Below are 57,671 nucleotides of genomic sequence, written 5' to 3'. Positions count from 1 at the left end.
TCGCTGGCCCCTCAGAGTGATGCCGATCTCATCGTCATCGATGATGACTTTGAGCTTCAGCACGTCTGGGTGAGGGGCCAGCAGATGGTCGCGTCAGGTAAGGCCATCGTCAAGGGCACGTTCGAAGCATAACCCCTATGCTGCGGATATCACGTCCTTCCCCCAATCCCCATAACCTGACAAAAAGGCTTCCGCACGCTGTCCCCAAGGCGTGCGGAAGCCCTTTGTATTTTGGTATGCTTTTTGTATGCGAGGCGTCAGGCAGCCAGCGGCCAGACAATGGCGGCTGCGCCCTGCGGTGCGACGACCGCGGCATTGTATGCCAGGCTCAGGCGCGTTGCCTCGGCTACCGCTTCCGGACTCGAAGCTGGATTGCGGCGGATCTCATAGACCTCATGCGAGGCCTGCTTGACGGCGAAGGACTGCGGCGTATGGAACTGCAGCTCAACGCGCACGCCCGTCGAGCTCATGAGATGGACATTGATGCCCTGATAGAACTTCCCGCCCCAGGCATTGCGGAATTTCTCGACCGTGTAGCCCTTCGACTGGAGGCTCGCAAGCGCTGACGGAACCATCTCGCTGTAATCATCAGCCGAGCAGGTCAGCGTGTAGCGCAGCACATCGCTGATGCCATTTGCAGCAACAGCAAGACTCGTCTGATCCTCCTCGGCGTCGCTTTCAATCTTGCGCGCAAGGCTGTCGATGGACTTCAGGCGGTAGTCGAGGCCCTGCAGCTGGGCGTTCCTGCGTTCGAGCTCCTTCATGTCGGCGGTCACGGCGGGTTCTGCCGCGCTTGCCTTCATGAGCAGAGCCGTCGCGAGGATGCGGCTCTTCTGTTTCTTGGTCAGGGCAGCGCCAAAGTCCGTGCGCGTACCATCCGTATTCGTATCCTCGACGATGGCCGGCACCGACTCATGGAGATCCGGCACAGGCGATGCATAGCCTTCCAGCACGTGCACGGGCGACAGCACCGCCATCATCATGATGAACATGGCCGTCAGGCTGCGCACCCAGGTTCCCGCGCCCGTAATCCTGCGCGAGAAACGCGCGGGCTGGAACTTGCGGAATGACCGCGTCAGATGATTTTTCCGGCCTGCTGCCGGGGTTCTTGTATAGCCTTCCGTCAACTCTTGTCCTGCATTCATTTGCATTCCCTCCAGACGACGTGATGATCGTATCGTTCTCTTACAGTATTCATTGTAACAGGCGAAACTTGAAAACAACTGATTGCGTCTGAAAACTATATGAAAATAGAAAGAATCGGCCCAGGAAGAGCCGATTCTTTCTTGTTTTGATTCGTATGCATTACAGCGAATACCGCCGCTGTACCTTGCGCAGCCGCATCATGAGCAGCAGCGCGCCAATGCCCACGCCTGTGATCAGGCCGAGCCAGTAGCCGGCAGGACCGAGCGAGGTGAAATGTGCGATGGTCCAGCCAAACGGCAGGCCGATGACCCAGTACGAGATGACGGCCAGTACGAAGGTTGCGTGTACATCCTTGTAGCCGCGCAGCGCGCCCTGCAGCGGAGCATCGAGGCTGTCCGCGAGCTGCAGGAATACGGCAAACACGAGGAAATTCGCCAGCACAGGCCGCACATCCATGCTCGTCGTATAAAAGTCCGCAATCTCGTAACGGAACTGTGTCAAAAGCAGCGCGATGCTGCCCTCAAACAGGAACGTCAGCCAGCGCCCGAGTTTGATGTACTGTGCGGCATCGCGATTCCGGCCCGCACCAATCTCATAGCCGACGAGGATGGTCAGCGTCATGCTGGCAGACAAGGGGATCATGTAGACCACCGTCGTGAAATTCATTGCCGCCTGATGTGCCGCCACAACCGTCGTGCCGTAGGCCGTCATGAAGAGGCCGACGGCACCAAAGATGCTCTGCTCACAGAACATCGTGCTGCCAATGGGCACGCCGATGCCGAGCTGCTTGCGCCACTCCGCAAGGCTCGGGCGCGGCAGCTGGCGAAAAATCCGATAATCCCGGAACGGGTGGATAAATGTGACGACCAGCGCGTTGAGCACGAGATTCAGCGAAAAGGCAATGGCCGAGCCGATGCCCGCGCCGATGCCGCCGAAGGCCGGCAGGCCGAACAACCCGTACATGAAGACATAATTGCAGAGGATGTTGACGGGTACCGTGCACATCGTGATGCACATCGTCAGGCGCGTATAACCGTGTGCATCGATGAAATTGCGCAGGACGCCGGCCAGGAAGATCGGCAGTATGCCGAAGGAAACCGCCATCAGATAATGGCGCGTGATGTACTCGACCTTGGGCTCCAGCGCCAGATACGGCAGGACATGCGGCACCGCCAGATAGCCGAGCAGCAGGAAGATGCCCCCGAGCATGAGCGCCCAGTAGAATCCCTGCTTGACGACAAAGCCGATGGTTTCCCTCTTTCCCGCGCCGTAGAGCTGGGACACCGTGGGCGTCAGCCCGGAAATGATGCCGAGGAACATGCCGAAGAACGGCAGGAACAGGTTGACGCCTACGGCGACGCCAGCGAGGTCTTGCTCGCTGATATGACCTGCCATGATGGTATTGAAGAATCCCGTTGCCGTCAGCGACAGCTGCGTGACAAAGATGGGCAGCAGGACCAGGAAAAACTGCCTGGCCTTCTGCCGGTACGTATGTGTTTGTCTCATAAGCAGTCCTTACTGCTCGTCCTTGCGCAGGCAGCAGTTCTTGTACTTCTTGCCGCTGCCGCAGGGGCAGGGATCGTTGCGGCCGACCTTGAGCTTGCGCACCTCGTCGAAGGGAATGACGCGCCCGCCGCCCGACTGCTCCATCAGCTCGGCCGGCGTATGTCCCTTGAGCGGCCAGAGATGCGTCGTGTTGTTGAAGGCGATGAGGAGCGGCAGGACGGCCTCCGCCTTGCGTTCCTCCTTCATGAAGCCGAGCTCCTCGAGATAATCGACAGCTTCGTCGAGCTCGCTGCCATTCTGCAGCAGGATGAGAATCTCACCCGTGATATCCGCGGCCTTGAGCACATCACAGCCATGCTCGCGCATGAAGAACTGCGCCAGTTCCTTGTAGGCAGGCGTATCCGCAATGTAATTGTCGGTGCCGGCATCGTAAACATCACCATAGCTCAGGGGTGCGAAATCGAGATTGCTGCGGCGCAGCTGCTCGTTTTCCAGCTTCTCCTCGTCGATCAGCGTGTAGTACTTGACGCCCTGCGGCAGAGCCACGATCGTATCCTTCCAGCAGGAAACATTGAGCACCACGCCGACAAAATCCATGAAGCTGACCTGTTCGCGCTGTTCCGGCTCGAGATACGCCAGCACCTTTTCGTAAAGCTGCTCGAAATTCAGATAGCCATAGTAATACAGGAGGCCGGCAGCCAGGCGCGAAAGCTCCGTGTTGAGCTCAACCAGGCTGCGATATGTACCGGAATCCAGGCTCTTGAAGAGCTCGCGCACCTCATCAGGCATGCAGAATGCCATCTTCTCCTCCTGAACGCCGCAGGTCACAAGGCCGAGGCCGCGCAGATAGTCAAGGCGCGTATCGTCATCGCGCAGCTCCGTCGAGAGGCCGTCCTTCTGCATCAGGTGAGCAAAGCAGCCGTATTCCTCATCGACGATCGTCGGCAGCCAGCGCTTGGCAAAGTCGAGGATGGCCGGCACCAGGCGCTCGGCAAGCTCAGCCTTCTTCAGCGAGCTTGCGCCCGTCACATGCAGGTTGTAGCGGATGTCGTCGAGCTCCGACTTCGTCATGGCCAAAAGCAAGGCCCGCAGCGAATGATCCGCCGGCAGCTTATGGCGATAGAGCTGTTTCCTGCGCTCTGCCATATTCTCATCCATGAGCTGCTGCAGGCTCTCACTGAGTTCCTGTGCCATATCGTTCGTTTTCTGTTCCATGAAAAAATAATTCCTCCCTGAAATCAATCCTGTCCCCATTGATACTCATATACTCACATACAGGAGGCAGGCGCACCAAACGCCTGCCTGTTGGAACTGTATCCTTTTGATTCCCCGATGATCCGGCGGACTCAGCCGAAATAATCGGCAATGCCGTCGGCAATGCCCTGCGCGGCTTTCTTGATGCCGTCCTCGCTGTCGAGCAGCTTTTCCTCCTGCGGATTCGAGATGAAGGCAACCTCCACGAGCGTCGCCGGCATATCCGTGTGTTTCACGACGTAGAAATTGCAGCTCTGCGTGCCACGGCTCGAGGTGCCGATCTGGTCAATGACGCCCTGGCGTACCTTATCGGCCAGGTCGCGCGAGCGCTTGGACCCCAGCGAATAGTAATAGCCGGTCGTCCCCTTGGCCGCGCCGCTCGAGAACGAATCCATATGAATGGAAATGAAGATATCGGATTTATTGTTGTTCGCCACATCACAGCGGGCCTGCAGTTCCTCGATATCCGAAGCATTGGCGCCCTTCGGCGAGACTTCCGTATCCGTCGTGCGGGTCATGTAGACCATCGCGCCTTCCGCCACGAGCAGGCGGCGCAGCTCATTGGCAATGCGCAGCGTCACGCTCTTCTCCATGACGCCCGTCGGCCCGATGGCACCGGAGTCGTTGCCGCCGTGTCCGGCATCGATGGTGATCTTGCGGCCCTTGAGCCCCGTGAGTGCGGCGATATCGGCATCCGTATCATCCGTGATGGCGGCAGGCTGATTTGAAGCAGGCTGCGAAGCCTGTGTGTCGCCGGCAGCTTCCTGAGCCGGCGCATCGATATCCTCACCGCCGGAAGGGGCTGCCTCCGCCGGCTTGTTCTCAGCAGCAGGTGTGGTGTTCGCCTGCTCTGCGCCGCCCTGCGAAGCAGACGGCTGCTGGCCGGTCCCCGTTTCAGCCGTGGATGGTTTAGGCTGCGTCTTGGTGTCGCTGTCTGCCGGTGTTTCCGGCGACTCTGTCACCGAAGGTTTCGTCGTACCGGCCGAACCATTCTTCACATCGGGCAAGGCGATTGTCGACTTGGACGTATCCGCATTGATATTGCCGAAATCCATGACGAGGCGCCCCGGTACCGTTCCCCCTTTAAGGGAAAACACCTTGTAATTGTTCGCGCCGACCTTGTTCTCAACGACCACGCGCACCGTATCCTTGTTGAACTGGCCAATGCGGATGGCATTGACGAAACGGCTGTCGACCGAGATTGTCTTCTTGACCTTCCCGGAGAGCCAGGCACCCTTGAGGTCCACCACGACGCGGTTCGGATTCGACAGCGTCATCGTGCGGTAGGAAACAGGCGCATTGGCATCCACCACGATGCGGATCTTCTCAGAGCCGCTGTTGACACGCACGCCCGTGATCTCGGTCATGCCGCTGACCCGTTCACTAAAATCCGAACTCGCCGCGTACACACAAGCCGGCAAAAGCAATATCGATACAATCGCAACGAACAAGAACAGTACGCGCTTCATGATATCCCTCCATCTGAGAACACGAAAAAAGCCGCAAACACGACATTCTACGTTTTATTATCGCCTGTTCTCCTGAAAAAATCAAGAAGATTGACGGAAAAGCTGCCGCACCCATGCAAAAGAAAAGCACCTGCCGTCTGAAGCATGGCTTCATGCGGCAGGCGCTGCAGGATTCAAAGCATATTCTTGAGGAAGGCTTTTGTGCGCTCTTCCTGCGGATGATTGAAGAAGGTCTCCGGGTCGCCCTGTTCGACGATATTGCCATCTGCCATGAAGATGACCTGGCTCGCGGCCTCGCGTGCAAAGGCCATCTCATGCGTGACAACGACCATCGTCATGCGCTCGGCGGCAAGCTCTCGCATCGTCTTTAAGACCTCGCCCGTGAGCTCAGGGTCGAGCGCCGACGTCGGCTCGTCGAACAGCATGATATCGGGCTGCATGCACAGCGCCCGGGCGATAGCCACGCGCTGCTGCTGGCCGCCTGAAAGCTGCGAGGGGTAGTAATCCGCCCGGTCGCTCAGACCGACTTTCGCGAGGAGTTCCCGCGCATACGGCAGGATCTCCGCCTTCTTCATGCCCTTGACCTGCATCGGCGCCTCGATGAGATTCTCGATCACCGTCATATGCGGGAAGAGATTGAACTGCTGGAAGACCATGCCCGTGTGCGAGAGCAGCTCACGGCTCTTCTTGAGATCGGCGTACTCCGCCACGCCGTGCTCGTTCGTATCAGCCAGGAACTCCCCTTCGATCTCAATGGAGCCTGAATCAATCGTCTCGAGCTTGTTGATGCAGCGCAGAAGCGTGCTCTTGCCTGAGCCCGATGGCCCGATGATCGCGAGCACCTCGCCGCGCCGGACCTCGATGTCGATGCCCTTGAGCACGGCCAGCTCGCCGAAGGATTTGTGGATATCATGCATGCGCAGCATGACCTGTGCATCATTTGTCGTATTTGCCATAATGGGCCTCCAGTTTCTTGAACAGCCAGGTGAGCACAAACGTCATCGCCAGATAGAAGATGCCGGCAATGAGGAACGGCGTCATGTCGAATTCACGCTGCACGATGGTGCGGGCCACGCGCAAAAGGTCGTTCATGGCCAGGATGTAGATGAGCGACGTATCCTTGACGAGGTTGATCGTCTCGTTGGAAACCGGCGGCAGCACGATGCGGATGACCTGCGGCAGGATGATGCGGCGCATCGTCTGCGGGTAGCTCATGCCGAGCGTCTTGGCCGCTTCATACTGTCCCTTCGGCACCGACTGGATGCCGGCGCGGAAGATCTCGGCGAAGTATGCCGCATAGTTCAGCGTGAAGGCCAGGAGCGCCGCCGCGATATCCGGCAGGCGGATGCCGATCATCGGCAGGGCAAAGTAAACAAAGAGCAGCTGCAGCATCAGCGGCGTACCGCGCATGATCCAGATGTAGATTTCCATCAGGAAGCTCACGGGACGCCACTTTGAGAGGCGTCCGAGCGCCGCCATGAGGCCCAGCGGCAAAGCCAGGATCAGCGTGATGAAGAAAATCTCCAGCGTGATCTCAGAGCCCTCCAGCATCTGGAGCACGGTATTCCATATACTATCCATCGTATCGTATTCCCTTCCTTATCATCCATCATCCATATGCAGGCGGTCTGCCTTACCGGCTGATCCCGTCAATGGATTTATTCCTTTAATTAAGCAAAGTAATGATATACCATTTCATTGTATCAAAAAAGGGCTTGAAGAATCAAGCCCTTTTCTGCATTACGGAAGCATCCGTGTGTTATTTTGTAATGTCCTTGCCGAACCACTTCTCCGAGATCTTGGCCGTCGTGCCATCGGCCTTCATCTCGTTCAGTACCTTCTGCACCTCATCGCGCAGTTTCTGGTTGTCCTTGGCAAAGGCGATGCCGAACTGACTGACAGGACCGACAGCCACATCGACGGCTTCAATCGTGTCGGGGTGCTTGCTCATGTAATAGCGGCCGACAATCTCATCGCCGATGACAGCATCAATGCGGCCATTCTCAAGATCCATGAACGCCGTGACGAAATCCGAATATTTCTTGACACCCTTGACGTCCTTCTTGAAGAAATCGCTGCCATCGATGTACTCTTCAGCCGTGCTGGCGCTCTGCGTGCCCACCATCTTGCCGGCAAGGCTCTTTTCATCCGTGATGCCCGTCGTGCCCTTCTTCACGAAGATAATCTGGCGGTTGTCCATGTACGGATCCGAGAACAGCATGTTCTCCTTGCGCTTCTCCGTGATATCAAGACCGTTCCAGAGGACGTTGACGCGGCCGCTTTTGAGCTCCGCTTCCTTGCTCGACCAGTCGATGGCCTTGAACTCGACCTCGCGGCCCAGGCGCTTCGAGGCTTCCTTTGCAAGATCGACGTCGAAGCCCGTGATCTCATTGTTCTCATCCTTAAAGCCCATCGGCGGGAAATTGTCGTCGAGGCCGACGACAATCTTGTCGCCGCCCGATGACGAGGAACTGCCGGCAGACTGATTGTTATTGCCGCAGCCTGCTGCAAACGCGGCCGTCATGACGGCAGCCAGTCCCAGGGCCAGGATTTTCTTCCACTTCATCATATTGCATCTCTCCCATTTATTTCTTTATCTCTCTAAAGGACTAATATGATGATATTATACGTTAGGTGTGTAACATTGTCAAGTGCTTTTACTCATTCGTAGCGCAATGCTTCAATCGGGTCGAGCCGGGCAGCCTTGCGCGCCGGGTAAATGCCAAAGAAGAGGCCGATGCCCACGGCAAACGAGAACGACAGGACGATTGGCAGCAGCGTGATCGTCGTCTGGACCGCCCCGGTGCTCGCGATAATGTACGAAGCGGCACAACCCACGACAATGCCGATGAGGCCGCCGACGATGCCGAGCACCATCGATTCGATCATGAACTGCATCATGATGTTCTGGAAGGTCGCGCCGAGCGCCTTGCGAATGCCGATCTCGCGCGTGCGCTCCGTAACCGACACCATCATGATGTTCATGATGCCGATGCCGCCGACGAGCAGCGAGATGCTAGCGATTGCGCCCAGGAGCACCGTCATCATCGCCGTCGACTGATTGACCGAGGCGATGATGCTGGCCGTATTCTGCACGTGGAAATCGTCCTCCTTGCCGGCCGTGATGCGGTGGCGCTGGCGCAAGAGCGTCGTGATCTCATCCTGCACCTGCTCGATTTTCTGCGTGTCCGTCGCCTGCAGGCTGATGGACTGGACGTAGGTGATGCCCATCATGCGTTCCTGCGCCGTGGTCAGCGGGATGTAAATGACATCATCCTGATCCTGGCCGAAGCCGGAGCTTCCCTTGGATTCCAGGATGCCGATGACCTTGAACGGTTGATTCTTGATGCGGATGTTCTTGCCGACGGGATTCTCAGAGCCGAACAGATTCTCGGCGACCGTGGCACCGATGACAGCCACGCGGTTGCGCTTCGTCATGTCGTCCTTGCTGATGAACGAACCGTTGCTGACGGAAAGCGAGCGGATCTGCATGAGATCCGGCGTCACGCCCGTGACTGACGTATTCCAGTTCTGGTTGCCGTTGACCACCTGATAGGAAGAACTGACCGTGGGCGATACATACTGGATATCCTTGATTTTCGCCTCAATGGCCTTGGCATCATCATACTTGAGCGTCTGCATCGAGCCGGCTGCACCGCGCGGACCGCCGCGGTTCGACGAGCCCGGCATGATTGTGATGGTGTTGGCGCCGAGGCTCTCAAAATTCGAGGTGATGCCCGTGCGCACGCCCATGCCGACGGAGACAAGCGCGATGACGGCGGCGACACCGATGATGACGCCGAGCATCGTCAAGAGCGAGCGCATCTTGTTGGCCAAAAGCGCATGAATGGCCATGACAAAACATTCCTTAAACAACATCCATGACCACACCCTTTCCTTCATCGCGCGTAATCTGGCCGTCGCGCACGAGCAGCTGGCGGCTCGCACAGGCCGCAATCTCCGGCTCATGCGTGACGAGGATGATCGTGCGTCCCTTCTCATGCATATCCTCGAAGATCTCCATGATCTCCTTCGTGGATTTCGTGTCGAGGTTGCCGGTCGGCTCATCCGCCATGATGATGTGCGGGTCGTTGACGAGCGCCCGCGCGATGGCGACGCGCTGCCGCTGGCCGCCTGAGAGCTCATTGGGCAGGTGATCGGCGCGGTCCTTGAGACCAACGGCCGCGAGGAAGTGCATGGCGCGCTCCATGCGCTCCTTGTGCCCGACGCCCGCATAGATGAGCGGCAGGGCGACGTTCTCGAGCGCCGAGATGCGCGAGAGCAGATTGAAGTTCTGGAAGACGAAGCCGATTTTCTTGTTGCGGGTCTTCGCCAGCGCATCGTCATCAAGGCCTGCGACTTCCTCGCCGTCGAGCTTGTAGGAGCCCTCGGTCGGCCGGTCGAGGCATCCGAGGATGTTCATGAGCGTCGACTTGCCCGAGCCGGACGGCCCCATCAGCGCGGCGAATTCGCCCTGATAGATGTTCGTCGTGATGCCGTTGAGTGCCGCTAGTTCTTCGCCGCCGATGTGATAGATTTTCTTGATGCCGTGGAGCTGTATCGTCGCATACCGCTCCTCAGTCTTCTTTTCTTCTGCCATTTTTATCCCCCGCCTCAGAACATGGGGCCGCCGCGCCGGCTGCTGCCCGAGGAAGACGAGGTCTTCTGAGCCGTGTACGTGCTGACGATGTCTTCCCCTTCCTCAAGCCCCGAGAGGATTTCCACGTACTCATCGCTGTAGATGCCCGTTGTGACATAGCGGTTCTCCTGCGAGCCGTCGGCATTGCGCACGATGACGTATGAGCCGTTGGCGTCCGTCTTGAGCGTCGAGATGGGAACGGCCAGCACGTTGTCGCGGTTTGCCGTGTTGATCTCGACGCGCGCCGTCATGGCCGGCAGCAGCTGGCTGTCGGGATCATCGACATCGAGCGTGACGTAGTAGTAGATGACGCTGGCCGAAGAAGATGACGAGCTGCTCGAGGAGCTCGAGCTGGAGCTCGTATCCCAGGAATTGCTCGTATCCGTCTGCGAGATCTTCGTGACGCGGGCCGTGAACGTCTTGTCGGTGTACGTATCGACCGTGAAGGTCGCGTCCTGGCCGACTTTGATGTTGCCGATATCCGTCTCATCGACCTTGGCCTTGATCTGCTTGCTCGAGAGGTCGGCGATGCGCATGATGACCGTCGGGTTATCCGACGTCGCCACGGCCATCGTGCCGACCGTCTTGGGCTCGCCGACGACCGTGCCGTCCATCGGCGCGAGAATGCTCGTCTCCGATGCATCCGATTCCGCCTGCGCAAGTTCGGAGACCGCTGTATCGTAATTCATCTGCGCATCCTCGAGCTGTTTCTGCGTATCGGCGCCGATGCTGTAGAGGTAATTGATGCGCTCGTATTCCGCCTGCGTGTTCGTGACCTTGTACTGCGCCTGGTCGCGCTTGGCTTCGTAATCCTTGGCATCGAGCGTCGCAACCGTCTGGCCGGCCTTGACCTTGTCGTTCTCCTTGACAAGCACACTCTTGAGGCGCGCCGTGATTTTGGAGCTGACTTCGACCGAATCGACCGGCTGGATCGTGCCCGTAGCCGAAACCGTCGACTTCATATCTATGCGGACGACCTTCGTCGTCTCGACCGCTGCGGCCTGCTTGGCCGCCTGCTGATTCTCATAATACCGGTAGCCGCCGAATGCGCAGCCGGCAATCAATACGACCGCAATCGCTGCCTTGACTTTTCCATTGATCTTCATTGCGAAACGTTCCCTTCTGCCAACTCACTCGCCACTTCCTCTGCACTGGCCGTGGAAGCAGCTGCCTTCACCTCGTTCTCTACCTTTTTTGCGAGCCCCTTCGTATCCGTATCGGTCCTGGCGCCTTTCGGCTCCACGGGTTCCTGCAGGACAGCCTGCGCGGCCGCTGCGGCAGGAGTGTCAACGGGTGCATATTTATCCATCCGCGCTGCTGCGGCCTGCTCGCTGTCGTTGAGGCCGATGCCCATGGCATTCTCCACCGTCGCCTTGAAGCGCGCATAATCGTACTCCGCACTGATGTAATTGAGGCGTGCCGTCGACAAGGCTTCCTGCGCATCGATGATATCGAGCATGAGGCCTTCACCTGCGCGATACTTCTCCCGTGCGATGAAGTAATCTTCCTCGGCCTGCTTGACGGCATCGCCGGTGGAATTGAAGCGTTTCTCTGCTTCACGCATGTTGTAATACGCCTGACGGACCGAGAGATCGATATCCTCCTTGTCCTTGTCGAGCGTCAGTTTTGCAATATCGCGCTGGTTCTCAGCTGCCGTCACCTGCGCGCGCGTCACGCCGCTGTCGAAAATGTTCCAGCTCAGCGTCAGGCCGCCCGAAACGCCGCGGCTGGAATCGCTGGACGGCTGGAAGCTGTTGTCGCCGCTGAGTCCGAGGTTGGCCTTGAGCGTTGGCAGATAGCCCGCTTTGGCAGCCTTGACGGCCTGATCCTGCTGATCGTATTTATACTGGTCGACGAGCAGATCCTTACGGTTGCGGTATGCGTAATCGATGCAGGAATCCATATCGATGTCGAAACGGTCGTACGAGAAATCCGACGTGAGCGTCAGCGGCTCACTGCGGTCCATATTGATGTAATTGCGCAGCGAGGCCAGATCGACCTCATAGGCATTCTGCGCCTTGATGAGATCCTGCTGGGCATTGCTGAGCTCGACCGATGAACGGATGACATCGATGCGGGCCTTCGAACCGGCCGCGTAAAGCTGACTGACATTCGTGTAGTGATCCTGATACTTGTCGACGGTTTCCTGGCGCACATCCACGGTCCGGCGGGCTTCCAGCGCATCGTAATACGCCTTGATGACGTCGAGCTTGAGATTCTCGCGCTCGCGCTCCGTCGTGAGCTTCGACGCCTGCAGTCCGAGGTCGCTCTTCTTGATGTTGGCCTCATTGACTCCGCCCGTGTAGAGCGGCAGGGAACCGCTCACGCTCAGACTGTTCGAGGAGCTCTGTTCCTGCCCATTCTTCTTGCTGCCAGAGAGCGAATCCGAAGCAGAAACCGAAATCCCGTTCTGACCCTTTGCCTCGTCGAGTGCCGCCTGCGAGGCAATCTCATCCTTCTGCGTGATCCGCAGCCCTGTGTTCTGTGACAATGCCATATCAATGGCATCCTGCAACGACAGATCGGCACACCAGCCATGCGGCGCGCCCAGGAACATCGCGCCCAAAAGCAGCGCGGCTGTCTTGCCATGACATCTTTCCTTCATGAAACCTTGTCCTCCTCGAACCAATCAAACTATGAAATTCTCTCTTTTTTTCGATATGATAATGAAATTATGTCAACTTCTTCCATCATACCACATTTCCTGGTATTGCCATAGATTCATCATACGGGTATGATAGGATAATAGCGTTATCATTATCCTATGATTGTATTAGACATACATTAAAGGAATATCTAAACATATCGCACATGATTTTCATATTCATTCCTAATACATTTGTTCCCACGCTATCCAGACAGGAGGTATTGTGATGAGCGATCCATACTTCGAGAAAGCCCGGGAACTCCTGCGCCATTATTACGGCTATCCATCGTTCCGCCCAGCGCAGGAGCCCGTCATACGCAGCCTGCTCCACGGCCGCGACACCGTGGCCGTCATGCCGACGGGCGCGGGGAAATCCATCTGTTTCCAGATTCCCGCACTGATTTTTCCCGGCCTGACACTCGTGATTTCCCCATTGATTTCCCTGATGAAGGATCAGGTCGACGACCTTGTCGAGCAGGGCATTCCCGCCACCTTCCTCAACAGTTCCCTTTCCCCTTCTGAGGCCGACGAGCGCCTGCACGGCATGGAGCAGGGCCGTTACAAGCTCGTCTACATCGCACCGGAACGGCTGGATACGAGTTACTTCCAGCATATCGTCGAGCGGCAGCCCATCTCGATGGTCGCCGTCGATGAAGCACACTGTCTCTCCCAGTGGGGCCACGATTTCCGGCCGAGCTACCGCCAGATTGCACCATTCATCGCGGCCCTGCCGCGCCGTCCGCTCGTCGCCGCCTTCACGGCAACGGCCACGCCGGAGGTCCGCGACGACATCATCGCCCTGCTGGGCCTCGTGCATCCCGATGTCCACGTCACGGGCTTTGACCGCCCCAATCTCTACTTCGAAGTGCGCCGCGGAGAGGACAAGAAGCGCTTCGTCGAGCGCTACCTCCGGAAGCACCCGCATGAAGCCGGCATCATCTACGCGGCCACACGCAAGGAAGTGGATGCGCTCTACAGCCTGCTCGCGAGGAAGCACCTGGCGGTCGGACGCTATCATGCAGGCCTCAGCGATGCAGAACGCGAGAAAGCGCAGGACGACTTCCTCTACGACAACGTACAGGTCATCGTCGCGACGAATGCCTTCGGCATGGGCATCGACAAGAGCAACGTGCGCTTCGTCATCCACTACAACATGCCGCGCAGCATCGAGGCCTATTATCAGGAAGCCGGACGCGCGGGCCGCGACGGCGAGCCCGGCACCTGCATCCTGCTCTTCTCCCCGCAGGATACGATGACGCAGAAGTATCTCATCGACGTTTCGACGGAAGATGACGAGCGCAAACGCTACAATCTCGGCCGCCTGCAGAAGATGGTCGATTACTGCCATACGCCCGAATGCCTGCGCCATTTCATCATCCACTACTTCGGCGAAACAGGCGGTGAGGCGGCGTGCGGCAACTGCGGCAACTGCAGGGCCGGCCTGGAGAAATGCGATGTGACCATCGATGCTCAGAAGGTCTTCTCCTGCGTCTACCGCATGCACGAACGTTTCGGCCTGACACTCGTCGCACAGGTGCTCAAGGGCTCCGCCAACAGCCGCGTGCGCGAGCTGCACCTCGACGAACTGTCCACTTACGGCCTCATGAAAGAGCGCAGCATCTCCGACATCAAGCTGCTCATCCAGCGCTTCATCGCAACCGATTACCTCGGCCTCACGGAAAGCCGCTATCCCGTCGTCGTGCTGAAGCCGCCAGCCTACGATGTGCTGCGCGGCAGGGCACAAGTCTTTCAGTCCGTACCGCACGAAGAAGAAACCACCGTATCCGAAGATGCGGGCCTCTTTGAGGAATTGCGCGCGCTGCGCAAATCCATCGCCATGCGCGACCGCATCCCGCCCTACCTCGTCTTCTCCGATGCCACGCTGCGCGGCATGTGCGAGCGGCTGCCCCAGACGGCGGAGGAGATGCGCGAAGTCAGAGGCATCGGCGAGCACAAGCTCAAAAAATACGGCGAGGATTTCCTCACCTGCCTGCTGGCGTACACGGAAAAGCAGCATGCCTGACGGCCTACCCATAAAAAAACAGAAAACGGCGCTGCCGCACGGATTCTCCGCACGGCAGCGCCGTTCTCTTATCGATACGCTTGTGCTGCGCCAGATCGCATCACTGCATCTTCTCACGCAGGACTTCTTCGGCCTTTTCAAGCTGTACATCCGTCGTATCGCCCTGCTGGAAGTCAATCGCGACATCCGGCTCGATGCCGATACCGTCGATGCAGCGGCCATTCGGCGTGTAATACTTGGCAATCGTGAGCTTCAAGGCGTCGTTGTGGAACATCGGCATGACGACCTGTACCGAGCCCTTGCCGTAAGACTTCGTGCCCACGATGGTCGCCGCCCCCGTATCCTGCAGGGCCCCCGCCAGGATCTCGGACGCGCTGGCACTGTTGCCATCAATGAGGACCACAATCGGATACTTCTCTTCCTCAAGCTTCGACTCATGGACTTCCTTCGAGCCGTCGCGCTCGACAACGGATACGATGGGCCCCTTCGGCACCACCATATTCGCGATGTTGACGCAGCTTGTCACGAGGCCGCCGGGATTCTCGCGCAGATCGATGATGAGCCCCTTCATGCCCTGCGCCTCGAGCTCATCGTAAGCCGCCTTGAATTCCTTGTCCGTGTTCTCGCTGAACGAGGCAATGCGGATATAGCCCATGCCGTCCGCGAGCATCTTGCCTTTGGCCGTCTCAATCTTGATGGTCGCGCGCTCGATATCGTAATCGCTCTCGCTGCCATCGCGGCTGATGGTCAACGTGACATGCGTGCCCACCTCACCGCGAATGTGCATGGCGACCTCTTCAGGCTGCAGTTCCGACACCGGCGTGCCGTCGACGGCCATGATCTCATCGCCGGCGGCAAGCCCCGCCTTCTCGCCCGGCGTATCGGGCAGAACCGAGATGATCGTGACCTTGTTGTCCTTGAAGCCCATGGTCACGCCGATACCGCCGAACTCGCCCTCGGTGTGTTCCTTGAGCTGCTGGTACATATCGGCCTTCATGTAGATGGAGTGCGGATCCCCGAGCGACTGCACCATGCCGGAAATCGCACCGTCCATCAGCTGGGAATCATCCACCTCATTGACATAGCGCGCCTCAATGAAATGCTTGACACCGAAAAAACGCGCGAGGTCGCCAGCCTGCCGGACATTTATACCCAGGGCAAAGCAGAGGCCGCCGATGGTCAGGCAGGCGGAGATGATGGCCGTCACGACGATGCCGATGATGATTTTTTTCTTGCTCATGTAATACATTTGATCCATTCCTTATCTTTCTCACAAATAGGAATACGGGCTGACGGGCTCGCCGTTCCGGCGCACCTCGAAATGACAGTGCGGTCCGGTGGAATTGCCTGTCGAGCCGCAGTAGGCAATGGTCTGTCCCTGGCTCACGGACTGCCCTTCGGAAACAGCCAGCGACTGATTGTGACCGTAGAGCGTCGTGATGCCGCCGCCATGATTGATGATGACGGCGTTGCCATAGCCGGAAATCCAGCCCGCATACTCGACCGTGCCGCTCTGCGCCGCATGGACGCTCTGGCCGTAATCACCGCCGATATCGACGCCGCTGTGAAAGCGCTGCGAGCCGGTGATCGGGTGAACCCGCCAGCCGAATTCCGACGTGACGGGTCCGGAAATGGGCCAGATCATCGCGCCGGACCCCGACGCCTGCACGCCGCCATCGCCGCGCTCACGGATCATCGCACCGACCTGGCGCGAGGCCGCCATGAGTTCCTCATACTGCTGATCGATGAGGGCCTTATCCGTCTTGAGGCGTTCGATGAGCGCCTGCTGACGGCCGACCTTTTCCTCCATGTCCAGCCGTGCCTTATGCGCCCGGCTTTCCTGTTCCGCCTGCGTCTCCCGGTCCTTTTCAAGCTCGGCCTGCGCCAGCTCCAGCTGATCCTTGACGGCGGCGACCTCGGTCACGAGGTTGTAATCGCGCCGGATGATACGCTTCAGAAGGTCCATGCGCGTCATCAGGTCGTTGAAATCCTTGGCCCCGAAGAGCACGTCGAGATACGAGATCTGACCGTGGATGTAGATATCGCGCACGCGTTTGCCGAGTGCCTGCCGCTTGTCGTCGTAATCCTTCTGCAGTCCCTGCAGCGTATCTTCATTCTCCTTCATGCGCGCTTCCGTCGCGTCGAGCTCAGCCTTGCGCGCCTGATGCTCCTTGATGGCCGCATCGGCCGCTTCATCGATAGCCCGCTTTTCCTCCGAAACGTTGTCGATCTTCTGCTGCAATTCATTGCTCTGGCGCAGCTTGCCGGCAGCCTGATCCTCGTAGCTCTCGCCGTTATTGGTCAGCGCCGCCGCAGACAAGGCCGCCGGCTGCAGGAGGAGGCAGACTGCAAGGCAGACGCCTGTCCCTCGCTGCCGCCAGGCTTTCCATACATGCTGATGCACGTGACACACTCCCATCTTTCCTGTCCCTTTCCCACCTGTCATTCAGACCTTCAGGAAGCGCTTGAGCGAAATGGTCGACCCCAGGGCTCCGATGAAGATGCCGGCTGCGAGGATGCCAAGCGTCACGTAATTCATGAACGGATACTGCGGCATCAGCGGGAAAAAGGCCAGCGTATCGTAAATTTTGGCCGTCATAGCCGCATAGAAACTCCGAAGCACCAGAGCTGCGAGCAGGCCGCCGGCAAAGCCCATGACGACGCCCTCGAGCAGGAACGGCCAGCGGATGAACCAGTCCGTCGCGCCCACGTACTTCATGATGGCGATTTCCTTGCGCCGCGCGAAGACGGTGAGCCGGATGGTATTCGAGATGATGAAAAGTGTCGCACCGCACAGGAGCACCATGAGCACGAGGCCGAAAATCCGGATGAGTCGCGTGATGTCAAAGAGGTGCGTGGCGACATCCTGCCCGTAACGGGCCTCCTCCACGCCCTCAAGCTGCCCGATGGTCCCGGCGGCCGTCTCGACGAAGGCCGGATCAGCAACCGTCACTTCAAAAGAATCGGGCAGCGGATTCTCGTCGCCGAGCGCATCGAGCAGGTAGCCCTGTTCGCCCAGCCGCTCCCGCAGGCGCTTCTCCGCCTCTGTCTTGTCAACATACGTGACCGTATCGATGCCCGCAAGACCTTCGATGTCCTGCTGCAGCGTTCCCTTGCCAGCTTCCGTCAGGCCGTCTTCCAAATAGACGCTGATCTGCACCTGGGATTCCAGCGTCGAGGCCAGGCGGTTCATATTGAGCACGAGCAGCAAAAAGACGCCGAGCACGAACAGGGAAACCGTGACCGTGCCGATGGACGCAAAAGTCATCCAGTTATTGCGCTTGAGCGAGCGGAATACCTCCTGGATGAAATACTCGCTGGTCCTAAGCTTCATAGCCATATCCTCCTCGTTCTTCGTCGCGCACGATGTGTCCGTCTTCGATGGCGATGACGCGGCGCTGCATAGTATCCACGATGGTCTTGTCGTGCGTGGCCATGACGATGGTCGTGCCGGCCAGATTGATGCGGTTGAAGATATCCATGATATCCCAGCTCGTCTCGGGGTCGAGATTGCCCGTCGGCTCATCCGCGATGACGATGGCCGGGTCGTTGACGATGGCCCGGGCAATTGCCACGCGCTGCTGCTCGCCGCCTGAGAGCTGGGAGGGAAAACAGCGGTACTTGTCGCGCAGCCCCACAACATCGAGCACGGCGTTGACGCTGCGCTGCATCAGCCGGCGAGGGGCCTCGATGACCTGCATGGCAAAAGCCACATTCTCAAAGACCGTCTTGTCGGGCAGCAGACGATAATCCTGAAAGATGACGCCCAGCCCGCGCCGCAGGTACGGGACCTCGGAACGCTTCATGTGGACGACATCGCGTCCGTTGACGATGAGCCTGCCTTTCGTCGGCAGCTCCTCACGAAACAGCATCTTGATGAATGTCGACTTGCCCGCACCGCTGGCACCGACAATAAAGACGAATTCTCCGGCCTCGATATCGACGCTGACATGGTCGAGTGCGGCCGTGCCATTGCCGTAAATCTTCGATACATTGCGCATGTGGATCATGAATGAAATTCCTCCAGCTGTCCAAATACTAAGATGCACAAAAGAGGACCCCGGCGGAGTCCTCTTGCGATTGTTCTCAATCCTCTATGAGGTTCAATGCCAGCTCCGCATTGCGCGCCGCGAGGCTGCGCAGCACCGACAGCAACTCAGCATTCTTCCTGCGGAAGGCAGCCTTGTCATGCCATTTGCGGCGCACCTCCCGCATGAGCTCGTCAGCGGTGATCGTATCCAGGCTGCCGGCCGGCTGCTCCCCGATGGAATCCAGGAAACGGTCGATCTTCGGATCATACGAGATGCCAATCATCGGCACGCCCATGACACCGGCAAAAATCAGAGCGTGCAGGCGGATGGCAATCATCAGGTCCATATTGCCGACAAGCGACAGAAACTCACTCGTCGTATACTCATCGTTGAGCACCGTGCACGGCTCCTTCGTCAGGGCCGCAATCGACTTGGCAGCCCGCACGTCCTCCGGAAACTGCATGGGCAGGAAGACCACACGGGCCGAGAGTTCACGCACGATGCGGTCGGATACCTCCGCCATGACCTCCTTGAAATGCGTTTCATGCTGCCAGTCGCGGACGGAAATACCGACCACCGGCTTTGCCCCATCGGCGTGATAGGCATGAAAGATGGCCCGTCCTGCCGCCTTGTCGACAGGATGGATGGCCAATACGGGGTCCGCCGTGCACTCGATCACGGGCTTCGTGATGCCGAGGCGCGAAAGTTCCGCAAGCGACCCCTTGTCGCGCACGGTGATGAGATCGACGCGGTTGCCAATCACGCGCATGGCGGATTCTGCGAGTCTGCCGATGATGGGGCCGATACCCTGTGCATAGAGCATGACCTTCTTGCCCATGAGCAGGGCCAGGAAGATGATGGCCAGGTAATAATAGAGGCTCCGGCGGCTCGTGACATTCTGCAGGAGGCTGCCACCGCCGCTTATGAGCATGTCCGCGTGATAGAGTTCCCGGATAATCGCAGGGATACGGAGCCAGGAAACGGAGTCGACGCCATGGCGGCGGCTTGTATCAGCAGGATTTGCCGAGATCACCGTGATATGAAGTTTTGGGTCGAGATCCCCCAGAACCTCGAGCATGGCGGCCAGCATGGCCTCATCCCCGGCATTCTTGGAGCCGTAATATCCCGATACGACAATCCGTTTCTCCATCAGTCTGCATTTCTCTCCTTTTCATGGGCTTTATGGGCTCTGGCCATGATGGTCTGCCAGAGCTCGACCAGGATCATGGCTGCGGCGCCGATACCGGCACCGAGTACAATGCCGCCGATGCCGCGCATGAACGACATATAAACCGGCGTGCGCATGTGCGCAAACGTCTCAACCATCGACCCCTGACCAATCGTCGCAACGAGAACTAGGGCAAAGAAGACCATGGTCGGCCATTTGCGCAGCACAGCCATCGCCGCCAGCATGAAGGCCGGATGGCCGATCAAAAGCTCCTTCGTGCGCGGGCGGGCGTAGAAGGCCTGCTCGAGGAAGGCGCGGAAGCGGAGTTCCGTCTGCGAAACCGGCATGCCGGATGTATGGCCGCTGCGGGCAACGAAAACGATACCGGCCACGAGAATGATGAAGAGGCCGATGAGGGTCTTGACGCGGACGGGCATGTCCAGGATTCGTTTGAGCTGTTCCATCACACCCTGCGTGTCATCCATGCGGCCGTCGAAGATATCGAAACGCTGCAGGAAGGCAATGGCCACGAGGATGATGGGCAGCACAAACGTCAGCTTGATGCCGCGGAAGATGTTGAATTCAAGGAAGTACTGCGTATCCGCCAGCGAAGCGGAGAGATACGCTGCACCGATATACGAAAGTGCTCCTGTCACGAAGAGGGCGATGGCTGCCGTCACGATCAGGCGCACGATGTGGATGCGGGTCTTCTCCCGGAAGGCGCGCACGCGGTCCAGCTGGAAGATGACGGCAAGCGCCGGGAACACGTTGGCACTGGCCAGGGCCGCAACCACGCGGATCTTCGAGCCGTTGCCCATGAGTACCGGCACGGCCGCCAGAAGGCCGAAGATCACGAACAGGATATACTGGTAGCGAGGACGCGCATTGAGGCGCGGGATGACGAGCGACAGATAGAGCACACCGGCTGCCGCGACGCCGAGCACGACGAGCGCGCGCAGGATGACAGACGGATTGTAGAGGGTAAACGTGCCGGCCGGTCCGATGGTGTAGCCATGCGCCACGAGCTTGTCATGCGTGGCTTTGAAGTACTCCATATTCGTCTTCAGGAGGCTCATGTTCGGCGACGGTTTATCGTAGATGCGCAGAAGATCGATGCGGATGTTGCGTTCCTCATCCGTATTCGACCAGCGTTCAACAGCCGTATCGATCTTGAGCTTCGGCTGTTCATCCTTCGGGATGGCGTACAAGCGTGCCACATGATCGTAGCCGAGTCCCTTGGCGATCTCTTCCATGCCATCCTGCTTGTAGAACTGCAGCTGAGTCGTCGCCTCGATGAGGCCGAGGTTGATGCCGCGGTCCTTCATTTCATCGATGGTCGTCTGCAGGGCTTTGGGCGCACCGAGGGACTGATTGCCGGAAAATACGATCTCAGAGATCTTGAAGCCCTCGAGACGCTGGAACACCGCCTTGACATCATCCGGCGTGCATTCCTCATAATTGCTCGGACGCGCGAGGACATAGAACCCGGCATCATTTACCGTCTTCATCTCATCCGTCGGCATGCCGAGATTCATCTTGAGGAAGGATTCGTAATGTGCCTTGACAGCAAGGACTTCCTCAGAACCAACCGTCAGGGCTGTCACGCGGTCCGGGCCGAGGCGGCGCAGCAGGTCTTCCTTGACCTCGCGGTACGTCTGCGGATCATTGCCCACGACGTAGACCTCACTGCCCTGGATTTTTCCCGATGCCACGAGCTGGCGCCAGACAGGATCGGAAAGCGTACCGGCATGGTAGCTTGCCAGGATCTGGCTGCCCGGCAGTGCCGTCGCCTTGCCGTTTTCATTGAGCTTCTTGAATGTCGTCTCATAGACGGCCAGCGAGGTGATGCCCGCCTCCCTGGCCTGCTGAAGCACGACATCTTCCGGCAGGCCTTCGCGCTGTGCGAGTTCCTTGAGGCCTTCATAATCGATGGCCATGTCGACCTGCCGGTTGGCCTGCTCCACACCATGGCGCTGGAACCCGATCACAAGGGCTGCCAGCAGGCCGACCACGATGACGGCGATGAGCCACCGATTGTATTTGAAATCCTTCATTTGCCAAAAACCACCTTATCTCATCACATTCCCTGCGCACATCAATTCCGCGCAGTTTCCTCCGCCACAATCAGGATGGTGCCGGCGTTCTGTTCCACACGCTGCACCTGCATGCCCAGTGGCAATTGTTCTGGTTTGACGAGCTGGATCTTATTCACCAGATCGCCGAGTTTCGCAGAACCAAAGGGCGAATCCGTCACCTCGAGCTGATCCGTCACAAAATAAAGCGAGCCATCTTCCGCTGTCATATGACCCACGAGCGAAAGGCTTGTCCTGCGGCCAAAGACCTTCGCATCGGCAGTCGCCACAATGTTGTCATCGGTGATGGCCACCTGCAGGTTATCGGCCTGCTTGAGCTTTGCGGCCAGCGCCTCGCGCAGTCCCTCCGCATCAAACGTGCCGATAAGAGAAAGATCGCGGCCTTCCTCGAGCTTCAGATTGCCATGGAAGAGTTCGCCGCAGTCAATCTGCGCATCGCTGCCGGTGAGCTTGAGCTCCCGGGCGCGCAGCTGCCCGATCCTGCCGTTGCGCACCACAACGCTGAGATGGTCCGCATGGCCGGCTGCCAACAGGAGCCGCGGCGTTGAAGACAAGGCCACCTCAACATCATTTGTCGCAAATTTACGGGACAGGCGCGATGCCGTCGTCTCCTCCGCCAGGGAGGGAAGCAGCAGCTCGCCGAGCACGATTAATATTATGAAGAACAAGCCCGCAATAGTCAAGGTTTTTCGCAATTTCATCCCTCACAGTCGCCTGTCAATGGAACGAGGAGCCAGAAGCTTGGCCCCTGACTCCCCAGATGGATTCTTTTAGATTTCGTGATTTGCCTTCGCCGCGAGGAACGCGCGGATGAACATGTCGATATCGCCATCCATGACGGCCTGGACATTGCCCGTCTCGACGTTCGTGCGATGATCCTTGACCATCGTGTACGGCTGGAAGACGTAGGAGCGGATCTGGCTGCCCCACTCGATCTTCTGCTGATCGCCCTCGAGCTTGGCAAGCTCCGCTTCCTTCTTCTCCATTTCGAGCTCAAAGAGCTTGGCGCGCAGCATCTTGAGGCACTGCTCGCGATTCTGCAGCTGCGAGCGCTCATTCTGGCACTGCACGACGATGCCCGTCGGCTCATGCGTCATGCGGACGGCCGAAGACGTCTTGTTGATATGCTGTCCGCCGGCGCCCGATGCGCGGTACGTATCGACGCGCACATCCGACATGTTGATGTTGACCTCGACATTATCGTCGATTTCCGGCATGATGTCGCAGGCCGCAAACGACGTGTGACGGCGTGCCTGCGCATCAAACGGCGAAATGCGGACGAGGCGGTGGATGCCCTTTTCCGACTTGAGGAAGCCGTAGGCATTGTGGCCCTTGATAAAGAGCGTCGCGCTCTTGACGCCGGCTTCATCGCCCGGCAGGAGATCTGCCGTCTCGACGGAGAAGCCATGACGCTCCGCCCAGCGGCCGTACATGCGCAGCAGCATCTGCGTCCAGTCCTGGGCTTCCGTTCCGCCCGCACCGGCATGCAGCGTCAGGATGGCATTGTTGGCGTCGTAGGGACCCGAGAGCAGCACCTCGAGCTGCAGGGCCTCAAGGCCCTCCGCTACAGCATCGAGCTCAGCCTTGACATCGGCTTCCATGCTCTCATCCTGTTCCTCCATGCCCATCTCCCAGAGGGTCTGGGCATCCTCGAACTTCGAGACGAGATGCTTGTACTTATCCACGCTGATCTTGACGTCATTGAGTTCTTGATTGATTTTCTGAGCCTTTTCCGCATCGTCCCAGAACGTCGGCTCACCCATCTTGTATTCGAGCTCGGCAATCTTCTCTTCTTTGGCGGGGACTTCGAGGGACACGCCCATCTGGTCCAGCTTTTCCTTGAGCTCGCCGAGACGCGGTTTCAAATCTTCTAACATGATATCCTTTCTTTCCATTCCCAAGGCCCTGCGGCCCTTATCGACTGACAGCCGGCTGCTTTACAGGATGCTCAGGCATTCTTGCCGCAGCAGTTCTTGTATTTCTTGCCGCTGCCGCACGGGCAGGGATCGTTGCGCCCGACCTTCTTGCCGTCGTTCGTAACCGGCTTCTTGTGTGCTTCGGCCGCACTGACCTCATCGCCATGCGAAGCCTGGGCATTCTGCAGATGATCTTCAAGCTGCGACTTCTGCTTCTTGATGGTTTCCTCCATCTTGGCCTTGTCCTGTTCCGAAGCGGGCTTCTGCTCCTCGGCAGCCGCCTGCTGCTCCGGCGTCACGATGCTGACGTGATACATGAGCGAGGCAATCTGATCCTGGATGGCAGCTTCCATCTCCTCGAACATGTCGAGTGCTTCAATCTTGTACTCGACGAGCGGGTTGCGCTGGCCATAGGCGCGCAGGTTGATGCCGTCGCGCAGCATATCCATGTGATCGAGGTGTTCCATCCACTTCGTATCGACGACACGCAGCATGACAACCTTCTCGAGCTCGCGCATATTCTCCTCGCCGAAGAGCAGCTCGCGGTTGTGATAACCTTCCTCCGCGAGTTTCTCGAGGCATTCCTGCAGCTCGTCGCGGCTCATCTCCGCGAGTTCCTCCTTCTTGAGGCGGCCCTGCGGTGCGTAAATCTTCTCCGCGTCCTCGATGAGGCCGTCGAGCTGCCATTCCTCCGGATAGAGCTGAGCATTGGCATACTGATCCATCTCCGCGCGGATGATGTGCTTGACCATGCCCATAATGTTCTCGCGCAGGTTCTCGCCGAGCAGGATCTTGCGGCGCTCACCGTACATGACCTCGCGCTGCTGATTCATGACATCATCGTACTCGAGGACGTGCTTGCGGATATCGAAGTTGCGCGCTTCGACCTTCTTCTGCGCGTGTTCGATGGAGTTGGTGATGAGCTTGTGCTCAATCGGTTCATCCTCATCCATGCCTAGCTTGTCCATGATGCCCGAGATGCGGTCCGAGGCGAAGAGGCGCAGCAGATCATCCTCGAGCGACAGATAAAAGCGCGAAGCACCCGGATCGCCCTGACGGCCGGCACGGCCGCGCAGCTGATTATCGATGCGGCGGGATTCGTGGCGCTCCGTACCGATGATAAAGAGGCCGCCGAGCTCCGGCACACCCTCGCCGAGCTTAATATCCGTACCGCGGCCGGCCATGTTCGTCGCGATCGTCACCGCGCCCTTCTGACCGGCACCGGCGATGATTTCCGCTTCCTTCTCATGGAACTTGGCGTTGAGGACATTGTGGGGAATGCCGTGCTTATGAAGGATGGCGCTGAGTTCTTCCGACTGCGTGATGGACGTCGTGCCGATGAGGACTGGCTGCCCCTTGCGGTGAAGGTCCTCGACAGCCCGTCCGACCGCCTTGTACTTCGCGCGCTTCGTCTTATAGATGAGATCCGGGTAATCGATGCGGATGACCGGCTTGTTCGTCGGCACCACGATGACCGGCAGATTGTAGATCTTGAGGAACTCGTCCTCTTCCGTCTTGGCCGTACCCGTCATTCCCGCAAGCTTCTCGTACATGCGGAAGTAGTTCTGGAACGTGATGGTGGCGAGCGTCTGGCTTTCGCGCTGAATCTTGACGCCCTCCTTGGCCTCAATGGCCTGGTGCAGGCCGTCGGAATAGCGGCGGCCTTCCATGAGGCGGCCCGTGAATTCATCGACGATGATAATCTCGCCGTTGCGCACGACGTAATCGCGGTCGCGCTTCATGAGTGCCTTGGCGCGCAGGGCAGCCGTGAAGCAATGTGAGAGCTCGATGTTCTCCGGTGCATAGAGGTTGTTGATGCCGAGAATCTTTTCGACCTTCGGGATCGTGTTGTCGGCAGGCGCAACCGTCTTCTGCTTCTCATCGACCGTGTAGTCGATGCCTTCCTTGAGGCCGGCCACGGCCTTGGCCATGACGGCATACATATCCGTCGACTTGGCACCGGGGCCCGAGATGATGAGCGGTGTACGCGCCTCATCGATAAGAATGGAATCCACCTCATCGACGATGGCATAATGCAGATCACGCTGTACCATCTGCTCAGGATAGATGACCATGTTGTCGCGCAGGTAGTCGAAACCGAACTCGTTGTTCGTGCCGAAGGTGATGTCACGGCTGTAGGCGAATTTGCGCTCCGGGAAATCCATATCGTGTACGACGAGGCCAACCGTCAGGCCGAGGTACCGGTAAAGACGGCCCATCTCCTCGCTGTCGCGGCGTGCCAGGTAATCGTTGACCGTGATGACATGAACACCTTTCCCCGTCAGCGCATTGAGGTAAACCGGCAGTGTCGCGACGAGCGTCTTGCCTTCACCGGTGCGCATCTCGGCGATCTTGCCCTCATGCAGGCACATGCCGCCGATGAGCTGTACATCGAAATGGCGCATGCCGAGCACGCGGCGCGATCCCTCGCGCACCACGGCAAACGCTTCCGGCAGGATATCTTCGAGCGTTTCGCCGTTCGCGATGCGCTCACGGAATATATTCGTATAGCCCGTCAGCTTATCGTCCGTCAGCCCCTGCATCTGAGGCTCCAGCGCATTGATCTTCTCGACCACCTTGCGGTAACGGGCAATCTCTTTATCGTTATTGTCACCTAAGAATCGTTTGATGAATCCCAGCAACCAAATCACTCCTTCATGTCCGGTGTGGACAGTACGTCCTGTCCTACAGTTAACCTACCTTACAATATTATCAGACTGCCGAATAGAAGTCAATGAAGCGCCCGGACCGCGTCAAGCCCGCGTTTTCTCATACAAGGCGCGGAAATTCACGGCCTCTATCTTTTCCCGGGCCAGCACGGCCCTGACCTTCGGCGACAGGATGGCCGCAAGCTCAGCCTCAAAGTCATGCTGCCAGCGGCAGGCTTCCTGCAAAGGCGCATTCTTCGTGCCCGGATGCATCATGATTTCCGTCGTGCCGGAAGACAAGCCCTGCAAAGTCTTGATGAGAAAGGGTTCACTGACGGCCTCGCCCGCCACAATGCCGCCAAAGTGATCCGGCACAGCGATGTGATGGCGCTTGGCGCAAAAAGCTGCCAGGCGCGCCAGGGTCCCGAGCCCCAGACGCCCGATAAGCTGACCGGCCCCGCCGAAATCCCCGGCCAGGAGAGGCGTGCGCGGCGCACGCATGGCATTGATGCCCCCTTGCCCGCAAAGATCCAGCACGACGCGGAGGATTCCCGGCAGCGTATGCATATGCTGATGACTGTCCGCATGCGAGAGCGGCACGCCCGTGCGCTCTACCTTCCGGAGCTGTGCGCCGAGTTCCGCGCGCACCTCCTCAAGGCGCACGCCGCCGCGCAGATAATGCTTGACGAAGAGCAGGTGATTATCATAAAAGCGTCCGTCCGGCGTGACAAGGCTTGGCACCTCCGAGGGCGGAAGAACCGGTTTGTCATCGACCAGCGTAAAGTGGATGCCCAGGCCGAGTTCCGGGTGACGCCTTGCGATGTCGATGGCACCTTCAAACGCACCGCCTCCGGCCATGACCGTGGCCGAACGCAGACAACCGTGCATGACCCCCAGCTCCACGGCCTCATTGATGGCGGCGTGGCGGCCAAAATCATCCGCATTGATGATTACTCGCTTCATCCTCTCATGCCTTCCTTTCCCTTATCCTGCTGCGTCAACTATATATGAATGAACTTTATTATACCGCAGCTCCCTTGATGCTGGCAAATCAGGATAAAGCCATTCCCTTCAGCCGGCAGCCTGTCCCTGCCGGCATAGAAAAGGGCCGCTGCATCCATCTGTCTGGATGCGGCGGCCCTGCAGAAATTCATGCGCGCATGCGATATGGGGTTGTGTCAGTTACTCGACTCAATCAGACCATAATTGCCATCGTTACGGCGATAGACGACATTGACATCCTCCGTCTCCGCATCGCGGAATACAAAGAAGTTGTGATTCAGGAGATTCATCTGCATGATGGCTTCCTGAACATCCATCGGTTTCACAATAAAGTGCTTCGTCTTGACGACATTGTACGTATCGCCTTCATCCCGCACATCCGGAAGCGGCGTCGACTTGAACTCGTCGGCCTTGAAACCACCGGCACGGAAGCGGCGGGCAAGTTTCGTCTTCTGTTTGTGAATCTGACGCTCGAGCTTTTCCACCACGAGATCGATCGATGTGTACATATCCATCGTCGATTCCTCACCGCGAAGCAGCACGCCACCCTGAATCGGCACTGTCACCTCAACCGTATGACGGCCTTTCGACACCGTCAGGAGCACCGTGATGTTGCCGACATTATCGAAGTATTTCGTGACTTTGCCGACACGTTTCTCCACATATTCCCGCAGGGACGGAGTGATCTCGATATTCTTGCCTCTTACAGTGAATGTTGCCATAAGACACATCCCCTTTCTTATTTCTGCAGCGGAGAATGCCGCTGCATGATATCCTATACAAGAAGCCTGGTCCGACAGGGGATTGCTTCTGATTATATGATATGTATTCGCCAAGGCCTCACGAATCCCTGCTTGAAATCGGAATATTTCATTAAAAAATAACAAAAACTCAACAAAAAATGCAAAACGAAAGCCCAGGCCAAAGCCTGGGCTGGTTAAAGACAAATATTATCAGGCCGTCTTGATGACATTTGCTGCCTGCGGACCTCTTGCACCTTCAACGATGTCGAATTCGACATCCTGACCCTCGTTGAGCGTCTTGAAGCCTTCATCCTGGATCGCGGAGAAGTGAACGAACACATCATCGCCGTCTTCACGTGCAATGAAGCCGTAGCCTTTCTCAGCGCTGAACCATTTTACTTTGCCAACCATAATGATTCCCCCTAAAACAATGTAACCGAGGCCAAAACAGCCTCCCGAATCAGCACGATGCTGACTAATTCCAATTATACTGACTCGCCATGCAACTGTCAAATTACATTACGATATGAGGATCATAAGAGGGTCTTATACATTTGTTCGAGGATCAGAGGACCTTCGAGAGGAACGAGCGCGTGCGCTCCTCCTGCGGATGCTCAAATACTTCCTTCGGATCACCCTGCTCGATGATGCGGCCGTCGTCGACGAACAGCAGGCGGTCGCCGACTTCACGGGCAAAGCCCATCTCGTGCGTGACGATGACCATCGTCATGCCCTCTTCCGCCAGTTTGCGCATGACATCGAGAACTTCGCCGACCATCTCAGGATCGAGCGCCGAGGTCGGCTCGTCGAACAGCATGACCTTCGGCTTCATGGCAAGGGCACGGGCGATGGCCACGCGCTGCTGTTGACCGCCTGAAAGCTGGTTCGGATACGAATCCGCCTTGTCTGCCAGGCCGACGCGGGCGAGGAGGGTCTTGGCCGTCTCCTGGGCCTCCTCCTTCTTGATGTGGCGGACCTTCATCGGTGCAAGCATGATATTCTGGAGCACCGTCATATGCGGGAAGAGGTTGAAGCGCTGGAATACCATGCCGACTTCCTCACGCACCTTATTGATGTTGGCCTCGCCGTCGAGGACGATGCCATCGACGCTGACCTTGCCGGACGTCGGCTGTTCCAGGTAATTCATGCAGCGCAGCAGGGTGCTCTTGCCGGAACCGGACGGACCGATGATGACCACGACTTCCTTTTCCTTGATATCGAGGTCAATGCCCTTCAGGACCTCCACCTCACCGAATGATTTCTTCAGATTCTCAATGGCGATCATCCGTCTGATACCTCCTCTCGAGATAAGCGACAAAGCGGGAAATCGTCAGCGTCATGGCCAGGTAGATGACCGCTACACTGATCCAGATTTCCAAGGAACCGTACGTCTTGGCGATGATGAGCTGACCACGGCGCGTGAGCTCTTCAAAGCCGATGACCGATACGAGTGACGAATCCTTCAGCAAAGCGATGAACTCATTGCCGAGCGGCGGGATGACGCGCTTGAAGGCCTGTGGCACAATGATGTAGCGCATCGTCTGTACCCATGTCATGCCGAGGGAACGGCCGGCTTCCATCTGCCCCTTGTCGATGGACTGGATGCCGGCGCGGAAGATCTCTGCTACGTATGCACCGGAGTTGATGCCGCAGGAACCGATGGCGGCGACAAACGGATCGACGCGCTGGCCCGTAATGACCGGCAGCGCGAAGTAAACGAGGAAGATCTGCACGAGCAGCGGGGTGCCACGGAAGAAATCGACATAGACAGCCGACAGCACGCGTAAAATCTTGATGCGCGATATGCGCGCGATGCCGACAAAGAGGCCGATGATGACGCCGAGTGCTACGGACAGCGCCGTAATCTTGATGGTAACGCCTGCACCCACCAGCAGCAGTGGGAAGGAGTTCACCACCAGGTCAAAATTGAAATGCATGTACTCTCACCTTACCATTTCGAGTTATATTTATTCAACGAAAAAAGAAAAAACCTGTACTTAATTATATTTCCTGTCGTATGGCCTGTCAACGCATATTTTATATAGAAAGAAAAACACCAAGCCATCAGGCTTGGTGTTTTTTATGCAGGATTCGTGATTATTTCTGCTCACCGAACCATTTTGCATAGATCTTGTCGTACTCGCCGTTCTCCTTGAGCTTCTTGAGTGCGTCGTTGATCTTCGTCTGGAGTTCCGTATTGTCCTTGGCGAGGGCAATGCCGTAATCCTCAGCCGTCAGGCGCTCCGGCAGAGCCTTGACACCCGTCTCACCGCTCTTGGTGATGTAGTAATCATTGACCGGACGGTCGTTGACGACAGCATCGACGCCATTGGCCTTGAGTTCCATGAAGCAGTCAGCCGGCGTGTTGAGCTCCTTGACCTCGACGCCGCCGAGCTTCTTGACGGCCTCAGCACTCGTCGTGCCGATCTGGACCGCAACCTTGTGGCCCTTGAGGTCCTGGAAGCTCTTGATGCCCTGCTCATCGGCGCGGACAACCATCGTCAGGCCGGACTGATAATAGGGATCCGAGAAGAGTACGTTTTCCTTGCGCTCATCGTTGATCGTCATGCCGGAAATGATGACATCGATGTTCTTGGCCTGCAGGGCCGGGATCAGGCCATCAAAGCCGATGTTCTGAATCTCGACATCGTAGCCCATCTCCTTGCCGACGGCACGGATGAGATCCATATCGAAGCCCTGGTATTCCTTCTGGCCTTCATCCTGGAACTCGAATGGAGCGAAGTCGATGGAAGAACCAACTTTCAGGACCTTCGCGCTGGAACTGCTGCTGGAGCTCCCGCCATTGCCGCCGCAGCCGGCAAATGCCGTAACAGCGAAGACACAGGCAGCTGCGAGAGCCAGTAATTTTTTCATCTTCATACAAAATCCCTCTCTCTCAAAATAATCGCCTTTCACAAAAGAAAGCCCGGAAACGCATTCCCGGGCTTCATTGCTCATATGCATGTTTATTATAGCATGCTGCATAAAGAATCGCAAGAGAGATCCCTGCGGTTCCTGTCTTTCTTTATGCGATTACTGTGCGCGTCTCTTGTTGAAGCAGTCGCGGCAGTATACCGGACGATCGTTCTTCGGCTCGAACGGAACCTCCGTTTCCTTGCCGCAGTCTGCGCAGACGACCTTGTACATCTTGCGCTGCTCACCGCCCTCACGGCTGCGGCGGCGCTTGTCGCGGCAATCACGGCAGCGTGCTGGTTCGTTCTCAAAGCCTTTCTCAGCATAAAATTCCTGCTCACCAGCGGTGAAGATGAATTCTTTACCACATTCTTTGCACGTGAGTGTCTTGTCTTGGTATTCCATAAGATAATCCCCTTACTAAAAATAGAAATAAACTTCAGATGTCCGCTTCCCTATAAGCAGAAAATGCTAAGAAAAAGAACGTCTATAAATACAGTATACTTGTTATTATCATAAAGTGCAAGTAATTTTTTTATTGTGTAAAAATTCCGCTGAATTAGAAACAATAACCATCGCGTCAAACAACGCAAAAAAGCAGGCCGTCTGCCGCGTGGAACACACGCGCGGCAAACAGCCTGTCCAAAAAATCATGATTTGAGAATGAAGAGAATCAACGGCGCTTGCGGCGAACAAAGGTGCGCTGCTCGGGCTGCAGGATGCGGCAGCTGTTGAGCACGACAGCCAGTGTAGCCGTGTTGTGGATGACGGCTGCCCACAAGGGATTGATGCGTCCGAGTGCTCCGAGGAGCATCGCCGCACTGTTGACGAGGATCGTCGCCATGAAGTTCTGATGCACGAGATCCATCGTGCGGCGGCCGAGCTGCAGAGCCTCCATGAGTCTCGACGGGTCCTCCGAATGAATCGTGACAGCCGAAGACTCCGCGGCGATATCCGTCTGGCGGCCGCCGAGCGACACGCCGACGTCGGCAAAGGCCAGCGCCGGCGCATCGTTGATGCCATCGCCGACCATCATGACCGTGCCGTGCTGCTTGAGCTTGTTGACATAATCGGATTTATCCTCCGGCAGGATTTCCGCATAATAGGAATCGATGTCCATGCTGCGGGCCACTTCCTGTGCGACCGGCTTGCTGTCACCCGTGAGCATGACGATTTCATCAATGCCGTAGCGGCGCATCTGATTGAGCGTCTTCTTCATCTTGGGACGAATCGGATCCTCGATGCCGATGACGCCGATGAGCTGTTCATCGCGAGCCACGTAGAGGAGATTCTTGCTCGTGAGTCCCGCATCGAGCGTTTCGGGATCCGTGATGCCATGCTCGGCAAGGAATTTCTTGCTGCCCACGCGGACCACACCGCCGTGGAAGCCTTCAAAATCGGGCACTTCCGCCTGCATGCCGCGCGCCACAATGGTCTTCGAAGTCTTATGATGCGGCGTCTCCCAGTCCTTCTCCTTGACGTATTTCTGAATGGCAACGGCCAGAGGATGAACGGAATGCAGCTCTGCCGAAGCGGCGAGCAGGACCGTCTCCTTCTCCGTGACGCCCTGCGCGGTCTTGACAAAGGAAATCTGCGGCACGCCCACCGTCAGCGTGCCCGTCTTGTCGAGCACAACGGTATCCGTCTCGGCCAGGGCCTCGATGTAGTTGCCGCCCTTGACGAGAATGCCGCGCTTCGCGGCTGCGCCGATGGCCGCCGAGATGGCCGTGGCTGTCGAAAGCTTGAGACCGCAGGAAAAGTCGATGAACAGGAGATTCAGGACGCGCTGCCAGTCCCGCGTCGCGCCATAAACGATGGCTGCACCGAGGAACGACACCGGCACAAGGAAATTGGCCATCTGGTCGGCAAAGTTCTGCACCGGCGCCTTGCGCGTCTGCGCTTCCTCGACGAGATGGACGATGTGCGCGAGGCTCGTATCCTTGCCGACCTTCTCCACGGCAATGACGAGCTCACCGGCTTCGACGACGGAGCCCGCATATACGGGCGAGCCCTTGTGCTTCATGGCCGGATTGGACTCACCTGTGATCGATGCCTGATTGATGGCGGCATCGCCGGAGATGACGCGGCCATCGATGACGATCTTCTCACCGGTATGCGCGGCGATGACATCGCCAGCTTTGACCTCTTCGACGGGTACCTTGCGCTCGACCTCTCCATCGACGAGCCATACGTAGCGCTGATCGAGCGAGAGCAGGCCGGAAATATGGCTGCGCGCGCGTTCTGCCGCGTAGCTCGTCAGCATTTCCGCACCGTTGGAAATGGCAAGCAGCGTCAGGCTCGATTCCGGCTTGCCGGCCAGTACCGAAGCGATGACAGCCGTCGCCGTCAGTGTATCAGCATTGGGCTGATGATCCTTGACCATGCCCTGTACGCCATTCTGGATGAACTTGCGGGCAATACCGAGCACGAGCAGGCTCCTGACGACCTTGAGGCTCAGGAAGAGCTGCGGCTGCGTGCGGCGCAGGACTTCCATGCCGGCAAAGCTCGCGAGCGAGAACAAGGCATCACGGCGGTACTCCGCGAGGCGGTCAGCCGGTTTGATGGCTGCTTCCCTGACGCGTTCGACCGTCTCGATGGCCAGGCGCTGGATTTCCCGTACCGGCAGGCGTCCCTGATACCAGATCTGAATGCGCCGCTCCGCTACCGTCACGGCCTTGACCATGCGGTAGCGGCGTATGGCTGCCGCCAGCCTTGCGCGCTCTTCGCGCGGCAGGCTGGCCTGCAGATTAAAATAACAACTTCCGTACATTATACCGTTCGCCAGCCTCTCATCAGTGACAAGGCCCACCAGAGCATCTGCGCGCCTGATGGCGAAGTCTGTGTCATAATCATCTTGCGCAGGCCGCGCAGGCCAAACAGCAGGGAGGCCAGAGAACTCATGTCAAACAAGCCGCCCGTGCTGTGCTTGATCCAGGCGGAAAAAGCGCGGGCCGAGCCGCGGATGCTGCGCGTGACACTGCCCGCGTGCGACTCATCTGGCAGCCGGTCTTCTGTATCTGCGCTGCCCCTGTGCCCAAAGATATGATCACGCAGCCAGGCTGCCAGGCCTTCAATCTTCAGTGCATCCGCCTCCTCGAAGCAGAACAGGATGCTGCCGCTTAAGGCATTGACCTCTACGCTCCTGACAAAATCCAGGCGTGAAAGATTTTCCTCGAGGATACTCGCCAGTCCTGCGGAAATGACAGCAGCCCGGTAACGCCGGCGGCCCGGCAAAGCGGAAACGAGCTCGAGCCCGTCCGGCACAGCCTTACTGCGCACCGGACGGGAAAAATGTGCCCGGCGTGCCGAAACGCGCGGCGCACGAGCTCCTGACTGACGACCTCCCAGCATCTGACGGATGCTCTTGCCAATGGCGGCGCCCATCATGAAACCAGATACATAAGACATGGCTTACCTCCTCCTCGCATGTGTCATGATATATTCTTCAACTTTGCGCAAATCACGGTTCGTGCGCAGAATCTCAGGCACATAATAGATGAGGATGGAGCCCGTCACCGTGTTCGTCTCCACGCGCTCAATTTCCCGGAATGCACCGAGCTGCTGCTGCACCTGCTGTTCCAGGCCGGGATTGCCGATGAGCTTCTTGCTGTGAAGACGCACACGGCCCGGCAGATAAGATGAGATCTCGACCGAGCGGATGAATAAATCCAGGGTATTCGTAGGAATCTGCAGATTTCCCATGAAATTCAATCGTATTTCCTCCCTAAAACCACAATGGCATGTACAGAAAGAGACTGCCGCAAAGCTGGCAGTCTCCCTTGTCTCATGCGAAACAATCAGTTTTTCTTGGCTTCCTGAGCCGCAATCAGGTCTTCCAGTTCTTCCTTCTGACGCTGAAGCTCAGCAAGGGGAACTTCGCCAGCCGGAGCGGCCGGCTGAAGAGCGGCCATCTGCTGCTCGCGCTCCTGCATGAAGCGATAGCCGAAGATACCGGCTACTGCACCAACGGCAAGACCAATCCAAAAATCTGTCTTCTGGAACATCTCATCCATCCTCCTTCACATATCATCGTATATATAATAAGCAGACTGCTTATTACCCATATTTTTGGGGACTGCACTCCCTGTTTCTTTTCCATAATAACACGACTGGTTATCATTGTCAAAAAAGAAGACCGTTAAAAAATCCCTGCTGAAGCAAGCCACAGCAGGGATTGTAACGCTTCCACACCAGCGTGTTCACATGTCCTTGACGGGGACCGGACCGCGGGAAATCGCGATAGCTCCTGTGCGGGCAATCTCGATGATGCCGTACTCCTTCATGACATCACAGAGTGCATCGATCTTATTCTGTGCACCCGTCAGTTCAATGACGACATCCTGCGGCGTCACATCGACGATGTTGGCACGGAAGATGTTGACCACATTGATGATGTCCGCGCGATTCTCACGCGTCGCGGCAACCTTGATGAGCACGAGCTCGCGCTCAATGGAATCCGCCTCGCTGAGATTGACGATCTTGATGACATCGATGAGCTTGCTGAGCTGATTGATGACCTGGTAGAGCTCATTCTCCGATTCTACCGAAACCACAATATTGATGCGCGTGACATCCGCATCTTCCGTATAACCGGCCGAAATGCTTTCGATATTGAATGCTCTGCGGCTGATGAGTCCCGATACATGTGTCAGAACTCCCGGCTTATCGTCGACGAGGACGGCCAGCAGATATTTTTTCATCATAAAACCCCTTTCTATGGCAGCCATGGCGTCACCCGGCGCCATGACACAACGGTTCCTCAAAGATTGCCGAGCACCATCTGATCCAGGCGCTTGCCGCCCGGTACCATTGGCAGGACATTCTCCTCTTCCGGCACGAGCACGTCGATGAGGACAGGCCCCGGCTGTGCGAGGATCTCCGGCAGACGCGTCGTGAGCTCCTGCTTCTTCGTCAGGCGATATCCCTTGACGCCCATCGCTTCAGCCAGCTTCACAAGATCCGTCTTGCCCTTGAGTTCCGAATGGGAATAATGATGATTGTAGAACAGGCGCTGCCACTGGCCTACCATGCCGAGGATGGAGTTATGGATCACGACGACCTTGACGTCGATCCCCTCATCGGCAATCGTCGCAAACTCCTGGCAGTTCATCATGATGCTGCCGTCACCCGAGAAGAGGATGACGCGGCTCTGCGGGCAGCCGACCTTGGCGCCCATGGCAGCTGGCAGGCCGTAGCCCATCGTGCCCTGGCCGCCGGAGGTCAGGAAATGACGCGGCTTGTAGACCTTGAAGAACTGCGCAGCCCACATCTGATGCTGGCCAACGTCGGTAACGGCAATCGTGTCCTTGTCCGACAGCTGGCTGATCTTCTCAATCACGGCCCCCGGCTTGATGAGGTCGCCTTCCTCCTGATAGCCGAAGGGGTGCTCGCCCGTCATCTCGATAGCATGGGCCAGCCACGGTGCATAGCGGGCCGGGAAATCATCCTCTGACGCTTCGAGCTTGCTGCGCAGGAGCGGCAGTGCCCAGCTGAGATCGCCGATCACGCTGATATCCGCCGTCACATTCTTGTTGATTTCCGCCGGATCGATGTCGAAATGAACGATCTTGGCATGCGGGGCAAACTCCGAAACCTTGCCCGTCACGCGGTCGCTGAAGCGCATGCCGACGCAGAGCAAGAGATCGCACTGCTGGATGGCCATGTTTGCCGCATACGAGCCATGCATGCCGGCAAATTCCAGATAGCCTTTCATATCAGCCGGGATCGTGCCGATACCCAGCAGCGTCGCCGTCGAAGGCACGCCCAGGCGCTCGATGATGGCGCAGAGATCTTCTGACGTATTGGAGATCGTCACGCCGCCGCCCGTGAAGACCAGCGGTTTCTTTGCCTTGCGCAAAGCTGCGATGACGTCATCGATGTCCTCTTCCCTGCCGGCGCACTCGCCCTTGTAGCCGCGCAGATGAACCGATTCCGGATATTCGTAGTCAAACTTCGCATCGAAGACATCCTTGGCAATATCGATGACGACTGGGCCCGGACGGCCCGTGCGGGCAATGTAGAACGCTTCCTTTATAATGCGCGGCAGATTGTGTACATCCTTGACGAGGTAATTGTGTTTCGTGATGGGCGTCGTGATGCCGCAGATATCCGCCTCCTGGAAGGAATCCTTGCCGATGGAGGCATTGCCGACCTGTCCCGTGATGCAGACGAGTGGTACCGAATCCGTGCAGGCCGTTGCAATACCCGTGATGAGGTTCGTTGCACCAGGGCCCGACGTGGCAAAGACCACGCCGACTTTGCCCGTCGCGCGCGCATAGCCGTCAGCCGCATGGACAGCGCCCTGTTCGTGACGCGTCAGCGTATGCGGGAAATTCATCTTATAGACCGCATCGTATAACGTGAGCACAGCGCCTCCGGGATACCCGAAGACCATATCCACGCCTTCTTTCTTCAGGCTCGTAAGGACGGCCTGAGCACCATTCATCTTCAATCGAATGCCCCCTTGTACCTTCGCCATATTGGCTCCAACAAAAAACTCGCGTAAGATTCCTCTATTATACATCAATTGTATACAATTTTACAATCATTAACGACAATTTAATCTCCCAAAGTCGCTTGCAAACACAAGTACGTCAACGGAAGCGGCTCCTGCCTCATGGAGCACCCGGGCACAGGCTGCCATCGTCGTCCCTGTCGTCAGGATATCGTCAAGCAGCAGGAGATGACGCCCGGCAATCGCAGCCCCCGGCTCAGGCACGAAGGCATGCTGCAGGACACGGCGCCGCTCGTGAGGCTGCAGCGCATAGAGAGGACGGGTGGCGGACTGCCGTCGCAGCAGGCGCTCAGATGGCAGATTCCTGGCAGTCAGGAATCGATCAAATATAGCCTCCACCTGATTGAAGCCGCGTTCCCGTTCCCGCGCCGCATGCAGCGGCACAGGCACCGCAGCCTCAAGGTCAGGCGGCAGATGAATGTCCTGCTGCACATGACAAAGATACGTATCGATATACGGCAGTGCACTGCGCCGGCGCCGGTATTTGAGATCATGGACCAGGCTGCGCAGGCCGCCGCGATAGACGCCAAGCGCCCAGGCAGAACGGACGATTCCTTTTAAGGGAGCCGGCAAAACCAACCGGTGTACGCCGCCAGCCCGTTTCAGGCAAGCCGGACACCACGAACCGCGCGTCTCCACGTACGCATGACAGAGTGGGCAATGCGGAGGAAACAAGAAATCCAGCAGCGGCTGCCATAAGGAAAACCGAGTCATGACGCTCCTTTCCAGGCCGCTGTCTCAGCTCCTGCCGCAATGGCCAGAACCTCAGAAGAAGCGATGTTTCGGCTTCTTGCTCTGCCAGGCCATGACCGCCTCGAGTACGGAGCCGCCGATGCAGCGGGCCTTGTCCGATATCGTATAGCATTCTTCCTGTCCCATCGTCGGATGGATATCCGCGATCTTCTGCCCGGCAGCCACTTTCACACCATCGTAGATGATGCCACGCAGCACGCCGTCAATCGTCGCTTCGATCTCGATTGTCTTGCCCTCCTTCGTATGAAGATGCGCGATTGGCTCTCCCTTCTTGACCACGAGAGAAATCGTACGCAGGACCTCGATGCGGCCATCAGCCGGCGAAAAGACCAGATGATCGAGATTCGGCGACGCATCGACCGTGCCATTCCCATGGTCAGGATCCTTTGACGAGTAGCCTTCATAGATCAGGCGGCCGAGGTTGTGCCCGCGGCCCGTCTCTACGACCACATCGACATCGCGTCCGGCACAGAAGCCAGGCCCCAGAGCAATCGTATGTGTCGCCATCCCCTTGTTTGTTCCCGTAGACTGATGGTTCAGAATGGCATCGACCAGCACATCCGGGTGCAGCTCGGCCACGCACTTGGCCTCGGGGTCGGCCATCATGATGACTTCGCCTTTCTTGAGACGCTTCGCCGCTTCCGGCAGCGTCTTGGCGCGATAGCAGGTCACGCGCTCCACCTCGGCTTCGCCACGGTACATGGCATCGGAAAACGATACCTTGCGGCGCGTGGCCGTCGGCTTTTTCTGTTCGAGCACGAGTACGCGGAAACCGGCACAGTGCAGGCAATGGATGATGCCGCTGGCAATCTCACCGCCTCCTCGCACGATGATCAGATGTTTCATAGGACAGGCCCTTCTTTCCCTTTGGTATTACTTCCATTATACTACAAAATACGACAGAATCTTATATTTTTCCTAAATCCATCTCCCTCGATCCGCAATTTGTGCAGAATCGTTTCTGTCCATCCTGCGGCAAAGAAAATTCTCCTCAAAATTATATCAGAAGTATTGCAATTATCTGATAGTAATGCTATAATATAAGTGTAAAGAGGAGATGGATATGCAGACCACCGCAGAGTAGTCCTGGAGGTCGAAATGAGGTACGGTGCCTGTCCTGCCGAAAGAGGCTCTCTTCAAAACCTTACACGAAAGGATGTGGGTGGTTATTGAAGATTATGTATCGCAAGACTTCTTTCCATCCTGACTAGCAAGCGCATTGTTGAAGTACAAGAATATCCGCAACGGCGGGGTATGCACGTAATGATGGCCAGGGGCCGCCAGTCGTGCTCGATGCCAGTGGAAGTTTGGAGCGCAACGTCAGCGCGATGGACTGAAGGAAAGCAACCCTGGGTAAGTAAACGAGTTTCATCTACGTTCCATCGAGAGTGGTAGTCGGTATCTCCTATCGTTATCGGTAACGTTCCGAAGATGAACCAGATGTGTACACGATTTTACAACAAGGTGATTTGACATCACAGTTGTTTCAGCTGAGCATGAGATATTGGTAGAATTTCTAATCGCGAAGAAATTTTACAGGTCGACAACAGAATATTGAAAAAGAGAAGGATCACAAATATCTATGGTAATCTACATATAAAGCGGCTCGTATTACAGAGAGAATACGAGCCGCTTTTTTATTGCCATTTCCCCGCATCAGGAATCTTCATAGGGACGCACGCGCAATGTCAGGCCGCGCTGCTCACAGATTGCCTTGCATCTTGCAATCTCATCGGGACCCTCGACATGGTCGACAATGGTCAGAACGACATGCGGCACATACGGCTTGCAATGCTCGGCAAATGTCAGCATCGCCTCATACGACTTCTCGCCAAACTTCGCCCGCGTGAGCTCGTAATAGCGCTGTGCATTGGAAGCGTTGAGGCTGATGGAAACCGTATCGAGGATTCCTTTGAAATCAGCGGCAAAGACGCGTCCGTTCTCAAGCTCACCAAGACCATTGGTGTTGAGGCGCGTCGGCAGATCAGGGTGCGTCTTCTTGACATAGTGCAAAAGAGTCAGCAGATCATCAAGCCGCATCGTCGGCTCACCGAAGCCGCAAAAGACAACTTCCTTGATGTACTCCCAGGGAACTTCATCCAAAGCCCGCTCCACTTCAGCCACGGCCGGTTCGCGTTTGAGCCAGAGCGTGGACTGCTCCGCCATATGCTTCATCGTGCGCAGGCAGAAGGTGCAGGCGCAATTGCAGCGGTTCGTGATATTGACATAGAGATTGCGTCTGCCCTCCGGCTGGACGCGCAGGGATTCCTCGAGCGGCAGGTATTTGCCGCCGGCATGCGTTGCATAAACAATCATCTTCATTACCACCTATCTTCTTGTTGCTTTCTGCAGACAAAACGGCTCAATGCAGTTCTGTCAGGTATTCTTCAAATGGCAGACCGTAATTCCACGGCAAATCGAGCTCTACGGCGTAGGCAAGACAGCGGCTGATGAAATCCGCTGCACGCTGTACGGCCGGCTCGAGTGCTTCGCCGCGGATCAGGCTGGCAGCGACAATGGCCGCGAAGGCATCGCCGCTGCCGGAGCGGTCGCCGCCGATCTTTTCCGACCGGATGATGGCCGTCCTGCCATCCTCGTAGAGAAAATTCTTGATGGTGTCCGCTTCGTGAAGTCCCGTGATGACGATCTGCCGCGGCCCGCGTGCAGCCAGAGACGAAGCCATCTGCTGGAGTTCTTCATCGCTCACTTCCCCATTCTCCGGATACGGGATATCGAGCAGCTGGCAGGCTTCCGTAAGATTCGGCGTCACGAGGTCAGCCACCTGCAGCAGGCTGCGCATCTTGTCGCACATCTCCTGCGTATACGAAGGATAAAGCCTGCCGTAATCGCCCATGACCGGATCGACCATGACGCGCGTGCCATCTTTCTTGAAGCGCCGGATGAAATCCAGCACGATGGCAATTTGTTCGGCAGAGCCCAGAAATCCCGTGCAGATGCCATCAAAATCCAGATGGTTGCGCTGCCAGCTCTCCATATACGGTTTCATGCGGGCCGTATAATCATCGAGATAATGATCCGGGAATCCCGTGTGGACGGACAGGATAGCCGTCGGCAGCGGACACGCCTGAATCTTCATGGCCGAGATGAGCGGCAGCTCCACGGTCACCGAGCAGCGGCCGAACCCCGTGATATCATTCACCAGCGCAATGCGCTTTTGACGTTTCATTCCTTCATCCCTTCATCCCTTGCATTATCAGCGGTTATCGACCTTGTCCATGGCGACGAGGTCATGTTCCATGAAACGGTGCTCGGCCAGCTTCTCATACTTCGTGCCCGGACGGCCGTAATTGGCGTAGGGATCGATGGAAATGCCGCCGCGCGGCAGGAACTTGCCCCAGACCTCGATGTATTTCGGATCCATGAGCGCAATGAGATCCTTCATGATGACATTGACGACATCCTCATGGAAATCGCCATGGTTGCGGAAGCTCACGAGGTAAAGCTTCAGGGATTTGCTCTCAACCATCTTCTTTCCCGGGACATACGAGATGTAGATGGTCGCATAATCCGGCTGTCCCGTGATGGGGCAAAGTGCCGTGAACTCAGGGCAATTGAACTTGACCCAGTAATCGTTATCCGGATGACGGTTCTCGAACGTCTCAAGGATTTCCGGGCAGTAATCGTAATGGTATTTGACATTTTTCTTGCCTAAAAGCGTGATGTCTTCCTGGGATTTATCGCGTGACAATGAAATTCCCTCCGTATCTTCACTATTCCTACACAGTATATTACTACTATCATAGCGAATCCATCAAAAATAATCAAGCAATGCAAAAGGACTGCCCTGCAAAGCTATGCTCTGCAGGGCAGTCCCCAGATGTGACCAAGTCGTCAGAGATTATTTGTCGAAGATGTTGCGCAGTGCCTGCTTGTTGACATCGCGGTTAAGCTGTGCGAGATACGTCGTCAGCTTGATGTTCTTCGGGCAAGCCTCGACACAGTTCTGGCTGTTGCCGCAACTCGTGATGCCGCCCTTCTCCATCAAGGCGTTCAGGCGCTTCGGAGCGTCGAACTTTCCGAGCGGATGGAGGTTGAAGAGATAAGCCTGTACCGTCGGAGCCGGTCCGATGAAGTCGGACTGCGGGCCAACGTTCGGGCAGGCTTCGAGGCAGCAGCCGCAGGTCATGCAGTGCGAAATCTCGTAAGCCGTCTGAGCCGTGTACGGATTCTGGATTGGAGCATCCTTGACTTCCCAGGTACCATCGACTTCGACCCAGCCATGGATGCGCTTGAGGCTCTCGAACATGACGGAGCGGTCGATGAGCAGGTCGCGGATAACCGGGAACGTGCGTGCCGGCTGCAGGTGAATCGGCTGCTTGAGCGTATCAACGAGCGTGCAGCAAGCCTGGCGTGCCTTGCCATTGATGACCATCATGCAGGCGCCGCAGACCTTCTCGAGGCAGTTGCACTCCCAAGTTACCGGAGCGACTTTCTTGCCGTCGACGGTCACCGGGTTCTTCTGGATTTCCATCAGGGCTGCAACGATGTTGAGGCCCGGACGATAGTCTACTTCGAACTCCTGGTTGTACGGCTTCTCTTTCGGGCCGTCCTGGCGCTCGACGATGATTCTGACTTTTTTCTGTTCTGCCATTTCTATTTGTCCTCCCTCTTACTCTTTCTTAGCTACGGCATAGTTACGCAGACGCGGCTTGATAAGAGAGTGTTCGAATTCACGGTAGGAAACAACCGGCTCTTCCTTCTCCTGGTCGAACGTGACGATGGTCGTACGCATGAACTCTTTATCGTTACGCTCGAAGAACACGAGGTCGTCGTTGCCGTCATCCGTCGTGCCACGGCCCGTCTCAGCATCGAAGTGGAACTTGCCGTACTTCTTCGTGAGGGCTTCCTTGAGCTGATCGTCCATCTTGTCGTAGTCGGACTTCAGGACGATCTTCGCATGAGCACCGCGGCTCTCGTCACGCTGCAGAGCGGACTGCGTGATGGCCATCGCATAGATGATCATGTTGCGCAGCTGACGAACGAACATGGCTTCCTGGTTTGCCCACGTGCCATGATCCGTGACGCCGATGTTGTCCCAGCGCTTGAGGATCTCCTTGAGTTCCTTGACGCATTCCTTGAGGCCGTTGTTATCGCGCTCAATGGAAACGTATTTGTACATGATATCGCCGAGCTCGTGATGGAGCTTATGCGCATTTTCCGTACCATTCATGTTGCGGATCTTGTCGAACTCTGCTACGCACTCCTGACGTGCTGCCTCGAGCTCTTCGTCCGTAAGAGCAGCGCCGAGCTTGCCGCTACGTGCGAGGCGCAGGGATTCCGGACCAGAGATCGTGCCCGAATACGTTGCCGACAGCAGCGAGTTTGCACCGAGGCGGTTTGCGCCATGGTACTGGTAATCGCACTCGCCGGAAGCCAGCAGGCCCGGGATGTTCGTGTGATGCTCGCGATCGACCCAGATACCGCCCATCGAGTAATGGATCGACGGGAAAATTTCCATCGGGACCTTGCGCGGATCCTGACCCATGAAGTCGCTGTACATCTCGAGGATGCCGCCGAGCTTGCGCTCGAGGTAGTCAGCCGGGATGTGCGAGAGGTCGAGGTAAACACGGTTCGGGTTGTGCATGCCGAGGCCCATGTGGACAACGACCTTGTAAATGGCGCGCGATGCAACGTCACGCGGTACGAGGTTGCCGTATGCCGGATACATATCCTCGAGGAAGTACCAGCGCTCTTTCTCGCCCGTCTGCGGGTTCTTGCGGTAAACCCAGACGCGGCCGCCTTCACCGCGGCAAGCCTCGGACATCAGGCGGTTCTTATCGGAACCCGGGATGGCCGTCGGATGGATCTGGAGGAACTCCGGATTGCCGAGCTCAGCACCCTGCTGGTAAACAGCGGAGACAGCGGAGCCATTGCAGATCGTCGAAGCCGTGCAGCGGCCGTACACCTGGCCAGGGCCGCCCGTAGCGAGGATGACGACATCAGCCGGGAACGAAACGATCTCGTTGGAATTCATGTTCTGCGCAACGATACCGCGGCAGACACCATCTTTGTTCTTGATAATCTTGATGAATTCCCAGAACTCATACTTCTTGACGCCGCCCTTTACTTCCCAACGGCGAACCTGCTCGTCGAGAGCATAGAGGAGCTGCTGGCCCGTCGTGGAGCCGGCGAAGACCGTGCGCTTGTTCTTCTGGCCACCGAAGTTACGGAGGTCAAGCACGCCTTCTGCCGTACGCGTGAACGGCACGCCCATGCGGTCGAACATCTTGATGAGCTTCGGAGCAGCCTCGACCATGCCCTTTACTGCGAGCTGGTCAGCGAGGAAGTCGCCGCCGTATACCGTATCATCGAAATGCTCATAGATGGAATCGTGCTCACCCTTCGTATCCATGCAGGCGTTGATGCCGCCCTGGGCGCAGAGGGAATGGGAACGCTTTACCGGGCAATAGGAAAAGAGGTCTACTTTTCCGCCGCCTTCGCAGATCTTCAGCGTAGCCATGAGGCCCGAAAGGCCGCCGCCTACGACGATAATCTTATTTTCTGGTTTCTTAGCCATTGATATTCTCCTTTTCTTACACAGCGTATCGAGGTCTTACATGACGTAGTAGCTGGCCATGAAAGCGACCGTTACCAGGCAGAGAAGTGCGCAGAGGCACATGCTCAGGACGTTGATGACGAACTGAACGCGCGGGCCTTTGGCAATGCCCCAAGTCATGCAGAAGGTCGTGATACCATTGCAGAAATGGAAGATTGCAGCGAACATGCCGATCGTGTAGAGCACGGCTACGAGCGGGCTGCCCGTGAAGTAGGACTGCAGGAGCTCATAGGAAATCGGCGTACCGGAGATGGCTTTCGTGAAGATGCGCAGATAGAATACATGCCAGATGAGGAATACGACGAGGAACCATGCCGTCCAGCGCTGGAGTGCAAACTGCCAGTTGCGGACATAGCCATAGCGGCCCGGGTTGTTCTTGGCCTGCAGTGCGATATAGATACCATAGATGGCATGGAAGAGGATTGGCAGAGCAACGCCAAAGATTTCCAGGCCGAGGAAAATCGGATGCGGAATGAGCTCCATCATGGCAAGAGCGCCATTGAGCGACTCAGCACCACCAAGTGCACGAGCATTCGTGATGATATGCTCGAAGAGGAAAAGGCCGATTGCCAGCAAGCCGACTAAGGAATGCAGACGGCGCAGATAAAAAGTTGTGTGAAACATTCTATACCTCCTGTTGATTCGTGGAAAAAAGGAAAGAAGCCTTGAGCGAGCCTCTCAAGAACTTCCTTCCTCCCAACTTTTATCAGTAACCCTTCAGGGTACGATACTTCTCCTGGTTGACATCGTAGAGGTTGTTCCCCTGGCAGTCGATGACAACAATTGCTGGGAAGTCTTCGACCGTCAGGCGTGCCAGTGCCTCAGGGCCGAGTTCCGGGTAAGCGAGGACTTCGTATTTCTTGACGGATTTTGCGATGAGCGCCGCAGCGCCACCAACAGCAGCAAAGTACGTGACGCCATTCTTCTTCATGGATTCAACGACTTCCTTGGAACGGGAGCCTTTGCCAATCATTCCCTTGATGCCCTGATCGAGCATCGTCGGCGTGTATGCATCCATGCGGCCAGAAGTCGTCGGACCGCAGGAGCCAATCGGGTCACCCGGCTTTGCCGGCGTAGGTCCGAGGTAATAAACCATCTTGTTGTGCCAGTCAATCGGCAGCTTCTCGCCATTGGCAAGCGCTTCGCACATCTTCTTGTGTGCGGCATCGCGGGCTGCGTAAATCTCACCCGTGATGAGCACGCTGTCGCCGATCTTGAGCTTACGGGAATCTTCTTCCGTAAATGGGGTATGGATACGAATAGGTTCTGCCATGATTATCTCTCCTCCTGATGATTTCTGCTCAGCTTATGGAACGAATCAAAGTACGCGCTGTGCATGGCGGCATGCATGGCAGCAGATCGTAACAGCCACCGGCAGGCCAGCGATATGCGTCGGACCCCACTCGATGTTGACGCCGATGCAGGACGTCGTGCCGCCGAGCTGCGGTCCAATACCCGTTTCATTGATGAGTTCGAGGAGTTCGTCTTCGAGCTTTGCATACTCCGGCATCGGGTTATGCGAATCGATCGAGCGCGTCAGCGCAATCTTGCTCATGACAGCGGCGCGGTCCATCGTACCGCCGATACCAATGCCGACAACCATCGGCGGGCAAGGATTCATGCTGGCATGGAGGATGATCTCCATAACGGCTTTCTTGACACCTTCGACGCCATCAGCCGGAACGAGCATCTTGATGCCGCCCTTGTTCTCAGAACCAAAGCCTTTCGGCTCAACCGTGATCTTGAGCTTGTCGCCCGGAACGATCTTCGTGTAGATGACGCCCGGCGTGTTGTTCTTCGTGTTGACGCGATTGAAAATCGGCTCTGCCACGACTGACTTTCTCAGGTAGCCTTCCGTGTAGCCCTTGGCGATACCATCGTTGACAGCCTCTTCGAGGTCACCGCCGACGATGTGAAGATCCTGGCCGACTTCGAGGAAGACAATCGTCATGCCGGTGTCCTGGCAGTACGGGCGATCTTCATCGCGTGCGATTTCTGCGTTCTTGATGATCTGGTCGAGCACGGCCTGGCCTACCGGGGACTTCTCCGTCTCGCGGCCTTTCTTCAGGCCTTCATAGACGTCCTTCGGAAGATAGTAGGCAGCTTCCTTGCACATCTGTGCAACGGTTTCCGTGATCTGTTTTGCGTCGAGTTCTCGCAAAGTAATCCCTCCCATAAATACGACTTATCACACATCTGTGATTCATGATAACACATTTTATAGCGGCTTTCAAGCATTATTGAATGCCCGCAAACCCTTGAAAATAGTGAATTCCATTCACTTTTTCCTGCCCACTCAGGACACGAAATTACTATTATATACATTTACATATATTGGCCATCTGCAAAAAAAAATCCTGCTTTCACACAGGACTTTTTTCGATTCGCTTATATATTTTGTTAAAACTTTTCTTGATTCGGCTTATTGTATCGTGTTGACATATACGCCATTTATGGTGTTCTCTGCGGAAAAACGCACGAGACGGACAGCGGGACGCTTCCCCGGCACGAGTTCCATGACCGCGAACGACCCCGTCGCGGCATCGCGCGGGCGCGCGACGCTGCCGGGATTCAGTACGGTGAGCTCCCCTGGGGAAAGTTCCGCCACATGCGTATGCCCGTAGATGGCGATGTCCGCGCCGCAGGCCTCCGCCTGTTCGCGCAGCATCCGCGTCGTATAGCGCACGCCGTAGATATGACCATGCGTCAGGAAGATGCGATGGCCTTCCACATCCCGGACCTCATCATCCCTGACGCGCTCATCCGGCCAGTCACAATTGCCGGCGACACGTACGACTTCGGTATCCGTCATCATCGCCAGGTACTCCGCATCGGGTACCACATCGCCTGCGTGGAACCAGAGCCTGACGCCCTGTGCAGCGGGATGGGCGAGCATCGCATCGATGGCACGCGTATTGCCATGGCTGTCGCTCACGATTCCTACTTTCATTTCAGATACTCCTCCAACTTGCGGACCATAGCGCGCAAAGCCTTGCCGCGATGACTGATGCAATCCTTTTCCTCAATCGTCAGCTCCGCCATCGTGCGGCCCGGATAATCGGCCGTGTAGAAATACGGATCATAGCCAAAGCCATTTTCCCCCTTTGGCTCGAGCGCGACCTTGCCCTCGCAGCATCCTTCCGTCTCGTACTCCGTGCCGTCAAGACCGGCAAAGGACAGGACGCAGCGGTAATCGGCAGGCGAGCACGTGACGCCGTGTGCACGCAGTTCCTCCCTGAGCTTCGCGTTGTTCGTCGCGTCATCGGCATGGAAGCCGGCGAAGCGCGCCGAATGGACACCTGGCGCCCCTAAAAGGACTTTGACCTCCAGGCCCGAATCGTCCGCCAGGCAGTCGCAGCCGGTTTTTTCCCGATAGAAACATGCCTTGATCCTGGCATTCTCACCGAAGGTCCGACCGTTTTCCACCGCATCCGGCAGCTCGCCAAAATCTGCCAGCGAAACGACTTCTACCGGCAGATGCGCAAGCGCCGCGCGCAATTCGCGCACCTTGCCCGGATTTTTGGTTGCCAAAACGATTTTCTTCATGCTTTTCTCATCCTTCCCGGCCGACCAGCCAGACGAGTTCCCCGCCCAGCACATCCTTCTGATACGAAATGAGTTCCCGGCAGCCGCTCTCGCCAAGCGCCAGGAGGCTGCTGAGCTCCTCATGGCTGAACGGACGGCCCTCGCCCGTCCCCTGCACTTCGACGAAACGGCCGTCTCCCGTCATGACGACATTCATGTCGACGATGGCCTGCGAATCCTCCTCATAGCAAAGATCGAGAATCGGCTCTTCCTCGTGGCTGATGCCCACGCTGATCGCGGCCAGAAAATCCTTGACGGGAAAGATATTCCCCTTCTCATAAAAGGACGCACATGCCTCGACCAGCGCGACAAAGGCACCGGTAATCGAAGCCGTGCGCGTGCCCCCATCCGCCTGGATGACATCGCAGTCAATCTGGATGGTGCGCTCACCGAGAGCTTTCGTATCGACGACGGAACGCAGACTGCGGCCAATCAGGCGCTCAATCTCCTGCGTCCGGCCGGACTGGCGTCCCCTGACGGCTTCGCGCTGCGTGCGCGTGCTCGTCGCACTCGGCAGCAGAGAATACTCTGCCGCAATCCAGCCCTCTCCCGTGCCGCGCAGGAAAAAGGGCACGCGGTCCTCGATGGAAGCCGCGCAAATGACCTTGGTATTCCCCATCTCAATGAGCACCGAGCCCGCCGGATACTTCTGGAAATGGCGATGAATCTCATACGGCCGCAGGTCACCGGCCTGCCTTCTGTCAATTCTTGCCATGTCTTCACCCTCCAAAGAAAAGAGCCTTCCCCCGCAAGGGGGAGGGCTTCCATAAAATCAACGCTTATTTGCCGGATTTGCTCTCCTGATACTGGCGATAGTTCTTGATGATGCAGATCGGCGTCTTCTGGCTGGCATTGCCGAACGGGTTGTCAATGAGCAGCTTTGCTGCCATCTGGCCATCGACCTTATCCGTCACACCGACCACGCGCGAGCGCTTGAGATCATTGACATCGGCAATCATCGCGCCGAAACAGCCGAGACGCTGCTGGATCTTCTTGACGACTTCATTCGGATCCTTCGGGCCGTAGACGATGCATTTATCGAACGGCGGCATCGTACCCGTGACATCATCGATGAGCGCCGTCTGCTCGCCGCCCCATTTGTAGAAGAGGCCGCTCTGGCCGACGAGCTTGCCGAGGAAGCCCGCGAACAGCGCAAAGGCCACGCGCCATTTGCCTTCGACATCCATCAGGGACTGCATGCCATGCGGCGAAGCCAGGCTGCCGTAATCCGGGATGAAGCGGCAGCAGAACTGTGCGACGCGCGTGATCTTGAGATCCTCCGGGCGCACGAAGCGGCCCTGCGTGATGGCAACGACGCTCTCTGCCGTGCACAGGAGGTCGTCAGGGCCAATCTTGCCCTTCGTATAGCGTTCAATGCTGTCGACGATATCGTCTTTCTCGGTCAGGATGCGCGTCGGGACCGGGATCAAATCAAGTTTTGCTTCTGCCATGATGATAATTCCTCCCTCAGTCCTCAATCCTTAACGAGCTCGACACCGGCGAGCTTGGCAATCTCTTCAGCCGGCAGAGTCAGGCGTACCTTCGTGTAATGCCACGGCGTGCGGCCTGTTTCCATCCAGATGACATCCATCGGCAAGTCGACCATATGAGAAAGCGCTTCCTTGAGGCTCAGGCCCTTGCGCGGCGTCAGTTTGACCTTGGCAAAGATGTTGAGCTTGTCCTCATGGTTGCGGTCGCCGAGCTTCTGAATGAGCACGGCCTCGAAATAATCGTCCTCGCGGGGCTCCCCTTCGCGCTCAGCCTTGCCGCGTGCCTCGATGCCGTCGTACTGCTCATACGGCAGCTGCGGACGTACCATGGCATCCATGATCGTCGCACACTGCTTGCCCTCATTGACAAAGGTCAGTTTCTTGGAGATGACAATGCTGTCGTCCGTCTGGGATTCCACGACAAACGGAGCATCCGTCTTCACAACAACCTTTTCCTTGCCGACCGCGCAAAGATAAAGCTTTGCCACGATGACTGCGGCCACGATGAGGCCAATGATTACATATAATACCGTCACGTTACTTCCTCCTCAGTCTTTTTCCTCTGCAGCTGCCAGAGCCTGCTGTTCTTCCGCCATGGCCTGCTGGAGCTTGCGGTAATACTTCTCCGGCAGGCGCGTGATCTTGCCCGTATCGCTATGGGTAAAGACGTTCTGCGTGAAGCCCGTTACCATGAGGACCCCTGTCTTCTTGTTAAAGACGCGGTAAGAGAACGCCATCTTCGCGCGCGTCAGAGCCTTGGCCGTCGTCTCAATCTGGACGACATCATCGAAGCGGCCCGGCGAAACGTACTTCGCCCGCACCTCGGTGATGGGGAAAACGTATCCGTCTTCCATCATCTCTCCCAGGGTAATCCCGTATTTGCGCAGATATTCAACGCGGCCCGTCTCAAACCAGCGAATGTAGTTGGCATGATGTACAACCGCCATGGCGTCCGTATCGTAGAAGTTGACATGATGTTCCGTAATCACTGACACGGCCATCCCTCCTCATGCAGGTTTCTTGATTAGAAATACAATGTATAGGGTAGAACAAAAGCCATGGAAAGTCAAGAATCAATTGAGCTCGTAGACCTTGTCGAGCCGCTTCAGGTAGCGGCCGATGCGCTGCAGCTCCGCTTCTTCCCTGACGAGGCGGCCCGAATAATAATACTCAATCGTCTGCGGCAGATCCTCAAGGGCATGACGCTCCTTGAGACGGCGCACGAGCTCCCGCACCGTACCGGCATTGCCGTCAACGAAATGCATGGCCGGCGGCATGAGACGGCGCATCGTGTCCTTGAAATAGTTGAAATGCGTGCAGCCGAGGACAAGTGCCGAATACTCAGCAAGGTCAAATGCCGAGAACTCCTGCTGCAGATAATCCGTCACGGCCTGCGACTCAAATTCCTCGCGTTCCGCGAACTCCACGAGCCGCGGCAGCGGCAAAAGGTCCACGAGATGTTCCTTGTCCACACGGTCAATCAGGACCTTCATCTTCTTTCCCTTGACCGTGATTGGCGTGGCCGTCACGAGCACGCGATGCTCGCCATCGAGATCGAGTGCTTTCTTGGCAGCCGGCTCCATGCCGATGATGGGGATATCGTAGCGGCGGCGCATATCCTTGACCGCTACGGAGGTCGCCGTATTGCAGGCCACGACGATGGCCTTGACATCACGCGTCAACAGGAAATCAAAGGCTTCCTGCACGAAGCCGCGCACTTCTTCCTGCGTCTTGACGCCATAAGGTACATGATCCTCATCCGCATAGAACACGAACTGCTCATGCGGCAGGACACGCATGGCATGATGCAGGACAGACAGCCCGCCGATGCCCGAATCAAAAAACGCGATTTTCATTCTCAGCACTCCCGAACAATAAGATTCGCTGCCAATATAATCAGCCGCCCATGAGGACGCCTTTCACAGACCCGCAGCATTCAGAAAACCCGCCTAGCAGTGACAGCGAACAGGCGGGTTCCTTCTTCTATTCTTCATTATAGCAGTTCTGTTTTTCTCTGGCAACGCACGAAAACAACACTTCATTTGACACATGCTCCGTTTCTTTGCTATAATGACTTCATATGGAGAGGTGTCCGAGTGGTTTAAGGAGCCGGTCTTGAAAACCGGTGATGCAGCAATGCACCGTGGGTTCGAATCCCACCCTCTCCGCCATATGGAGTGGTACTCAAGAGGCTGAAGAGGACGGTTTGCTAAATCGTTAGGCTGGGTAACCGGTGCGGAGGTTCGAATCCTCTCCACTCCGCCACTTGCAAGCAAAAGAGGCTTCGGAACGCGAAGCCTCTTTTTTGTTGCGTTTGAGTCAATGCTGTTTCAGCCAATCATTCCATATGGAAGAACGATTTGATATTCTCATAGCAGACATTGCGGATAAGCGTGCCCAGTGCGTCCTGGTCAGCAGGGTAGAGCCCCTGGTTGGCAAGGTCAGCAAGGTAATCGCAGAGGATACGGCGATAGTATTCATGGCAGGGCCAGAACATCACGCTGCGCATATCCGTGGCGAAGCCCACGCCCGTGCCGAGGATGCCAAGGCTGGCCATCGCGGCGAACTGACGACGGATGCCAGCAGGCGTCTGGTTGACCCACCAGGAGGGACCGAGCTGAAGATGACCGGGCTCTGCCGCCTGGAAGGCGCCGAGGATGGCGCCGATGACAATCTCATCGGCCGGATTCATCGAGCTGATGATCATGCGCGGCAATGCTTCCTCACGCGAAAGCAGGTCGAGGAGTCTGGCGAGGCCCTCGCCGTTGCTGCTCGAACTGATACAGTCGAAGCCTGCCCCTGTGCCGAGCTTGGCTTTCATGGCCTGATTCACATCATGCAGGATGCCGTAATGAATCTGCATGACCCAGCCATGGTCGGCGTACTGTTTGCCGAGGAAACGAAGAAGAGCCGTCTGGTACTTCTCGACCTCTTCCTGACTCGGCGCGCCCTTGCTGTGGACGACGCGGCCGACGATATCGTCGAGTTCGTACTCTTCCGCTTCCCGGTAAACGATGCGCGGGAAACCGTGGTCAGCCGTGCGGCAGCCCATGGCATCAAAGTAATCAATGCGTTTGGCCAGTGCCTCGCGCACATCCCGCATGGTCGTAATATCGACATCCGCCGTCTGCCCGAGGTCGTAGAGCATGTAATTGCCCCACTCCGGATTGGCAATGTCAAGGGCGGCATCGGGGTGCATGACCGGCAGGATCTTGACAGGATACCCCTCCTCGCGCAGCATGCGGTGCCATTTGAGCGTGTCCTCAGGGTTGTCCGCCGTGAACAGTGCTTCGACATGACCATCTGCCAGCAGCGAACGCGCCGTCACCGAACCATCCCGAATCTTCTCCTCGCAGTGCGTCCACACCTCATCTGCTGTCGCCGCACTCAGGATATACCGGCAGTCAAAGACACGGCGCAGGATCAGGTGCACCCACGTGTAGAGCGGATTGCCCGCTGCCTTCTCGAGCGCTTCGGCAAAATACTGGAAGCGGTCGCGTGCCGTGGCCTCGCCGCCCGTGATGTACTTTTCCGGCACACCGTTGCCGCGCATCAGCCGACGGGCCACCGGATTATCGACCAGCGCCTCAGAAAGATTGTGATACTGCCGATTCTCCGCAATATCCCGCACAGGAATATGGGTATGGTAGTCGATGATGGGGAGCTTTTCTGCATACTCGTGATACAGGTCTTCGGCAAGTTCCGAATTCAAGAGAAAATCTTCATCCATAAAGCGTTTCATAAAGACCAACCTCTCTTTCCTGATTGTTTATAATGAGATAATTCGCGCTGTGTTCTGCAAATACCTGCCGAAAAAGAAGAAAAAGACTGACAATGAGACACGAACGAAAAGAGTATCGTCTCTATCGGAAAGTCATATGGCCAGCGGATGAAATCCTGCGGACGAATATGGTATAATGGCATTGCAATTCCTTGAAAACAAAGAAAGAAGGCAATCCATGGACATCATCTTATTCCTCGTGCTGGGCGTCGGCGTCGGCGTCTTCGGCACGCTCGTCGGTATCGGCGGCGGCCTCATCTGCGTCCCGATCTTCATCCTCTGCATGTCAGAGGGCGGCATCTATCCCTACTTCCACACGGCCGGACAGATTGCGGGCACCTCGCTCGTCGTCGTCTTCGCCAATGCCCTCTCGGGCACGCTGGCCTACATCCGCCAGAAGCGCGTTTTCTTCAACGCCGCCATCCCCTTCGCGATTGCAACGCTGCCCGGCGCCATCCTCGGCTCCTACATCGTCAACCGCTTCAGCACGCCGATGCTCGATCTCTACTTCGGCATCTTCCTGCTCATCATGTCCATCATCATGTACTGGAACTCCACCCACAAACCGGCCACCGACCTTCTCGAACTGCCGAAGGACTTCCAGTACAACCGCACGATCGGTATCATCGCCAGCCTCGGCGTCGGCTTCCTTTCGAGCATCTTCGGCATCGGCGGCGGCGTCATCCACGTGCCTTTGATGATCTATCTGCTCGGCTTCCCGGTCCACGTCGCCACGGCGACCAGCCACTTCGTGCTGGCCTGCTCCTCGGCCTTTGGCGTCGTCTCACATTATATGCTCAATCACATCGTCTGGATTCCGGCAATCTGCATCTCCATCGGCGCAGCCATCGGCGCGCAGATTGGCGCCAAGATCTCGCGCAAGACGAAGTCAAAGGTCATCCTGACGCTCCTGTCCCTGGCCATGTTTGCCCTTGGCCTGCGCCTGATCCTGCTCGGCAGCGCTCACTAAGCATCCACCAGAGAGAATCGCAGCAAGCAAATCGCTCAATCAAAAAAGAGGCGTATGATGGCTTTCGTCATACGCCTCTTGCTGTCTCAGTGTCTTCTTGTTCAGGCAACGCCTTCTGCCTTGGCGGCAGCTTCGCCGGCATTCTTGTCGAGCCAGCGGCCTACGAGCTCGCGCTCATCAAGCACCTCGGCATCCTTCAGGTCATGCTGCTCGGCATAATCCTGGAACCCCGTGCATCCCATCAGGCGGGCTGCTTTCGAGAACTGCTTGACTCTGGCCGGAACAAATACGTCTTCACACCACTGGGAATAAATCTGTACTTTCACGATAAAACCTCTCCTCGTTACTGCATGATTACAAAATCAGTAATGGTAAAACAAACATCCAAAACCCATCTCGATCAATCACCTGCAGCACCAGACACATCCTTGACGTGCAACCTTTCCCAACCAAAACTGCCAAACATCAAACAAACGCGACATCCGTGCAAACGAAATGTGAGTGAAATGGACTTACCTCCAACCGTCTCTCGCCCGGTTCATGCTTATTATATCCTTCCCCATCGGACACGTCAAGAGGCTTGCAATAAAAAATATGATAAAATAATTTTAAACTATACTTTAATCGAACGAAACAAACGAACGTTTGCGATGAGAGAAGCGCAATGTGCCCGTATAACCGAATTCCCTGGCATAATCGACAGCCATCTGATTGTAGTTGCCGCAGTCCTCCGGTTTATGCGCATCCGACGTCGTGATGATGGGCAGATCGTACTGTGCCGCCAGCTTCATGAAATCCGGATACGGTGAAATCTCATGGATGGGATACCGGTAATACGTGCCCGTATTGACATCGACTGCCATATTGGCCTTCTTCAACGCCTTGACCACACGCATGAGGTACGGTGTCACATCAAAATCCGGCAGATAACGGAACAGGCGGATGTTGAAGGGATGGCCGAGCACATCATAAAGGCCGGCAGCTGCGAGCTTCTCGACTTCTTCCGCATACCACTCGTAGATTCTCTCAAGCGGAATCCTGTCCCACTCCGCCTTGATTTCCGATGAATCATAGGCCCAGCCATGCAGGAAATGGACGGAGCCGATGATGTAGTCAAAGTCGTAATCCTTGAGGATATCGCGGACTGCCGACTGATCCTGGAAGTTGCAGACCTCGATGCCGATCTTGACGTCATGATGCTGCTGCAGCTTGTGCATGAACGCGAAATACTCGTCGAGCGTATACTTGAACTTATTCGTCTTGAGCCACTGCTGCTGGAAACTGCCGATAAAGGAATCATCGAGGATCAGATCCTGATAATACAGGGGCTTGAACTCAGGGAACGTATGGGAATGCTCGGATATGCCGATTTCCGCGAGACCGCGCTTCCTAGCAGCCGTGAAGAACCCCTCGACCCAGTTCTCGTCATAGGAGCCCTTCTCAAAATGCATGTGGTAATCAATCCGCATTTATATCAGTCCTTCCTTCATCAGGCGCTTGATGCCGAGCAGCACGCCATGCTCTTCATTCGTTGCCGTCTCAAAACGCGCCAGCTTTTTGATTTCCGGATACGCGTTGCCCATGGCAAAACTGTAGTAAACGGCCTCCATCATCTCAGCGTCATTCATGTAATCACCAAAAGCCGCGCACTCGTCCGGGCGAATCCCGAAGCGCTTCTGCACTTCCTTGACGGCTACGCCCTTATTGATGCCGGGATTCATGAGATCCACCCAGTGATCACTGGCCAGCACGACCTGCAGTTTTGACTCAAACGGCTTCATGACGGGATAGATGGTTTCGGCCGCATGACCGGTAGGATCAAAAAATGACACCTTGACGGGGATGTCCGGTACATCGATAAAGGACGGGATAGGCTCCGAATGCGTGTAATATTTATGGAGTTCCTCTAGGAATTCATCTGTATACTGATGCGTTAACACGTAGCCGTTCTTTGTGCCGCAGAAGACGCCATAGACACGCTTCAAGGGTTCAGCCGTCTTCAGGACCTGCTGCGCCAGCTGCTTGTCCATCGGGCAGGTGAAGATTTTCTCGCCCTTGTACATGACGACGGTGCCGTTTTCTGCAAGGAACAGGAACCGGTCCTTGTACTTCATGAAGCTGTCCTCCAGTGAATAATACTGACGGCCCGATGCCGGCGCGAACATCACGCCGCGCTTCTCGAGCTCCGTCACGATCTCATCAAAGCCGGCCGGTACATTGCCGTGCTCGTCGAGCAGCGTGCCATCCATATCCGAAAAAATGATCTTGATCATAAGGTCCCTCGCAATCTCTAAACGCCGCCTGCAGCGGTCCGTATCATACCATAAAATCACCCTCATTATAGCAGGAAATGACCGCTCTTTTCAATTCCTGCCGCATCCCCCCCCCGATGAAGGTTGACCAGACATTATTTCGCTGCTGTGCGCGAGCGCCGGGCAACGGACGGCAGGATGCCGATGACACAGAGAACCGTGAAAACGATGAAGGAAATCTCGATATTGCGCACGAGTTCTGCACCAGGTGTCAGGAGGCTCCAATCGAGTGACAGGATCATCGTCACGATGGCCACCGAGACGACCTGCCCGACGAGGCGGACCGTGCCGAGCATGGAGGTGGCAAGGCTGTACTGAGGCTTCGGCACGGCCCCCATGATGGCATTGTTGTTCGGTGCGGCAAAGAAGGCAAAGCCGATACCGATGACGACGACGACAGGCACGACCAGCCAGAGAGACTGCAGATGGACGGCCAATACCAGCCCCAAGATGCCAAAAGCCGTGATGGCCATGCCAAGCGTCGCGATCTG

57 protein-coding genes and 2 tRNA genes (1 of these 59 only partly in view) are annotated in these 57,671 nt (G+C 56.8%); 4 read left to right on the top strand and 55 right to left on the bottom strand.

Going from position 1 to position 57,671, the window contains the following annotated elements:
* Positions 1 to 257: 257 nt before the first annotated feature.
* The 11 genes from DWZ54_RS00630 to DWZ54_RS00580 form a co-directional block, all read right to left on the bottom strand.
* Entirely contained in the window at positions 258 to 1,145 is an 888-nt protein-coding gene (locus DWZ54_RS00630) for a hypothetical protein (protein ID WP_118474078.1), read from the bottom strand.
* A gap of 160 nt (positions 1,146 to 1,305) precedes the next feature.
* Positions 1,306 to 2,652 carry an MATE family efflux transporter gene (locus tag DWZ54_RS00625; RefSeq protein WP_118474077.1) on the bottom strand — a complete coding sequence of 449 codons (1,347 nt, stop codon included), beginning with the start codon at positions 2,650 to 2,652 and terminating at the stop codon, positions 1,306 to 1,308.
* Positions 2,653 to 2,661: 9 nt separating this feature from the next.
* Positions 2,662 to 3,867, bottom strand: coding sequence for an SEC-C metal-binding domain-containing protein (locus DWZ54_RS00620; protein ID WP_118474076.1), 1,206 nt, complete (start codon positions 3,865 to 3,867; stop codon positions 2,662 to 2,664).
* Between the two features lie 131 nt (positions 3,868 to 3,998).
* Positions 3,999 to 5,375 carry an N-acetylmuramoyl-L-alanine amidase gene (locus tag DWZ54_RS00615; protein WP_118474075.1) on the bottom strand — a complete coding sequence of 459 codons (1,377 nt, stop codon included), beginning with the start codon at positions 5,373 to 5,375 and terminating at the stop codon, positions 3,999 to 4,001.
* 173 nt (positions 5,376 to 5,548) lie between these two features.
* Positions 5,549 to 6,331, bottom strand: coding sequence for an amino acid ABC transporter ATP-binding protein (locus DWZ54_RS00610; RefSeq protein ID WP_118474074.1), 783 nt, complete (start codon positions 6,329 to 6,331; stop codon positions 5,549 to 5,551).
* Positions 6,312 to 6,956, bottom strand: a complete 645-nt coding sequence (locus DWZ54_RS00605) for an amino acid ABC transporter permease (protein ID WP_118015192.1) — start codon at positions 6,954 to 6,956, stop codon at positions 6,312 to 6,314. The genes DWZ54_RS00610 and DWZ54_RS00605 overlap by 20 nt, the downstream gene beginning before the upstream one ends.
* Before the next feature lie 178 nt (positions 6,957 to 7,134).
* Positions 7,135 to 7,941: an amino acid ABC transporter substrate-binding protein gene (locus DWZ54_RS00600; protein WP_118474176.1), complete on the bottom strand. Its 807-nt coding sequence runs from the start codon at positions 7,939 to 7,941 to the stop codon at positions 7,135 to 7,137.
* A gap of 95 nt (positions 7,942 to 8,036) precedes the next feature.
* Positions 8,037 to 9,254, bottom strand: coding sequence for an ABC transporter permease (locus DWZ54_RS00595; protein WP_118474073.1), 1,218 nt, complete (start codon positions 9,252 to 9,254; stop codon positions 8,037 to 8,039).
* Entirely contained in the window at positions 9,244 to 9,975 is a 732-nt protein-coding gene (locus DWZ54_RS00590; RefSeq protein WP_118015194.1) for an ABC transporter ATP-binding protein, read from the bottom strand. Before DWZ54_RS00590 ends, DWZ54_RS00595 begins: the two co-directional genes overlap by 11 nt.
* 14 nt (positions 9,976 to 9,989) lie before the next feature.
* Complete coding sequence (locus DWZ54_RS00585; protein WP_118474072.1) at positions 9,990 to 11,120, bottom strand: efflux RND transporter periplasmic adaptor subunit; 1,131 nt, start codon at positions 11,118 to 11,120, stop codon at positions 9,990 to 9,992.
* Complete coding sequence (locus DWZ54_RS00580) at positions 11,117 to 12,619, bottom strand: TolC family protein (RefSeq protein WP_118474071.1); 1,503 nt, start codon at positions 12,617 to 12,619, stop codon at positions 11,117 to 11,119. Before DWZ54_RS00580 ends, DWZ54_RS00585 begins: the two co-directional genes overlap by 4 nt.
* 268 nt (positions 12,620 to 12,887) lie before the next feature.
* Here DWZ54_RS00580 and recQ point away from each other — a divergent pair, with 268 nt between their 5' ends.
* The gene (gene recQ, locus DWZ54_RS00575; protein WP_118474070.1) at positions 12,888 to 14,684 is read left to right on the top strand and encodes a DNA helicase RecQ; all 1,797 of its coding nucleotides are present in this window, start codon (positions 12,888 to 12,890) and stop codon (positions 14,682 to 14,684) included.
* A 100-nt stretch (positions 14,685 to 14,784) separates the two neighbouring features.
* On the opposite strand, the gene DWZ54_RS00570 is transcribed toward recQ, so the two are convergent.
* The 39 genes from DWZ54_RS00570 to murI form a co-directional block, all read right to left on the bottom strand.
* Positions 14,785 to 15,924, bottom strand: coding sequence for a S41 family peptidase (locus DWZ54_RS00570; protein ID WP_118474175.1), 1,140 nt, complete (start codon positions 15,922 to 15,924; stop codon positions 14,785 to 14,787).
* A 30-nt stretch (positions 15,925 to 15,954) separates the two neighbouring features.
* Positions 15,955 to 17,088, bottom strand: coding sequence for a murein hydrolase activator EnvC (locus tag DWZ54_RS00565; protein ID WP_370245698.1), 1,134 nt, complete (start codon positions 17,086 to 17,088; stop codon positions 15,955 to 15,957).
* A gap of 42 nt (positions 17,089 to 17,130) precedes the next feature.
* Positions 17,131 to 18,018 carry a permease-like cell division protein FtsX gene (gene ftsX, locus DWZ54_RS00560; RefSeq protein ID WP_118015199.1) on the bottom strand — a complete coding sequence of 296 codons (888 nt, stop codon included), beginning with the start codon at positions 18,016 to 18,018 and terminating at the stop codon, positions 17,131 to 17,133.
* Positions 18,008 to 18,694 (bottom strand): cell division ATP-binding protein FtsE, encoded by a 687-nt coding sequence (gene ftsE / locus DWZ54_RS00555; RefSeq protein WP_118474068.1) that lies wholly within the window; start codon positions 18,692 to 18,694, stop codon positions 18,008 to 18,010. The genes ftsX and ftsE overlap by 11 nt, the downstream gene beginning before the upstream one ends.
* A 76-nt stretch (positions 18,695 to 18,770) precedes the next feature.
* A complete protein-coding gene (gene csaB, locus DWZ54_RS00550) occupies positions 18,771 to 19,865 on the bottom strand; it encodes a polysaccharide pyruvyl transferase CsaB (RefSeq protein WP_118474067.1) in 1,095 nt (364 codons plus the stop codon).
* Complete coding sequence (locus DWZ54_RS00545) at positions 19,865 to 21,937, bottom strand: DUF5693 family protein (protein WP_118474066.1); 2,073 nt, start codon at positions 21,935 to 21,937, stop codon at positions 19,865 to 19,867. Before DWZ54_RS00545 ends, csaB begins: the two co-directional genes overlap by 1 nt.
* Before the next feature lie 41 nt (positions 21,938 to 21,978).
* The gene (locus DWZ54_RS00540) at positions 21,979 to 22,677 is read right to left on the bottom strand and encodes an LmeA family phospholipid-binding protein (protein WP_118474065.1); all 699 of its coding nucleotides are present in this window, start codon (positions 22,675 to 22,677) and stop codon (positions 21,979 to 21,981) included.
* A gap of 69 nt (positions 22,678 to 22,746) precedes the next feature.
* Positions 22,747 to 23,853 carry a peptide chain release factor 2 gene (gene prfB / locus DWZ54_RS00535; RefSeq protein ID WP_118015204.1) on the bottom strand — a complete coding sequence of 369 codons (1,107 nt, stop codon included), beginning with the start codon at positions 23,851 to 23,853 and terminating at the stop codon, positions 22,747 to 22,749.
* A 71-nt stretch (positions 23,854 to 23,924) separates the two neighbouring features.
* A complete protein-coding gene (secA, locus tag DWZ54_RS00530; RefSeq protein WP_147369879.1) occupies positions 23,925 to 26,534 on the bottom strand; it encodes a preprotein translocase subunit SecA in 2,610 nt (869 codons plus the stop codon).
* Between the two features lie 111 nt (positions 26,535 to 26,645).
* Positions 26,646 to 27,503, bottom strand: coding sequence for a ChbG/HpnK family deacetylase (locus DWZ54_RS00525; protein WP_118474064.1), 858 nt, complete (start codon positions 27,501 to 27,503; stop codon positions 26,646 to 26,648).
* A 215-nt stretch (positions 27,504 to 27,718) separates the two neighbouring features.
* The gene (gene hpf / locus DWZ54_RS00520; protein WP_118015207.1) at positions 27,719 to 28,264 is read right to left on the bottom strand and encodes a ribosome hibernation-promoting factor, HPF/YfiA family; all 546 of its coding nucleotides are present in this window, start codon (positions 28,262 to 28,264) and stop codon (positions 27,719 to 27,721) included.
* Positions 28,265 to 28,495: 231 nt separating this feature from the next.
* Complete coding sequence (locus DWZ54_RS00515) at positions 28,496 to 28,696, bottom strand: cold shock domain-containing protein (RefSeq protein WP_118474063.1); 201 nt, start codon at positions 28,694 to 28,696, stop codon at positions 28,496 to 28,498.
* Between the two features lie 154 nt (positions 28,697 to 28,850).
* A complete protein-coding gene (locus tag DWZ54_RS00510; protein ID WP_118474062.1) occupies positions 28,851 to 29,570 on the bottom strand; it encodes an amino acid ABC transporter ATP-binding protein in 720 nt (239 codons plus the stop codon).
* Positions 29,557 to 30,222 (bottom strand): amino acid ABC transporter permease, encoded by a 666-nt coding sequence (locus DWZ54_RS00505; RefSeq protein WP_118015210.1) that lies wholly within the window; start codon positions 30,220 to 30,222, stop codon positions 29,557 to 29,559. The genes DWZ54_RS00510 and DWZ54_RS00505 overlap by 14 nt, the downstream gene beginning before the upstream one ends.
* Positions 30,223 to 30,382: 160 nt before the next feature.
* On the bottom strand, positions 30,383 to 31,165 hold the full coding sequence (locus DWZ54_RS00500; RefSeq protein ID WP_118015211.1) for a basic amino acid ABC transporter substrate-binding protein: 783 nt from the start codon (positions 31,163 to 31,165) through the stop codon (positions 30,383 to 30,385).
* A gap of 153 nt (positions 31,166 to 31,318) precedes the next feature.
* On the bottom strand, positions 31,319 to 31,603 hold the full coding sequence (locus tag DWZ54_RS00495) for a zinc-ribbon domain containing protein (RefSeq protein WP_118015212.1): 285 nt from the start codon (positions 31,601 to 31,603) through the stop codon (positions 31,319 to 31,321).
* 268 nt (positions 31,604 to 31,871) lie between these two features.
* Entirely contained in the window at positions 31,872 to 33,968 is a 2,097-nt protein-coding gene (locus tag DWZ54_RS00490; RefSeq protein ID WP_118474061.1) for a cation-translocating P-type ATPase, read from the bottom strand.
* Entirely contained in the window at positions 33,968 to 34,606 is a 639-nt protein-coding gene (locus DWZ54_RS00485; RefSeq protein ID WP_118474060.1) for an HMA2 domain-containing protein, read from the bottom strand. Before DWZ54_RS00485 ends, DWZ54_RS00490 begins: the two co-directional genes overlap by 1 nt.
* 3 nt (positions 34,607 to 34,609) lie before the next feature.
* Complete coding sequence (locus tag DWZ54_RS00480) at positions 34,610 to 34,900, bottom strand: HMA2 domain-containing protein (protein ID WP_118474174.1); 291 nt, start codon at positions 34,898 to 34,900, stop codon at positions 34,610 to 34,612.
* Positions 34,901 to 34,995: 95 nt separating this feature from the next.
* A complete protein-coding gene (locus tag DWZ54_RS00475; protein ID WP_118474059.1) occupies positions 34,996 to 35,202 on the bottom strand; it encodes a 50S ribosomal protein L9 in 207 nt (68 codons plus the stop codon).
* A 195-nt stretch (positions 35,203 to 35,397) separates the two neighbouring features.
* Positions 35,398 to 35,898 carry an acetolactate synthase small subunit gene (gene ilvN, locus DWZ54_RS00470; protein ID WP_118015254.1) on the bottom strand — a complete coding sequence of 167 codons (501 nt, stop codon included), beginning with the start codon at positions 35,896 to 35,898 and terminating at the stop codon, positions 35,398 to 35,400.
* A gap of 59 nt (positions 35,899 to 35,957) precedes the next feature.
* Positions 35,958 to 37,643: a biosynthetic-type acetolactate synthase large subunit gene (gene ilvB / locus DWZ54_RS00465; protein ID WP_118474173.1), complete on the bottom strand. Its 1,686-nt coding sequence runs from the start codon at positions 37,641 to 37,643 to the stop codon at positions 35,958 to 35,960.
* Positions 37,644 to 37,745: 102 nt separating this feature from the next.
* On the bottom strand, positions 37,746 to 38,426 hold the full coding sequence (locus tag DWZ54_RS00460) for a ComF family protein (RefSeq protein ID WP_118474058.1): 681 nt from the start codon (positions 38,424 to 38,426) through the stop codon (positions 37,746 to 37,748).
* 51 nt (positions 38,427 to 38,477) lie between these two features.
* Entirely contained in the window at positions 38,478 to 39,311 is an 834-nt protein-coding gene (gene yqeB, locus DWZ54_RS00455; RefSeq protein ID WP_118474057.1) for a selenium-dependent molybdenum cofactor biosynthesis protein YqeB, read from the bottom strand.
* Between the two features lie 810 nt (positions 39,312 to 40,121).
* The gene (locus DWZ54_RS00450; RefSeq protein ID WP_118474172.1) at positions 40,122 to 40,781 is read right to left on the bottom strand and encodes a TatD family nuclease-associated radical SAM protein; all 660 of its coding nucleotides are present in this window, start codon (positions 40,779 to 40,781) and stop codon (positions 40,122 to 40,124) included.
* A 46-nt stretch (positions 40,782 to 40,827) separates the two neighbouring features.
* Positions 40,828 to 41,652: a pyridoxamine kinase gene (locus tag DWZ54_RS00445; protein ID WP_118474056.1), complete on the bottom strand. Its 825-nt coding sequence runs from the start codon at positions 41,650 to 41,652 to the stop codon at positions 40,828 to 40,830.
* 27 nt (positions 41,653 to 41,679) lie between these two features.
* Positions 41,680 to 42,174, bottom strand: a complete 495-nt coding sequence (queF, locus tag DWZ54_RS00440; protein WP_118015219.1) for a preQ(1) synthase — start codon at positions 42,172 to 42,174, stop codon at positions 41,680 to 41,682.
* A 150-nt stretch (positions 42,175 to 42,324) separates the two neighbouring features.
* Positions 42,325 to 43,077, bottom strand: coding sequence for a succinate dehydrogenase iron-sulfur subunit (sdhB, locus tag DWZ54_RS00435; RefSeq protein ID WP_118015220.1), 753 nt, complete (start codon positions 43,075 to 43,077; stop codon positions 42,325 to 42,327).
* An 18-nt stretch (positions 43,078 to 43,095) separates the two neighbouring features.
* A complete protein-coding gene (gene sdhA, locus DWZ54_RS00430; protein WP_118015221.1) occupies positions 43,096 to 45,003 on the bottom strand; it encodes a succinate dehydrogenase flavoprotein subunit in 1,908 nt (635 codons plus the stop codon).
* A gap of 36 nt (positions 45,004 to 45,039) precedes the next feature.
* Positions 45,040 to 45,666 (bottom strand): succinate dehydrogenase, encoded by a 627-nt coding sequence (locus DWZ54_RS00425; RefSeq protein WP_118015222.1) that lies wholly within the window; start codon positions 45,664 to 45,666, stop codon positions 45,040 to 45,042.
* 82 nt (positions 45,667 to 45,748) lie between these two features.
* Positions 45,749 to 46,315, bottom strand: coding sequence for a Fe-S-containing hydro-lyase (locus DWZ54_RS00420; RefSeq protein WP_118015223.1), 567 nt, complete (start codon positions 46,313 to 46,315; stop codon positions 45,749 to 45,751).
* A 45-nt stretch (positions 46,316 to 46,360) separates the two neighbouring features.
* Entirely contained in the window at positions 46,361 to 47,203 is an 843-nt protein-coding gene (locus tag DWZ54_RS00415; RefSeq protein ID WP_118015224.1) for a fumarate hydratase, read from the bottom strand.
* Between the two features lie 261 nt (positions 47,204 to 47,464).
* Positions 47,465 to 47,992, bottom strand: coding sequence for a metallophosphoesterase (locus DWZ54_RS00410; RefSeq protein ID WP_118474055.1), 528 nt, complete (start codon positions 47,990 to 47,992; stop codon positions 47,465 to 47,467).
* The gene (gene rdgB / locus DWZ54_RS00405; protein WP_118474054.1) at positions 47,989 to 48,588 is read right to left on the bottom strand and encodes an RdgB/HAM1 family non-canonical purine NTP pyrophosphatase; all 600 of its coding nucleotides are present in this window, start codon (positions 48,586 to 48,588) and stop codon (positions 47,989 to 47,991) included. The genes DWZ54_RS00410 and rdgB overlap by 4 nt, the downstream gene beginning before the upstream one ends.
* A 7-nt stretch (positions 48,589 to 48,595) precedes the next feature.
* Positions 48,596 to 49,342 carry a ribonuclease PH gene (rph, locus tag DWZ54_RS00400; protein WP_118474053.1) on the bottom strand — a complete coding sequence of 249 codons (747 nt, stop codon included), beginning with the start codon at positions 49,340 to 49,342 and terminating at the stop codon, positions 48,596 to 48,598.
* A gap of 64 nt (positions 49,343 to 49,406) precedes the next feature.
* Positions 49,407 to 50,078 (bottom strand): F420-0:Gamma-glutamyl ligase, encoded by a 672-nt coding sequence (locus DWZ54_RS00395; protein WP_118015228.1) that lies wholly within the window; start codon positions 50,076 to 50,078, stop codon positions 49,407 to 49,409.
* A 23-nt stretch (positions 50,079 to 50,101) separates the two neighbouring features.
* Positions 50,102 to 50,653 carry a hypothetical protein gene (locus tag DWZ54_RS00390; protein WP_118474052.1) on the bottom strand — a complete coding sequence of 184 codons (552 nt, stop codon included), beginning with the start codon at positions 50,651 to 50,653 and terminating at the stop codon, positions 50,102 to 50,104.
* Positions 50,654 to 50,665: 12 nt separating this feature from the next.
* Complete coding sequence (locus tag DWZ54_RS00385) at positions 50,666 to 51,112, bottom strand: acyl-CoA thioesterase (protein ID WP_369974333.1); 447 nt, start codon at positions 51,110 to 51,112, stop codon at positions 50,666 to 50,668.
* Between the two features lie 78 nt (positions 51,113 to 51,190).
* Positions 51,191 to 51,973 carry a glutamate racemase gene (murI, locus tag DWZ54_RS00380; protein WP_118474051.1) on the bottom strand — a complete coding sequence of 261 codons (783 nt, stop codon included), beginning with the start codon at positions 51,971 to 51,973 and terminating at the stop codon, positions 51,191 to 51,193.
* A 226-nt stretch (positions 51,974 to 52,199) separates the two neighbouring features.
* Here murI and DWZ54_RS00375 point away from each other — a divergent pair.
* Together DWZ54_RS00375 and DWZ54_RS00370 are read left to right on the top strand one after the other, a co-directional pair.
* Positions 52,200 to 52,288: transfer RNA gene (locus tag DWZ54_RS00375), tRNA-Ser, on the top strand.
* A 3-nt stretch (positions 52,289 to 52,291) separates the two neighbouring features.
* Positions 52,292 to 52,382, top strand: a tRNA-Ser gene (locus DWZ54_RS00370).
* A gap of 73 nt (positions 52,383 to 52,455) precedes the next feature.
* Here the strand turns inward: DWZ54_RS00370 and uxaC are convergent.
* On the bottom strand, positions 52,456 to 53,859 hold the full coding sequence (gene uxaC / locus DWZ54_RS00365) for a glucuronate isomerase (protein WP_118474171.1): 1,404 nt from the start codon (positions 53,857 to 53,859) through the stop codon (positions 52,456 to 52,458).
* Between the two features lie 217 nt (positions 53,860 to 54,076).
* On the opposite strand from uxaC, the gene DWZ54_RS00360 reads away from it, so the two are divergent.
* Entirely contained in the window at positions 54,077 to 54,868 is a 792-nt protein-coding gene (locus DWZ54_RS00360; RefSeq protein ID WP_118474050.1) for a sulfite exporter TauE/SafE family protein, read from the top strand.
* A 101-nt stretch (positions 54,869 to 54,969) separates the two neighbouring features.
* Here the strand turns inward: DWZ54_RS00360 and DWZ54_RS00355 are convergent, their stop codons facing one another.
* From DWZ54_RS00355 to DWZ54_RS00340, 4 genes are all read right to left on the bottom strand, one after another.
* Complete coding sequence (locus DWZ54_RS00355) at positions 54,970 to 55,194, bottom strand: hypothetical protein (RefSeq protein WP_233541570.1); 225 nt, start codon at positions 55,192 to 55,194, stop codon at positions 54,970 to 54,972.
* Positions 55,195 to 55,488: 294 nt separating this feature from the next.
* Positions 55,489 to 56,337 (bottom strand): histidinol-phosphatase, encoded by an 849-nt coding sequence (locus tag DWZ54_RS00350; RefSeq protein ID WP_118474048.1) that lies wholly within the window; start codon positions 56,335 to 56,337, stop codon positions 55,489 to 55,491.
* Positions 56,338 to 57,141 (bottom strand): HAD family hydrolase, encoded by an 804-nt coding sequence (locus DWZ54_RS00345; RefSeq protein ID WP_118474047.1) that lies wholly within the window; start codon positions 57,139 to 57,141, stop codon positions 56,338 to 56,340. It lies immediately after the preceding gene.
* Between the two features lie 134 nt (positions 57,142 to 57,275).
* On the bottom strand, positions 57,276 to 57,671 hold the end of the coding sequence (locus tag DWZ54_RS00340; RefSeq protein ID WP_370245697.1) for an MFS transporter. It continues 966 nt past the right edge of the window; 396 of the gene's 1,362 nt are visible here — the last part of the coding sequence; its start codon lies off the right edge, out of view — the gene reads right to left on this strand; its stop codon occupies positions 57,276 to 57,278.

Origin of the sequence: Mitsuokella sp. AF33-22, from assembly GCF_003475755.1 — a bacterium.
GTDB lineage: Bacteria > Bacillota > Negativicutes > Selenomonadales > Selenomonadaceae > Mitsuokella.
This window is presented reverse-complemented; position numbering and strand designations above follow the sequence as displayed.

Coding starts and splice junctions, on each gene's coding strand:
- DWZ54_RS00630 (WP_118474078.1), bottom strand. CDS start 1,145: ATGAATGCAGGACAAGAGTTGACGGAAGGCTATACAAGAACCCCGGCA.
- DWZ54_RS00625 (WP_118474077.1), bottom strand. CDS start 2,652: ATGAGACAAACACATACGTACCGGCAGAAGGCCAGGCAGTTTTTCCTG.
- DWZ54_RS00620 (WP_118474076.1), bottom strand. CDS start 3,867: ATGGAACAGAAAACGAACGATATGGCACAGGAACTCAGTGAGAGCCTG.
- DWZ54_RS00615 (WP_118474075.1), bottom strand. CDS start 5,375: ATGAAGCGCGTACTGTTCTTGTTCGTTGCGATTGTATCGATATTGCTT.
- DWZ54_RS00610 (WP_118474074.1), bottom strand. CDS start 6,331: ATGGCAAATACGACAAATGATGCACAGGTCATGCTGCGCATGCATGAT.
- DWZ54_RS00605 (WP_118015192.1), bottom strand. CDS start 6,956: ATGGATAGTATATGGAATACCGTGCTCCAGATGCTGGAGGGCTCTGAG.
- DWZ54_RS00600 (WP_118474176.1), bottom strand. CDS start 7,941: ATGAAGTGGAAGAAAATCCTGGCCCTGGGACTGGCTGCCGTCATGACG.
- DWZ54_RS00595 (WP_118474073.1), bottom strand. CDS start 9,254: ATGTTGTTTAAGGAATGTTTTGTCATGGCCATTCATGCGCTTTTGGCC.
- DWZ54_RS00590 (WP_118015194.1), bottom strand. CDS start 9,975: ATGGCAGAAGAAAAGAAGACTGAGGAGCGGTATGCGACGATACAGCTC.
- DWZ54_RS00585 (WP_118474072.1), bottom strand. CDS start 11,120: ATGAAGATCAATGGAAAAGTCAAGGCAGCGATTGCGGTCGTATTGATT.
- DWZ54_RS00580 (WP_118474071.1), bottom strand. CDS start 12,619: ATGAAGGAAAGATGTCATGGCAAGACAGCCGCGCTGCTTTTGGGCGCG.
- recQ (WP_118474070.1), top strand. CDS start 12,888: ATGAGCGATCCATACTTCGAGAAAGCCCGGGAACTCCTGCGCCATTAT.
- DWZ54_RS00570 (WP_118474175.1), bottom strand. CDS start 15,924: ATGAGCAAGAAAAAAATCATCATCGGCATCGTCGTGACGGCCATCATC.
- ftsX (WP_118015199.1), bottom strand. CDS start 18,018: ATGAAGCTTAGGACCAGCGAGTATTTCATCCAGGAGGTATTCCGCTCG.
- ftsE (WP_118474068.1), bottom strand. CDS start 18,694: ATGATCCACATGCGCAATGTATCGAAGATTTACGGCAATGGCACGGCC.
- csaB (WP_118474067.1), bottom strand. CDS start 19,865: ATGGAGAAACGGATTGTCGTATCGGGATATTACGGCTCCAAGAATGCC.
- DWZ54_RS00545 (WP_118474066.1), bottom strand. CDS start 21,937: ATGAAGGATTTCAAATACAATCGGTGGCTCATCGCCGTCATCGTGGTC.
- DWZ54_RS00540 (WP_118474065.1), bottom strand. CDS start 22,677: ATGAAATTGCGAAAAACCTTGACTATTGCGGGCTTGTTCTTCATAATA.
- prfB (WP_118015204.1), bottom strand. CDS start 23,853: ATGTTAGAAGATTTGAAACCGCGTCTCGGCGAGCTCAAGGAAAAGCTG.
- DWZ54_RS00525 (WP_118474064.1), bottom strand. CDS start 27,503: ATGAAGCGAGTAATCATCAATGCGGATGATTTTGGCCGCCACGCCGCC.
- hpf (WP_118015207.1), bottom strand. CDS start 28,264: ATGGCAACATTCACTGTAAGAGGCAAGAATATCGAGATCACTCCGTCC.
- DWZ54_RS00515 (WP_118474063.1), bottom strand. CDS start 28,696: ATGGTTGGCAAAGTAAAATGGTTCAGCGCTGAGAAAGGCTACGGCTTC.
- DWZ54_RS00510 (WP_118474062.1), bottom strand. CDS start 29,570: ATGATCGCCATTGAGAATCTGAAGAAATCATTCGGTGAGGTGGAGGTC.
- DWZ54_RS00505 (WP_118015210.1), bottom strand. CDS start 30,222: ATGCATTTCAATTTTGACCTGGTGGTGAACTCCTTCCCACTGCTGCTG.
- DWZ54_RS00500 (WP_118015211.1), bottom strand. CDS start 31,165: ATGAAGATGAAAAAATTACTGGCTCTCGCAGCTGCCTGTGTCTTCGCT.
- DWZ54_RS00495 (WP_118015212.1), bottom strand. CDS start 31,603: ATGGAATACCAAGACAAGACACTCACGTGCAAAGAATGTGGTAAAGAA.
- DWZ54_RS00490 (WP_118474061.1), bottom strand. CDS start 33,968: ATGTACGGAAGTTGTTATTTTAATCTGCAGGCCAGCCTGCCGCGCGAA.
- DWZ54_RS00485 (WP_118474060.1), bottom strand. CDS start 34,606: ATGTCTTATGTATCTGGTTTCATGATGGGCGCCGCCATTGGCAAGAGC.
- DWZ54_RS00480 (WP_118474174.1), bottom strand. CDS start 34,900: ATGGGAAATCTGCAGATTCCTACGAATACCCTGGATTTATTCATCCGC.
- DWZ54_RS00475 (WP_118474059.1), bottom strand. CDS start 35,202: ATGTTCCAGAAGACAGATTTTTGGATTGGTCTTGCCGTTGGTGCAGTA.
- ilvN (WP_118015254.1), bottom strand. CDS start 35,898: ATGAAAAAATATCTGCTGGCCGTCCTCGTCGACGATAAGCCGGGAGTT.
- ilvB (WP_118474173.1), bottom strand. CDS start 37,643: ATGAATGGTGCTCAGGCCGTCCTTACGAGCCTGAAGAAAGAAGGCGTG.
- DWZ54_RS00460 (WP_118474058.1), bottom strand. CDS start 38,426: ATGACTCGGTTTTCCTTATGGCAGCCGCTGCTGGATTTCTTGTTTCCT.
- yqeB (WP_118474057.1), bottom strand. CDS start 39,311: ATGAAACATCTGATCATCGTGCGAGGAGGCGGTGAGATTGCCAGCGGC.
- DWZ54_RS00450 (WP_118474172.1), bottom strand. CDS start 40,781: ATGATTGTTTATGCAACGCATGCCGGCGGCAAATACCTGCCGCTCGAG.
- DWZ54_RS00445 (WP_118474056.1), bottom strand. CDS start 41,652: ATGAAACGTCAAAAGCGCATTGCGCTGGTGAATGATATCACGGGGTTC.
- sdhB (WP_118015220.1), bottom strand. CDS start 43,077: ATGGCAGAACAGAAAAAAGTCAGAATCATCGTCGAGCGCCAGGACGGC.
- sdhA (WP_118015221.1), bottom strand. CDS start 45,003: ATGGCTAAGAAACCAGAAAATAAGATTATCGTCGTAGGCGGCGGCCTT.
- DWZ54_RS00425 (WP_118015222.1), bottom strand. CDS start 45,666: ATGTTTCACACAACTTTTTATCTGCGCCGTCTGCATTCCTTAGTCGGC.
- DWZ54_RS00420 (WP_118015223.1), bottom strand. CDS start 46,315: ATGGCAGAACCTATTCGTATCCATACCCCATTTACGGAAGAAGATTCC.
- DWZ54_RS00410 (WP_118474055.1), bottom strand. CDS start 47,992: ATGAAAGTAGGAATCGTGAGCGACAGCCATGGCAATACGCGTGCCATC.
- rdgB (WP_118474054.1), bottom strand. CDS start 48,588: ATGAAGAAAATCGTTTTGGCAACCAAAAATCCGGGCAAGGTGCGCGAA.
- rph (WP_118474053.1), bottom strand. CDS start 49,342: ATGGCAAGAATTGACAGAAGGCAGGCCGGTGACCTGCGGCCGTATGAG.
- DWZ54_RS00395 (WP_118015228.1), bottom strand. CDS start 50,078: ATGGCAGAAGCAAAACTTGATTTGATCCCGGTCCCGACGCGCATCCTG.
- murI (WP_118474051.1), bottom strand. CDS start 51,973: ATGAAAATCGCGTTTTTTGATTCGGGCATCGGCGGGCTGTCTGTCCTG.
- uxaC (WP_118474171.1), bottom strand. CDS start 53,859: ATGAAACGCTTTATGGATGAAGATTTTCTCTTGAATTCGGAACTTGCC.
- DWZ54_RS00360 (WP_118474050.1), top strand. CDS start 54,077: ATGGACATCATCTTATTCCTCGTGCTGGGCGTCGGCGTCGGCGTCTTC.
- DWZ54_RS00350 (WP_118474048.1), bottom strand. CDS start 56,337: ATGCGGATTGATTACCACATGCATTTTGAGAAGGGCTCCTATGACGAG.
- DWZ54_RS00345 (WP_118474047.1), bottom strand. CDS start 57,141: ATGATCAAGATCATTTTTTCGGATATGGATGGCACGCTGCTCGACGAG.